The organism is Psychroflexus planctonicus, assembly GCF_014640195.1.
Taxonomy (GTDB): domain Bacteria; phylum Bacteroidota; class Bacteroidia; order Flavobacteriales; family Flavobacteriaceae; genus Psychroflexus; species Psychroflexus planctonicus.
In genome coordinates this window covers 57,672-114,317 of the sequence record NZ_BMGM01000007.1, presented here as the reverse complement: position 1 = coordinate 114,317, position 56,646 = coordinate 57,672, and the positions used below count along the sequence as shown (strand labels likewise).

General features: G+C 34.3%; 62 protein-coding genes and 1 tRNA gene (2 of these 63 running past the window's edge). 39 read left to right on the top strand and 24 right to left on the bottom strand.

Going from position 1 to position 56,646, the window contains the following annotated elements:
- Both IEV72_RS09015 and IEV72_RS09010 read left to right on the top strand, forming a co-directional pair.
- Positions 1-1,521, top strand: the 3' portion of a protein-coding gene (locus IEV72_RS09015) for a M1 family metallopeptidase (protein ID WP_188458769.1). It extends 297 nt beyond the left edge of the window; 1,521 of the gene's 1,818 nt are visible here — the last part of the coding sequence; its start codon lies beyond the left edge, outside the window; its stop codon occupies positions 1,519-1,521.
- A gap of 39 nt (positions 1,522-1,560) precedes the next feature.
- Positions 1,561-2,142 carry a DUF3332 domain-containing protein gene (locus IEV72_RS09010; protein WP_188458768.1) on the top strand — a complete coding sequence of 194 codons (582 nt, stop codon included), beginning with the start codon at positions 1,561-1,563 and terminating at the stop codon, positions 2,140-2,142.
- 48 nt (positions 2,143-2,190) lie between these two features.
- Here the strand turns inward: IEV72_RS09010 and IEV72_RS09005 are convergent, their stop codons facing one another.
- From IEV72_RS09005 to IEV72_RS08990, 4 genes are read right to left on the bottom strand one after another with little or no spacing between them, the layout of a single operon-like run.
- The gene (locus IEV72_RS09005) at positions 2,191-2,760 is read right to left on the bottom strand and encodes a 5-formyltetrahydrofolate cyclo-ligase (RefSeq protein WP_188458767.1); all 570 of its coding nucleotides are present in this window, start codon (positions 2,758-2,760) and stop codon (positions 2,191-2,193) included.
- The gene (locus IEV72_RS09000; RefSeq protein ID WP_188458766.1) at positions 2,753-3,739 is read right to left on the bottom strand and encodes a succinylglutamate desuccinylase/aspartoacylase family protein; all 987 of its coding nucleotides are present in this window, start codon (positions 3,737-3,739) and stop codon (positions 2,753-2,755) included. The genes IEV72_RS09005 and IEV72_RS09000 overlap by 8 nt, the downstream gene beginning before the upstream one ends.
- 15 nt (positions 3,740-3,754) lie before the next feature.
- A complete protein-coding gene (rimK, locus tag IEV72_RS08995; protein WP_188458765.1) occupies positions 3,755-4,627 on the bottom strand; it encodes a 30S ribosomal protein S6--L-glutamate ligase in 873 nt (290 codons plus the stop codon).
- Positions 4,617-5,045: an ATP-dependent zinc protease family protein gene (locus IEV72_RS08990; protein ID WP_188458865.1), complete on the bottom strand. Its 429-nt coding sequence runs from the start codon at positions 5,043-5,045 to the stop codon at positions 4,617-4,619. The genes rimK and IEV72_RS08990 overlap by 11 nt, the downstream gene beginning before the upstream one ends.
- A gap of 748 nt (positions 5,046-5,793) precedes the next feature.
- On the opposite strand from IEV72_RS08990, the gene IEV72_RS08985 reads away from it, so the two are divergent.
- From IEV72_RS08985 to IEV72_RS08970, 4 genes are read left to right on the top strand one after another with little or no spacing between them, the layout of a single operon-like run.
- A complete protein-coding gene (locus tag IEV72_RS08985; protein WP_188458764.1) occupies positions 5,794-6,201 on the top strand; it encodes an acyl-CoA thioesterase in 408 nt (135 codons plus the stop codon).
- On the top strand, positions 6,198-7,145 hold the full coding sequence (locus tag IEV72_RS08980; RefSeq protein ID WP_188458763.1) for a 2-hydroxyacid dehydrogenase: 948 nt from the start codon (positions 6,198-6,200) through the stop codon (positions 7,143-7,145). The genes IEV72_RS08985 and IEV72_RS08980 overlap by 4 nt, the downstream gene beginning before the upstream one ends.
- Positions 7,135-7,764: a DUF4097 family beta strand repeat-containing protein gene (locus tag IEV72_RS08975; protein WP_194428399.1), complete on the top strand. Its 630-nt coding sequence runs from the start codon at positions 7,135-7,137 to the stop codon at positions 7,762-7,764. Before IEV72_RS08980 ends, IEV72_RS08975 begins: the two co-directional genes overlap by 11 nt.
- A gap of 33 nt (positions 7,765-7,797) precedes the next feature.
- The gene (locus IEV72_RS08970; RefSeq protein ID WP_188458761.1) at positions 7,798-8,403 is read left to right on the top strand and encodes a lipoprotein signal peptidase; all 606 of its coding nucleotides are present in this window, start codon (positions 7,798-7,800) and stop codon (positions 8,401-8,403) included.
- 68 nt (positions 8,404-8,471) lie between these two features.
- Here the strand turns inward: IEV72_RS08970 and IEV72_RS08965 are convergent, their stop codons facing one another.
- A complete protein-coding gene (locus IEV72_RS08965) occupies positions 8,472-8,849 on the bottom strand; it encodes a DUF3127 domain-containing protein (protein WP_188458760.1) in 378 nt (125 codons plus the stop codon).
- 10 nt (positions 8,850-8,859) lie between these two features.
- On the bottom strand, positions 8,860-9,726 hold the full coding sequence (locus IEV72_RS08960; RefSeq protein ID WP_188458759.1) for a flavin reductase family protein: 867 nt from the start codon (positions 9,724-9,726) through the stop codon (positions 8,860-8,862).
- A gap of 114 nt (positions 9,727-9,840) precedes the next feature.
- Between IEV72_RS08960 and IEV72_RS08955 the strand changes: the two genes are divergently transcribed.
- Positions 9,841-10,998 carry a sensor histidine kinase gene (locus tag IEV72_RS08955; RefSeq protein WP_188458758.1) on the top strand — a complete coding sequence of 386 codons (1,158 nt, stop codon included), beginning with the start codon at positions 9,841-9,843 and terminating at the stop codon, positions 10,996-10,998.
- A gap of 114 nt (positions 10,999-11,112) precedes the next feature.
- Complete coding sequence (locus IEV72_RS08950; protein ID WP_229731852.1) at positions 11,113-11,721, top strand: superoxide dismutase; 609 nt, start codon at positions 11,113-11,115, stop codon at positions 11,719-11,721.
- 39 nt (positions 11,722-11,760) lie between these two features.
- Here the strand turns inward: IEV72_RS08950 and IEV72_RS08945 are convergent, their stop codons facing one another.
- Genes IEV72_RS08945 through IEV72_RS08935 form a run of 3 tightly spaced genes read right to left on the bottom strand, consistent with a single transcriptional unit; the run spans position 11,761 to position 13,008 of the window.
- Positions 11,761-11,985 (bottom strand): helix-turn-helix domain-containing protein, encoded by a 225-nt coding sequence (locus IEV72_RS08945; RefSeq protein ID WP_188458757.1) that lies wholly within the window; start codon positions 11,983-11,985, stop codon positions 11,761-11,763.
- 2 nt (positions 11,986-11,987) lie between these two features.
- Entirely contained in the window at positions 11,988-12,494 is a 507-nt protein-coding gene (locus tag IEV72_RS08940; protein WP_188458756.1) for a hypothetical protein, read from the bottom strand.
- A 16-nt stretch (positions 12,495-12,510) separates the two neighbouring features.
- Positions 12,511-13,008: a DUF2975 domain-containing protein gene (locus tag IEV72_RS08935; protein ID WP_188458755.1), complete on the bottom strand. Its 498-nt coding sequence runs from the start codon at positions 13,006-13,008 to the stop codon at positions 12,511-12,513.
- A gap of 235 nt (positions 13,009-13,243) precedes the next feature.
- Between IEV72_RS08935 and IEV72_RS08930 the strand changes: the two genes are divergently transcribed.
- From IEV72_RS08930 to IEV72_RS08920, 3 genes are read left to right on the top strand one after another with little or no spacing between them, the layout of a single operon-like run.
- On the top strand, positions 13,244-14,194 hold the full coding sequence (locus tag IEV72_RS08930) for a 3-oxoacyl-ACP synthase III family protein (protein ID WP_188458754.1): 951 nt from the start codon (positions 13,244-13,246) through the stop codon (positions 14,192-14,194).
- A 6-nt stretch (positions 14,195-14,200) separates the two neighbouring features.
- A complete protein-coding gene (locus IEV72_RS08925) occupies positions 14,201-15,025 on the top strand; it encodes an SDR family oxidoreductase (protein ID WP_188458753.1) in 825 nt (274 codons plus the stop codon).
- A gap of 60 nt (positions 15,026-15,085) precedes the next feature.
- Positions 15,086-15,331: a DUF6364 family protein gene (locus IEV72_RS08920; RefSeq protein ID WP_188458752.1), complete on the top strand. Its 246-nt coding sequence runs from the start codon at positions 15,086-15,088 to the stop codon at positions 15,329-15,331.
- An 11-nt stretch (positions 15,332-15,342) separates the two neighbouring features.
- On the opposite strand, the gene IEV72_RS08915 is transcribed toward IEV72_RS08920, so the two are convergent.
- Together IEV72_RS08915 and IEV72_RS08910 are read right to left on the bottom strand one after the other, a co-directional pair.
- Positions 15,343-17,493: a S46 family peptidase gene (locus IEV72_RS08915; RefSeq protein ID WP_188458751.1), complete on the bottom strand. Its 2,151-nt coding sequence runs from the start codon at positions 17,491-17,493 to the stop codon at positions 15,343-15,345.
- An 89-nt stretch (positions 17,494-17,582) separates the two neighbouring features.
- Positions 17,583-17,804: a hypothetical protein gene (locus IEV72_RS08910; protein WP_188458750.1), complete on the bottom strand. Its 222-nt coding sequence runs from the start codon at positions 17,802-17,804 to the stop codon at positions 17,583-17,585.
- A gap of 168 nt (positions 17,805-17,972) precedes the next feature.
- Between IEV72_RS08910 and IEV72_RS08905 the strand changes: the two genes are divergently transcribed.
- Positions 17,973-18,464, top strand: a complete 492-nt coding sequence (locus IEV72_RS08905) for a hypothetical protein (RefSeq protein ID WP_188458749.1) — start codon at positions 17,973-17,975, stop codon at positions 18,462-18,464.
- Between the two features lie 47 nt (positions 18,465-18,511).
- Here the strand turns inward: IEV72_RS08905 and IEV72_RS08900 are convergent, their stop codons facing one another.
- From IEV72_RS08900 to IEV72_RS08875, 6 genes are all read right to left on the bottom strand, one after another.
- Complete coding sequence (locus IEV72_RS08900) at positions 18,512-19,351, bottom strand: alpha/beta hydrolase family protein (protein ID WP_188458748.1); 840 nt, start codon at positions 19,349-19,351, stop codon at positions 18,512-18,514.
- 10 nt (positions 19,352-19,361) lie between these two features.
- Positions 19,362-20,114: a head GIN domain-containing protein gene (locus IEV72_RS08895; protein WP_188458747.1), complete on the bottom strand. Its 753-nt coding sequence runs from the start codon at positions 20,112-20,114 to the stop codon at positions 19,362-19,364.
- A complete protein-coding gene (locus tag IEV72_RS08890) occupies positions 20,114-21,226 on the bottom strand; it encodes an acyloxyacyl hydrolase (protein WP_188458746.1) in 1,113 nt (370 codons plus the stop codon). The genes IEV72_RS08895 and IEV72_RS08890 overlap by 1 nt, the downstream gene beginning before the upstream one ends.
- 61 nt (positions 21,227-21,287) lie before the next feature.
- A complete protein-coding gene (locus tag IEV72_RS08885) occupies positions 21,288-22,079 on the bottom strand; it encodes an alpha/beta fold hydrolase (protein WP_188458745.1) in 792 nt (263 codons plus the stop codon).
- A complete protein-coding gene (gene lipB, locus IEV72_RS08880; protein ID WP_188458744.1) occupies positions 22,072-22,773 on the bottom strand; it encodes a lipoyl(octanoyl) transferase LipB in 702 nt (233 codons plus the stop codon). The genes IEV72_RS08885 and lipB overlap by 8 nt, the downstream gene beginning before the upstream one ends.
- 347 nt (positions 22,774-23,120) lie before the next feature.
- Positions 23,121-24,263, bottom strand: coding sequence for an acyl-CoA dehydrogenase family protein (locus tag IEV72_RS08875; protein ID WP_188458743.1), 1,143 nt, complete (start codon positions 24,261-24,263; stop codon positions 23,121-23,123).
- A 114-nt stretch (positions 24,264-24,377) separates the two neighbouring features.
- On the opposite strand from IEV72_RS08875, the gene IEV72_RS08870 reads away from it, so the two are divergent.
- The 10 genes from IEV72_RS08870 (at position 24,378) to IEV72_RS08825 (ending at position 35,215) form a co-directional block, all read left to right on the top strand.
- Positions 24,378-25,442, top strand: coding sequence for an anhydro-N-acetylmuramic acid kinase (locus IEV72_RS08870; RefSeq protein ID WP_188458742.1), 1,065 nt, complete (start codon positions 24,378-24,380; stop codon positions 25,440-25,442).
- A 111-nt stretch (positions 25,443-25,553) separates the two neighbouring features.
- Positions 25,554-26,780 (top strand): Glu/Leu/Phe/Val dehydrogenase dimerization domain-containing protein, encoded by a 1,227-nt coding sequence (locus IEV72_RS08865; protein ID WP_188458741.1) that lies wholly within the window; start codon positions 25,554-25,556, stop codon positions 26,778-26,780.
- A gap of 21 nt (positions 26,781-26,801) precedes the next feature.
- The gene (gene nhaD, locus IEV72_RS08860) at positions 26,802-28,187 is read left to right on the top strand and encodes a sodium:proton antiporter NhaD (protein WP_308420171.1); all 1,386 of its coding nucleotides are present in this window, start codon (positions 26,802-26,804) and stop codon (positions 28,185-28,187) included.
- Between the two features lie 65 nt (positions 28,188-28,252).
- The gene (locus tag IEV72_RS08855) at positions 28,253-28,939 is read left to right on the top strand and encodes a MotA/TolQ/ExbB proton channel family protein (protein ID WP_188458740.1); all 687 of its coding nucleotides are present in this window, start codon (positions 28,253-28,255) and stop codon (positions 28,937-28,939) included.
- Position 28,940: 1 nt separating this feature from the next.
- Complete coding sequence (locus IEV72_RS08850) at positions 28,941-29,333, top strand: ExbD/TolR family protein (protein ID WP_188458739.1); 393 nt, start codon at positions 28,941-28,943, stop codon at positions 29,331-29,333.
- 1 nt (position 29,334) lies between these two features.
- On the top strand, positions 29,335-30,219 hold the full coding sequence (locus IEV72_RS08845; RefSeq protein WP_188458738.1) for an energy transducer TonB: 885 nt from the start codon (positions 29,335-29,337) through the stop codon (positions 30,217-30,219).
- 6 nt (positions 30,220-30,225) lie between these two features.
- Positions 30,226-31,455 (top strand): bifunctional folylpolyglutamate synthase/dihydrofolate synthase, encoded by a 1,230-nt coding sequence (locus IEV72_RS08840; protein WP_188458737.1) that lies wholly within the window; start codon positions 30,226-30,228, stop codon positions 31,453-31,455.
- Between the two features lie 75 nt (positions 31,456-31,530).
- Positions 31,531-31,605 (top strand) — tRNA-Val (locus IEV72_RS08835).
- A gap of 219 nt (positions 31,606-31,824) precedes the next feature.
- Complete coding sequence (locus tag IEV72_RS08830) at positions 31,825-33,051, top strand: hypothetical protein (protein ID WP_188458736.1); 1,227 nt, start codon at positions 31,825-31,827, stop codon at positions 33,049-33,051.
- Positions 33,052-33,355: 304 nt separating this feature from the next.
- Positions 33,356-35,215 carry a T9SS type B sorting domain-containing protein gene (locus IEV72_RS08825; RefSeq protein ID WP_188458735.1) on the top strand — a complete coding sequence of 620 codons (1,860 nt, stop codon included), beginning with the start codon at positions 33,356-33,358 and terminating at the stop codon, positions 35,213-35,215.
- Positions 35,216-35,467: 252 nt separating this feature from the next.
- On the opposite strand, the gene IEV72_RS08820 is transcribed toward IEV72_RS08825, so the two are convergent.
- On the bottom strand, positions 35,468-35,776 hold the full coding sequence (locus IEV72_RS08820; RefSeq protein WP_188458734.1) for a hypothetical protein: 309 nt from the start codon (positions 35,774-35,776) through the stop codon (positions 35,468-35,470).
- Positions 35,777-35,902: 126 nt separating this feature from the next.
- On the opposite strand from IEV72_RS08820, the gene bioA reads away from it, so the two are divergent.
- Genes bioA through IEV72_RS08805 form a run of 3 tightly spaced genes read left to right on the top strand, consistent with a single transcriptional unit; the run spans position 35,903 to position 38,014 of the window.
- Positions 35,903-37,207 carry an adenosylmethionine--8-amino-7-oxononanoate transaminase gene (gene bioA, locus IEV72_RS08815; protein WP_188458733.1) on the top strand — a complete coding sequence of 435 codons (1,305 nt, stop codon included), beginning with the start codon at positions 35,903-35,905 and terminating at the stop codon, positions 37,205-37,207.
- A gap of 35 nt (positions 37,208-37,242) precedes the next feature.
- Positions 37,243-37,740: a CIA30 family protein gene (locus IEV72_RS08810; RefSeq protein ID WP_229731851.1), complete on the top strand. Its 498-nt coding sequence runs from the start codon at positions 37,243-37,245 to the stop codon at positions 37,738-37,740.
- A 1-nt stretch (position 37,741) separates the two neighbouring features.
- Entirely contained in the window at positions 37,742-38,014 is a 273-nt protein-coding gene (locus tag IEV72_RS08805) for a hypothetical protein (RefSeq protein WP_188458731.1), read from the top strand.
- A gap of 50 nt (positions 38,015-38,064) precedes the next feature.
- Here the strand turns inward: IEV72_RS08805 and ahcY are convergent, their stop codons facing one another.
- Positions 38,065-39,381 carry an adenosylhomocysteinase gene (ahcY, locus tag IEV72_RS08800; RefSeq protein WP_188458730.1) on the bottom strand — a complete coding sequence of 439 codons (1,317 nt, stop codon included), beginning with the start codon at positions 39,379-39,381 and terminating at the stop codon, positions 38,065-38,067.
- Between the two features lie 55 nt (positions 39,382-39,436).
- Between ahcY and IEV72_RS08795 the strand changes: the two genes are divergently transcribed.
- The 6 genes from IEV72_RS08795 (at position 39,437) to IEV72_RS08770 (ending at position 44,814) form a co-directional block, all read left to right on the top strand.
- Positions 39,437-40,069 (top strand): 4'-phosphopantetheinyl transferase family protein, encoded by a 633-nt coding sequence (locus tag IEV72_RS08795; RefSeq protein WP_188458729.1) that lies wholly within the window; start codon positions 39,437-39,439, stop codon positions 40,067-40,069.
- A complete protein-coding gene (locus IEV72_RS08790; RefSeq protein ID WP_229731849.1) occupies positions 40,050-40,763 on the top strand; it encodes a phosphoglycerol geranylgeranyltransferase in 714 nt (237 codons plus the stop codon). Before IEV72_RS08795 ends, IEV72_RS08790 begins: the two co-directional genes overlap by 20 nt.
- Positions 40,764-42,020: 1,257 nt before the next feature.
- Positions 42,021-42,698, top strand: a complete 678-nt coding sequence (gene rsmI / locus IEV72_RS08785) for a 16S rRNA (cytidine(1402)-2'-O)-methyltransferase (RefSeq protein ID WP_188458728.1) — start codon at positions 42,021-42,023, stop codon at positions 42,696-42,698.
- A 168-nt stretch (positions 42,699-42,866) separates the two neighbouring features.
- Positions 42,867-43,106 carry a hypothetical protein gene (locus tag IEV72_RS08780; RefSeq protein ID WP_188458727.1) on the top strand — a complete coding sequence of 80 codons (240 nt, stop codon included), beginning with the start codon at positions 42,867-42,869 and terminating at the stop codon, positions 43,104-43,106.
- 37 nt (positions 43,107-43,143) lie between these two features.
- Positions 43,144-43,890, top strand: a complete 747-nt coding sequence (locus tag IEV72_RS08775) for a heavy-metal-associated domain-containing protein (protein ID WP_188458726.1) — start codon at positions 43,144-43,146, stop codon at positions 43,888-43,890.
- Positions 43,891-43,941: 51 nt separating this feature from the next.
- Positions 43,942-44,814, top strand: coding sequence for an aldo/keto reductase (locus IEV72_RS08770; RefSeq protein WP_188458725.1), 873 nt, complete (start codon positions 43,942-43,944; stop codon positions 44,812-44,814).
- 137 nt (positions 44,815-44,951) lie between these two features.
- On the opposite strand, the gene IEV72_RS08765 is transcribed toward IEV72_RS08770, so the two are convergent.
- Positions 44,952-46,928, bottom strand: coding sequence for an alpha-ketoacid dehydrogenase subunit alpha/beta (locus IEV72_RS08765; protein ID WP_188458724.1), 1,977 nt, complete (start codon positions 46,926-46,928; stop codon positions 44,952-44,954).
- A gap of 168 nt (positions 46,929-47,096) precedes the next feature.
- On the opposite strand from IEV72_RS08765, the gene IEV72_RS08760 reads away from it, so the two are divergent.
- Entirely contained in the window at positions 47,097-48,098 is a 1,002-nt protein-coding gene (locus IEV72_RS08760; RefSeq protein ID WP_188458723.1) for a metal-dependent hydrolase, read from the top strand.
- 1 nt (position 48,099) lies between these two features.
- Here the strand turns inward: IEV72_RS08760 and IEV72_RS08755 are convergent, their stop codons facing one another.
- Complete coding sequence (locus IEV72_RS08755; protein WP_188458722.1) at positions 48,100-48,840, bottom strand: hypothetical protein; 741 nt, start codon at positions 48,838-48,840, stop codon at positions 48,100-48,102.
- A gap of 46 nt (positions 48,841-48,886) precedes the next feature.
- Positions 48,887-49,489 (bottom strand): FMN-binding negative transcriptional regulator, encoded by a 603-nt coding sequence (locus IEV72_RS08750; protein ID WP_188458721.1) that lies wholly within the window; start codon positions 49,487-49,489, stop codon positions 48,887-48,889.
- A gap of 53 nt (positions 49,490-49,542) precedes the next feature.
- Between IEV72_RS08750 and radC the strand changes: the two genes are divergently transcribed.
- The 4 genes from radC to IEV72_RS08730 are packed head-to-tail and all read left to right on the top strand — an operon-like array spanning position 49,543 to position 53,024.
- On the top strand, positions 49,543-50,241 hold the full coding sequence (gene radC, locus IEV72_RS08745) for a RadC family protein (protein WP_188458720.1): 699 nt from the start codon (positions 49,543-49,545) through the stop codon (positions 50,239-50,241).
- Between the two features lie 53 nt (positions 50,242-50,294).
- The gene (locus IEV72_RS08740) at positions 50,295-51,584 is read left to right on the top strand and encodes a DUF7033 domain-containing protein (RefSeq protein WP_188458719.1); all 1,290 of its coding nucleotides are present in this window, start codon (positions 50,295-50,297) and stop codon (positions 51,582-51,584) included.
- The gene (locus IEV72_RS08735) at positions 51,571-52,245 is read left to right on the top strand and encodes a YjjG family noncanonical pyrimidine nucleotidase (RefSeq protein WP_188458718.1); all 675 of its coding nucleotides are present in this window, start codon (positions 51,571-51,573) and stop codon (positions 52,243-52,245) included. Before IEV72_RS08740 ends, IEV72_RS08735 begins: the two co-directional genes overlap by 14 nt.
- Entirely contained in the window at positions 52,245-53,024 is a 780-nt protein-coding gene (locus IEV72_RS08730) for a hypothetical protein (RefSeq protein WP_188458717.1), read from the top strand. Before IEV72_RS08735 ends, IEV72_RS08730 begins: the two co-directional genes overlap by 1 nt.
- Positions 53,025-53,062: 38 nt before the next feature.
- Here the strand turns inward: IEV72_RS08730 and ruvC are convergent, their stop codons facing one another.
- Positions 53,063-53,614: a crossover junction endodeoxyribonuclease RuvC gene (ruvC, locus tag IEV72_RS08725; RefSeq protein ID WP_188458716.1), complete on the bottom strand. Its 552-nt coding sequence runs from the start codon at positions 53,612-53,614 to the stop codon at positions 53,063-53,065.
- Positions 53,615-53,640: 26 nt separating this feature from the next.
- On the opposite strand from ruvC, the gene IEV72_RS08720 reads away from it, so the two are divergent.
- The 3 genes from IEV72_RS08720 (at position 53,641) to IEV72_RS08710 (ending at position 56,560) form a co-directional block, all read left to right on the top strand.
- Positions 53,641-54,609, top strand: a complete 969-nt coding sequence (locus IEV72_RS08720; protein ID WP_188458715.1) for a lysylphosphatidylglycerol synthase domain-containing protein — start codon at positions 53,641-53,643, stop codon at positions 54,607-54,609.
- A gap of 65 nt (positions 54,610-54,674) precedes the next feature.
- Complete coding sequence (locus IEV72_RS08715; protein ID WP_188458714.1) at positions 54,675-55,721, top strand: glycosyltransferase; 1,047 nt, start codon at positions 54,675-54,677, stop codon at positions 55,719-55,721.
- Positions 55,694-56,560 carry a hypothetical protein gene (locus IEV72_RS08710; RefSeq protein WP_188458713.1) on the top strand — a complete coding sequence of 289 codons (867 nt, stop codon included), beginning with the start codon at positions 55,694-55,696 and terminating at the stop codon, positions 56,558-56,560. Before IEV72_RS08715 ends, IEV72_RS08710 begins: the two co-directional genes overlap by 28 nt.
- Here the strand turns inward: IEV72_RS08710 and IEV72_RS08705 are convergent.
- Positions 56,544-56,646: the end of a hypothetical protein gene (locus tag IEV72_RS08705; protein WP_188458712.1), read on the bottom strand. Its footprint extends 365 nt past the window's final position; the window shows 103 of its 468 coding nt (coding positions 366-468); the start codon falls outside the window, past its right edge; the stop codon is at positions 56,544-56,546. The genes IEV72_RS08710 and IEV72_RS08705 overlap by 17 nt on opposite strands.

The window sequence follows — 56,646 nt, the reverse complement described above, 5'->3', positions numbered from 1 at the left end:
AACTTGAAACCTGAAGAAATAGGATATCTGAAGGTGAAGAATTTAAAACATCGAAATAAAAAGGTAGAAAGCAAAGTTGCTGGTACCGTATTAGAAATAACTTTAAATGAGCCTATTGCTCCAGGCGAAACCACAGAATTCGATTTAAAATTTGAAGGTCAAGTGCCCAATCAAATTAGAAGATCAGGAAGAAATAATGCAGAAGGTGTTGCGCTTTCTATGACGCAGTGGTATCCAAAAATGGCTGAATACGATTTTGAAGGATGGCATGCAGATCCTTACATAGGAAGGGAGTTTCAAGGAGTTTGGGGAGATTTTGATGTAAAAATTAAAATCGATAAAGATTACGTGATTGGCGGAACTGGATATCTTCAAAATCCTAACAAAATTGGTCATGGTTACCAAGATGAAGGCGTACAAGTAAAAACCAAACGCAAAAAACTAACTTGGCATTTTATTGCACCCATGGTTCACGACTTTGCTTGGGGTGCCGACCCTGACTTTATTCACGATTCCTTTACTGCAAAAGATGGAACCAAGCTTCATTTTTTCTATAAAGACAATCCAGAAATAATTGAAAACTGGAAAAATCTTCAACCTAAAACAGAAGACTTGTTGTTGTTTTTCAACAAACATATTGGCCAGTATCCCTACAAACAATATTCTGTAATTCAAGGTGGCGATGGCGGTATGGAGTATGCCATGTGTACATTAATTACTGGGGAACGTTCTTTTGGAAGTTTAGTAGGAGTTACTGCTCACGAATTAGCTCATTCTTGGTTTCAGCATGTGTTAGCAACAAACGAAGCTAAACATGAGTGGATGGACGAAGGGATGACTACTTATATTTCTTCATTAGCCATGAATGAAGTAATGAATCAAAAAAGTGAAAACCCTTTCGCTAGGAGTTATGGTAGTTATGTAGGTTTAGCCAATTCTGGATATGAACAACCGCAAACTACACATGCAGATCGATGGGAATTTAATGCGGCTTACGGTGCTTCGGCTTATTCTAAAGGAGCTGTATTTTTAGCCCAACTAGAATATCTTTTAGGAGAAGAATTGCTTCAAGAAACCCTAAAAGAATATTTTAATATGTGGAAAATGAAACATCCCACACCAAACGATTTTATTCGTGTTGCTGAAAAAGTTTCAGGTGCACAGCTCAATTGGTATTTAACCGATTGGACACAAACCACCAATACTATTGATTATGCAGTTGAAAATATTGAAGAAACCGACGAAACTACTAAAATTACATTAAAACGACTGGGTTTGATGCCCATGCCACTTGAAATTTTAGTAACTTACCAAGACGGTAGTAGTGAAGAATATTACATTCCATTACGGATGATGCGATGGATTAAGCCCAAAGCTAAAAATGTACAAGATGATTGGGCTTGGGCTTATCCTGATTATACTTTAACAATACCATCCAAAACAGGAGTTCAAAAAGTAGAAATTGATCCGTCTAATTTAATGGCAGATGTAAAAAGAGATAACAATACGAAGAAAAAGTAAGCTTACTTAAAATTAATATTAACCCTAAAATGAATACTTATGAACAAGAAATTTTTTATTTGCGGATTATTAAGCGTGACTATTTTGTCCACATCTTGTCTTGGCTCATTTAGTGCCTTTAATTCTTTACGGGATTGGAACGATGGCTTAACCAACAATAAGTTTATGGACAACTTAGTATTCTGGGCTTTAAACATTGTACCAGTGTATTCGCTTTTCTTAGCAGGAGATGTTTTTCTATTTAATCTTTTAGAATTTTGGACAGGAAGTAATCCTATAGCTATGGTTGATGGTGAATCTGAAACACAATATGCCAACATTAAAGGAACAGATGTACGTATGACAGCTTCTAAAAATAAATTTGATATTGCCATTTTAAGTGGTGAAAACGAAGGAAAAGAAGTCAATTTGCTGTTTGTACCCGAAGACAAATCTTGGAACGCAGTTGGTGAAAACGGAGAATTAACAAAATTAGCTTCTATGGAAGAAGGATTCTATTTAGTTCACACTCCAGATGGAGAAGCCATTAAAATTGATCCAAATGCTTCAGATGAAGTAAATATGGCAATTCTAGAAAATAAATTGGAACAGAGCGAATTACGTTATGCGAAAAATGAATAATTCGAAAGAATGATTATCAAAAAAAGCTGCCCGATGAGGTAGCTTTTTTTATGCTTTAAACTGAAATATTTCAGATGGAGTGACTAAATAATCTAAATTGATATCTGTGGTACTTACTTCAATTATTTCATCTACAGGCTCAAAAAATGAAAGTCCTACTTTTTGAACATCAGCTTTACATTTGCTTAAAAACCGATCATAAAATCCTTTTCCGTAACCAATGCGGTTTCCTTCTTTATCTGAAACCAATAGCGGAATAAAAACCACATCTAATTGTTGTGGCTGAATTTCAATTCCTTTCTGAGGTTCAGGTATTCCAAAAGCATTTAGCTTAATTTCTGTAGCATCAGTCAATAAAATATGTTCTAAGCTCAAATCCTTAAAGTTAGACTTAGAAATAACCACATTTTTATCTTTACCTTGAAGAATGTGCAAAAGGAATTCGGTATTCACTTCATTTTGTTTTTCAATTGGCAAAAACAAGTGATAAAACTCTTTTTCCCAAATGGGTAATTGCAAAGATTGATTGGCAATTTGTAGGCTCCACTCTTCAATTTGTTGGTTTGAAAGTTCTTTACGTTTCGCTTTATAAAAAGATCGAAGTCTAGCTTTATTCATTTTTTTCTTTAGAAATATGAAAAATAGCATCGCCTTGATAAACCGTAGGTGCTTGGTTTACATTAATTACATATCCGTTTGAAGTAGCTTTAACACGGTGCTTAAAATTACCGTATGGATCTGTAATATGTGCCAATATTTCACCTTTGTGAATTTGTTTTCCAACTGGAATTTTTAAGTGTAATAATCCACTGTATTTGGCACGCATCCAAAACGTACTTTCAATTAAAATGGTTTCAGTTTCTGATGGCAAAACAGGAATGTCAATACGCAACATTTCGTAATGACTTAAAACTCGTTTTATACCTTCCAAAGCTACTTGAGTAACTTCATTATTGCTATCTAAAGATTTACCACCTTCGTATAAAAGAATAGGAATATTCAATTGATCGCAAGTAATGCGATACGATTTTTTAATGTTGGGAGATATAACTGTAAAGGGTGCTGAGAAGATTTTAGAAAGCAAAGTATTTTTTTTGTGTCTGCGGTCTATTCTAATTTGTGGTGCATTAAACCTGCTAGCACCACCCGTATGAAAATCTAAACAAACATCGGCTATGGGTAAAATTTCTTGGGTAAAATGATATGCAAATCGGCTTGCTAAAGCGCCATGTTTTGTTCCGGGAAACACTCGATTTAAATCACGACCATCAGGAAACTCACGTGATCCGTTAATAAATCCAAAAATATTTAATACGGGAATGCAAATCACCGTTCCTTTTTCTGGTTTGTTGATGCCTTCTGCTACCACGCGTCTAACAATCTCAATACCGTTAATTTCATCTCCATGAATTCCAGCGGTAATAAGCACAACGGGTCCTTTTTTTTTAGAGCGTTCTACAATTACAGGAATTTCTACAGAAGTATGCGTATGTAATTTTGCAGTATTAAAATTAATGCGTTTGCTTTTGCCAGGCTCAACGCGTTTTCCCAATAAATGGAGCACGTTATCATCATCAATAAACGGAGGAACTTCCATATAATTTAATTTCTTCTAAACGTGTTTTTCAATAAATCGAATAATGGTTTTGGCAATGTCTTTACCGGTAGCGCGTTCAATGCCTTCCAATCCTGGAGAAGAATTTACTTCTAGAATTAACGGACCGCGAGAGCTTTGTAACATGTCTACTCCAGCAACGCCTAAACGCATTGCTTTAGCAGCTTTTACAGCAGCAATTTCTTCTTCGTCTGTAAGTTCAATTACTTCTGCGCTTCCGCCTTGGTGTAAATTAGAACGAAATTCGCCTTCTTTTCCTTGACGCTTCATTGCACCCACTACATGACCATCTACAACAAATGCACGAATATCTGCTCCTTTGGCTTCTTTGATAAATTCTTGAACAATTACTCGCGCTTTTAAACCGTTAAAAGCTTCAATAACTGATTTAGCAGCATTTTTCGTTTCGGCTAAGACTACGCCTAGACCTTGAGTTCCTTCTAGTAATTTAATAACTAAAGGAGTTCCGCCTACTTGCTGTATAACGCTTTCGGTTTCTCTAGAATAATTGGTGAAAACGGTTTTTGGCAATCCAATTTTAGCTCTAGAAAGCACTTGTAAACTTCTTAGCTTATCGCGGCTTCTAACCAAAGCTTCAGAGTCTACGGTGGTAAATGCGCCCATCATTTCAAATTGGCGAACAACCGCTGTACCGTAAAAAGTTACCGAAGCACCAATTCGCGGAATGATAGCATCCGTATCGCCAAGTAATTCTCCTTTGTAAACTATGCTTGGTTTTCGTTTTTCAATCACCAAATCGCATTTTAAGTGATCGATCACTTCTACATTATGCTTGCGTTTTTGTGCAGCTTCAACTAAGCGTTTTGTTGAATACAAATTGGGATTACGCGATAAAATTTTAATGTTCATTCTGTTGTGCTTTATAAGAAAGGTCTTCTAAATCTGTATCTACTACAAATTTTTTATTCAGAAATTTTCTGCCAATTAATACGGGATTTTTCATTTTTTTACGATCAGCCAAAGTAAGTGCAATTTTGTAAACTTTACCAAATAATTTTATGGTGGATTTTATTTCAAATCTATTCTGTACTTCGCCATTACTGCTTTTTACCTTAGTAGTGCTAAAATCAGTAAACGAAACGGTTTTGGGCTTAGATTTGGGTAAGTTTTCATCATAAAAATCGGCATACAAAACACCGCCATCTACTTTAAAATTCGTGCAGTGTATCGAAGAAGTATAGGCTCCAGTATCAATTTTTATAGGAAGATGTGTAAGTCCTAAATCTGGAAAACTAGCTCGATCTGTACGTCCAATAATTTTTTTCATTTGCCTGAATTTGTCTAATTTAAGCTGCAACAAAGCTACATAAATTATTTTCCAACGCATGATAATTTTTTAAACTGAAACTGATCTGTTTAGATGTAGAAAAAACACTCTCTGCTTGTGGTATTTCTTTTAAAGTAGAAAACACCCTTTGCCTTCGGCATTTCCCTCAAGGGAAAAATACATATCATAATGGTTTGATTGATTTTCAATTAATCTCGTGGGATGTAAAAAGTGAAACTATTGATTTTAGATTGTAGTTATGATGATTCTATATTCCTTCTTCCCTGAGAGGGAAGACTAGAGTTGGGTGTGGTTTGTTGAAGAAAAACACACCCTTTGCCTGCAGTATTTCTTTCAAAGTAGAAAACACCCTTTGCCTGCGGCATTTCCATCAAGGGAAAAAACATATGCTAATATGGTTTGGTTGATTTTCAATTAATCTCGTGGGATGTAAAAAGTGAAACTATTGATTTTAGATTGTAGTTATGATGAGTCTGTATTGCTTCTTCCCTGAGAGGGAAGACTAGAGTTGGGTGTGGTTTGTTGAAGAAATAAAACACCCTTTGCCTTCGGCATTTCCTTCAAGGGAAAAAACATCTTTGGATAGCATGATTGATTTTATAGTAAATTTGCCGGGTTTTCGAAGGTTTTTTTCAATTTTAAAGTAAGTTATTATCAATATGAGCCTATCTTCATCTTTGCATAAAATGGATAACAACAACAAAAAATGTAACTTCGCAACAAAAAAATGAAGCCCATTCCTTTTGAAATTAATAAAGAAGTAAGTAAGGCAGATTTAGACGATTTGAACCACGTAAACAACTTGCGTTATATAGATTGGGTGCTCGAAATTTCAGAATTGCATTGGAAAACCAAAACTCCAGAAAGCATTCGTAAACAATTAGGTTGGGTGGTTTTAGAACAACATATTTACTATAAACATGCAGCTAAATTAGGCGATCAATTAAAATTGAAAACTTGGATTGCATCCAGTAAAGGTGTGAAGTCTGAACGCAAAACTACCATCCGAAATGCAGAGAACAAACTTATTTTAGAAGCCACTACCTTGTGGTGCTTTATAGATTTAGAAACGCATAAACCCGCCCGAATAACAGAAGATGTTGTAGAACCTTATTTTGAAAAAGACACCAAATGAAACCAAAAATTCTTCATATAGATGCAAATCATCCTTTGTTACTTTCCAAACTTGCTCAACAAGGTTTCGAAAATGTAGAAGGCTATCAAACTCCAAAAGAAGAATTGCAAGAAAGCATTCATTTATTCGAAGGAATTGTAATTAGAAGTCGTTTTCGATTAGATGAAGCATTTTTACAGAAAGCCACAAAATTAAAGTTTATTGGAAGAGTAGGAGCAGGCTTAGAAAATATAGATGAAGCATTTGCCAAAAAGCAAAACATTCAACTTTTTAACGCGCCGGAAGGCAATCGAAATGCTGTTGGAGAACACGCGCTAGGTTTATTGCTCAGTTTATTTAATAAGTTACATGTCGCCCACCAAGAAGTCTGCAATGGTATTTGGAAACGCGAAGAAAATCGCGGATATGAAATTGATGGCAAAACCATAGGAATTATTGGTTACGGCAATATGGGAAAAGCTTTTGCTAAAAAACTTAGCGGATTTGATGCAGAAGTAATTTGCTATGACATCAAACCTGATGTTGGAGATGAAAATGCAAAACAAGTAAGTTTATCTGAGCTGCAAAAACAAGCAGATGTGTTGAGTTTACATACACCCATTACCGCTGAAACCCATCAAATAATCAATGCTACATTTATAGATGCTTTTCAAAAGCCGTTTTGGTTCATCAATACTGCGAGAGGTAATTCGGTGGTAACCGAAGATTTGGTGAAGGCCTTGCAAAACAGAAAAATTTTAGGAGCAGGACTCGATGTTTTGGAATATGAAAAATCTTCTTTCGAGCAGCTTTTTGAAGATGGAAACCTACCGCCTGCATTTGCATATTTAACAAAAGCAAAAAATGTAATTCTATCGCCACATGTTGCAGGATGGACGCAAGAAAGCAAGGTGAAATTAGCTCAAACTATTGTAGATAAAATAACCCATTTCTATGCAGTTTAGCAATTGTTTATTGGTGTGGTTTTTTCTGTTTTTTAATCTTATGAGCAATGCACAAAATGTGCAAACTCATAAAGTAGATGTTGGCAGTATCGAGCGTTTGCAGCTCAATTTAGACGAAGTGTTTGCTGTTGAGATTGTAACAGGAGATTTTTCAACTATTCGAATTATTTCTGAAGCCGAAGGCGAATATGCAAAAGAGCTTCAACTCCAAATGAAGCAAATAGACCAAACTTTATACATTAATAGTTTATTTGAAGCTATTCTGACCAGCGGGTTTGACAAGTTGAGTTCGCATAAAGTATTTGCTTTTCAAGTAAAAATTTATGTACCAGAACAATTTCAGGTTTTCATAAAATCGAATATAGCCGAGTTGGACTTAGTAGGAAAATTAGCCTATTTGCAGGCTGACTTAAAAAATGGCGATTGCAGTTTGAAAAACCACCAAGGTGATGTAAAAATTAATACGTATCGGGGAAACATAAACATCCATACTCAAGATGCAAAAGTACGAGCCGAAACACGAACGGGAAAGCTTCAATTAGAAGAAGCAAACTATAAAAAATACACACTTGAGCTAAAAAGTGTTGCTGGCCATATTCAAGTATTTCAATTGAATTAAAAAACCTATTTTTGCCACTTTAAATTTCAATTCATGAACATCAAGAAGGCTGGACTAATTATCTTCATCATTTTATTGATTGATCAAATTTCCAAAATATATATCAAAACCAATTTTCAGCTAGGTGAAGCTGTAGAAGTATTTTCATGGTTCAAGATTTTATTTATTGAAAACGAAGGTATGGCTTGGGGAGCAAAGATTCCTGGTGCCTACGGAAAAGAAATTTTAACCAGCTTTAGGTTGGTTGCCATTGTTGCCATTGCATATTGGTTAAACACAAGCATTAAAGAAAAAGCACCGCAGGTTTTAATTTGGTCTGTAACGCTTATTTTAGCTGGAGCTATCGGTAATACTATAGACTCTTTGTTTTACGGAATTATTTTTGACGATAGTCTTGGCCATGTAGCAAGCCTTTTTGCAGAAGATAACTACGGAAGTATTTTGAAAGGAAAAGTAGTAGATATGCTTTATTTTCCGTTGTATGATGGAATTTTACCAGATTGGATTCCGTTTTGGGGTGGCGATCGATTTGTATTTTTTGAACCGGTTTTCAATATTGCCGATACCGCAATTAGTGTTGGTTTTGGATTGTTAATTGTTTTCAATAAAAAAGCTTTCCCTAAAGAAGAGAAAAAATAGTAAATCATAATTCATCAAAAAAGCCTATCAAAATTTTGATAGGCTTTTTCATTGTATTTTAATGCGATTTAAAAAGGTAAATCGTCTTCATCATCTTCATTTAAGTCTGAAGCAGGCTCAAACTGGTCCATTGGTGGTGCAGGTGGAGCGCCGGCCGCTGGATTATTACTTTCTAAGTTTTCAATTCGCCATCCTTGTACAGAATTAAAATATTTGGTTTCTCCTTGGGGATTCACCCATTCTCTACCGCGCAAATTAATTCCAATTTTAACGCGTTGTCCAACTTTATACTGGTTTAAAATGTCAGTTTTATCTTGTACAAATTCAACTAAAATATGTTGTGGATATTGTTCTTCTGTGGTTACAACTACCTCACGTTTTCTAAATCCGTTGTTTCCGAATTCTTTGGTTTCTCCAATTAATTTAATTTTTCCTTCTACTTCCATGTGTCTAATTTTATGCTAATAAGGTTTTCCAGGCAGATAATATTCGCCCTTTAGTTATATATAATTTTGCTTGCTCATGTTTGGCAGCTTCACTTTGTAAATCTATTTTTTCGTACAGTTTTTCTGTTTCAATAAATTGCTTTATTTCTTCAGCAGTAGGTAATTTTTCAACATTTCCAAGTATACCTAAGTCATTTCCTGTAAGAAAGTTTGAATTTCTAATTTCGTGCGGAATTTGATCTACACCAATTCCTAATTGCGATAAAGGTTTGGGGACTTCAAACATGCCTAAGTTGGCTCTTGTATACCAGTTTCCACCCATGCGGGCTACCAAATCAATTTCATGCTGATTGATTTTTAAATCTTTGGTTAAAATTGCTTCGTTTACATGTAATTTCACTACTTCAGCGATAATTAAGTTTCCTGCTCCGCCTTCTTCACCTAAAGCAACCACTTCTTTTACTTTACATTCGTATTGTACAGGAGATTCTTTTACACGAAATGGCTTCACTATATCAGATTTCAGCATGCTTAAACCTGCTTTTTCAAATTCATTAACTCCTGCTGCATATTCGGTACTGGAAAGTGACATTTGTTGTACTATGGCATAATTTACCACATTAATAACTACTTCTTTGGTAGCTAACACATTTTCTAAAGTGTGTTTTGTAGTGTTATTGCGTACACGTCTTGCAGGAGAAAAAATCATGATCGGCGGATTGGCACTAAACACATTAAAAAAGCTATATGGCGATAAGTTTGGTTTTCCATCCGCGTCAATTGTACTGGCAAAAGCAATAGGTCTAGGTCCGATAGAACCTAACAATAAAGCATGTAATTCTGGCGTTTTTAAATCGGAAGGAAGAAAACTCTTCATAAAATTGAATTTATGCAAATGTACATATTCTACTTGCTATTCAAAAATGAATGAATAAATTCAATAGATTTGAAAACTGGTATTTATTTTTCATCTTTATCCTAATTTAGAAATATGGAGCTTTTTAAAAACAAAGCATTTGCACGATGGTTTATCATTTTATCTTCCATCACTATTGTTGGACTGATAATTTGGAATATAACTGTTTTTTACAACAGGATAAAAGATGACGAGCGTTCTAAAATGATGATTTGGACTTCTGCCATGAAATCGGTTAGTCAAGCAGATTTAGAAGGAGACGAAGTGGGTTTAGAACTAGAAATTTTACAAGCTAACGAAAGTATTCCTATTATTAGTGTTGACCAAAATGGTGATCCTGCTCTTGTAGAAAATGTTCCCAAAGATGTAGTTGATGATCCAGTTAAGTTTGATGAATTTTTAAATCGAATTAAAACAGAAAATATACCTATTGAGATAGATTTAGGCGATGGTATGAAACAGGTTTTGTATTATGGGAATTCTCAAATACTGAATAAAATAAAATATTATCCGCTTATTTTGTTTGTTATAGTTGCTTTGTTTTCTGGCTTACTTTACTTTTTTTACGTCACATCCCGCACCAGCGAACAAAATAAGTTGTGGGCAGGAATGGCTAAAGAAACCGCACACCAAATTGGCACACCGCTTTCTTCTTTATTTGGTTGGTTAGAAATTTTGAAAGCCGAAGGTGTAAACCAAGAATATATAGATGAAATTGAAAAAGACATAGACCGATTAAAAACCATCACCGAACGTTTTTCTAAAGTTGGATCTAAATTGAAGCTTGAGAAAACAGACATTACTTTAGCAGCTAAAAATTCTTTTGAATACTTGCAATCTAGAAGTTCTAAATTAATTGAATTTCAAATGGATTTACCACAAGAACCTGTTTTTGTAATGCTGAATGAACCTTTGTTTTCCTGGACCATAGAAAATTTAACCAAAAATGCTATCGATGCCATGAAAGGAAAAGGAAAACTGGAAATGGAATTAGCTAGAAGTGGAAACTGGGTTAAAATCCTAGTAAAAGACACTGGAAAAGGAATACCCTTGAAGAATTTCAATAAGGTTTTTCAGCCTGGTTTTAGTACCAAAAAACGAGGTTGGGGCCTTGGATTATCCTTAGCAAAACGAATAATTGAAGACTACCATGATGGAAAAATACGAATTATTTATAGCGAATTAGGCAAGGGTTCTACCTTTGAAATTAGATTGCGTAAAATTGAAGATTGAACTTCATGAAAAAGATTTTTATTTTAAGGATTTTATAACAGCCAAACTTTGAAATAAGCTTTTTTAATCTTTAAATTTGAATCTATAAGTTAAATCAATTAAAAACAACATATTATGGCATTTGAATTACCAAAATTAAACTACGCACACGACGCACTAGAACCACATATTGATGCAAAAACAATGGAGATTCACCATGGGAAGCACCATGCAGGATATACAAGCAAATTAAACGCTGCAATAGAAGGAACCGATTTAGAAGGGAAGTCTATTGAAGAAATTCTTCAAAATTTAGATTTATCTAATGGAGCTGTTCGAAATAATGGTGGTGGATTTTACAATCACCGATTATTTTGGGAAGTAATGAGCCCAGATGGTGGTGGAAACCCAAGTGGAGACTTAGCAAAAGCTATTGATGATGCTTTTGGGTCTTTCGATAAGTTCAAAGAAAAATTTAGTAACGCAGCAGCTACACAATTTGGTTCAGGATGGGCTTGGTTGTGTGTGCACCAAGGCGGAAGCTTAGAAGTTTGTTCTACACCAAATCAAGATAACCCAATCATGCCAAATGTAGGTTGTGCAGGAACTCCTATTTTAGGAATTGATGTTTGGGAACATGCTTACTATTTAAACTATCAAAACAAACGTCCAGATTATATTGAAGCATTTTTTAATGTAATTAACTGGGATAAAGTTTCTGAATTATATAAAGCGAATAAGTAAAACAAACTTGCTTACTATTAACTCCCGTTGAAATTGGTTTCAACGGGAGTTTTTATTTTCATTTTTTTCAAAAACCAAAATATCACCAGGTTGACATTCCAAGACTTCACAAATTTTTGCTAAGGTAGTAAGCCGGATGGCTTTTGCTTTACCTGTTTTTAAAATAGATAAATTAGCTGTGGTAATGTTGATTTTTTCTGCTAATTCGTAAGACTTCATCTCTCGTGCTTGCAAAACCTCGTTGAGGTTAATTTTAATAGACATACCTATATTGTAAATTCATTTTCTTTTTTCTCTTCTACCGTTTTCTTGAAAATTTTAGACAAACGAATCATTAAAATAGCCAACACCGCTAACAATGCACTTTTTTGGGTAGAGGTAATTCCGGCTAATTGAAATGTATCTGGATTGATATAAATTTCTAAACCACGAATAATAATTTCTAAACCTGAAAAGAAGAACAAACACCACCCCGAAATTTTTAAATAACCTAAAATTTTCAATTGGTATACACTTTTCTGGTCACGGTAAATTTTAGCAATTTTTCGTAAAAATAAAATCGAGCTAAAAAACAAAACCTGATTAAGTAGATTTAATACAACAAGACTTTTTAATTTAATGGGATTGTTCGCTAAAACTTCTTTATCGATTAAAAAATTTGGAAATCCGTCTATAAAAACACTAAAAATTTTAAAAATGGCTTCCAATAAAGTAGCTGCTGCAATAAACAGCATAATGTCTAATAAACTCTTTAATATTACTTTGGTTTTCATAATGCTGAATTGTTTTTTATATGGTTAAATCGTTTTCATTTTTATAGGCAATTCCTTCTTCAATTAATTTGGCAATCACCCAAAAGAAGCACGCTAGCATGCCAAAACTAATTACTTCTGAAAGTTGGGTAGTAGAATCATTCCACCATTCATGCCAAGCCAATTTTCCTTGTTCACTTGAGTGAATGTAAAGCATCAAGCTATATTTGCCAACAAGATAAACCGAAGTAACTCCTGCTGCTAACTTAAATGCCTTGACGTTTTTTGGGTTGAAAATATTTTTTTCTTTAAAGTTTTTAATAGCCCTGACCAATTTGTTACTGCTTAATAAAGCTAAAATACTAAAGACAAAAAGCGCAACCCATACAAGCTTTTCATCTAAAGGATAGCGTTCTGAAGCCACCCAAAACTGCTTATTGAAAATAAGTAAAAATCCCAGTACAACGATAATTACACTAAAAATCAATCGTAAAAATTGAATGGCAAACCAGGCTACAGAAAGGGCAAGTTTCATGCAAATAAATTATTGTTTTACGATAACAAAGTTAATTAAATTATTGAATAACAATAATATTTTTCCTGTACATTATTTAATATTTATTCAGCTAAGATTTAATTATGATTTTGAGAAAAATTTGATGTAAAAATTCAAAATATGCTAATTGTGCATCATTTTAACATTTTAATGAAGCCTTTTTTTGTTCAAGTAGAACATAAGCTATAAAATTGCTCACTTAAATTGTGTGTAAATGAATGCATTTATAAGCGGAACAGGAATGTATGTTCCTGAAAAAGTAATTCCCAATACTTATTTTGAAAAAGTAGGTTCCTCAGACGAGTGGATTTTCAACACTTTAGGCATCAAAGAACGAAGAGTTGTTAGAGATGAAGTGACAAGTGATTTAGCTGCAAAAGCTGGAAGAAATGCTATTGAAGATGCAGGACTTCAAGTAGAAGATATCGACTTGATTATTGTGGCAACTTCAACACCAGACAAGCAAGCGCCTTCTTCGGCTTGTTACGTGCAAGATAAACTCAAAGCTTATGGAGCAGCGGCTTTCGATTTGTCAGCGGTTTGTTCTGGAGCCATGTTTGCCGTCTCAGTGGGTTGTCAATTTGTTGAAAATGGTACCTATCAGAACGTCTTAGTCATCGGAGCAGATACCTTTTCGCAGATCATTGATTGGAGTAGAAGAGATTCAGTTTTCTTTGGCGATGGTGCCGGCGCAATGGTCATCAGTGCTACCGAAGAAGACAAAGGTTTTATCGATTTCAATTTGTTTTCAGATGGACGTGGAGCCAATCATTTTACTATTGAAAATAAAGAACCCGATAATCCCGACTCGCAATGTTATTTTTATATGGATGGAAAGGAGATTTATAACGGGGCAACAGACTTGGTTCCCAAATCAATTGAAGCTTTATTGGCAAAAAACAATTTTTCGATAGACCAAATCGATTTGATGGTTCCCCATCAACCCAGTATCGGAATTTTAAAATCCATTGCCAAACAAGTAGGCTTGCCTTTCGAAAAAGTAATGACCAATATGGATAAATACGCCAATACTTCTGGCGGAACCATTCCTATTGCTTTACATGAAGCCATTGAACAAGGAAGAATAGAAAATGCAAAATACATATTGTTTGCCGCAGTTGGAGCAGGCATGACTTGGGGAACTGCATTGTATAAAGTTAAATAAAAAATTATGCTAAAAGGAAAAACCTTTTTAATTACAGGAATTGCAGATGAACAATCTTTGGCAATGTATGTTGCTAAAGCCATTGTAGAAAATGGTGGTAAAGTAGTTTGCACAGGTTTGGGTGTGAGTAAACACCACGAAAATTTATCCGATAAAGCCAAAGGCTTTTTAAACGCTACCTATGCCGATTTTGAAGCTAGTGTAAAAAAAGAACTCGGACAAGAAACACTTACTTGTGTTTTGGATGTTACTTTGCCAGAAAGCATTCAAAGCTTGTGTGAAGAACTAAAAACAAAAAATATTCAATTAGACGGATGGTTGCATGCTATCGCTATGGATAAAACCATTCGTGGTAAAGTAGTCAAACCGCTTATGGAAGTTTCCTTGCAAGAGTTTTGTGAAACCATGGATGTTTCTGCTTTTTCCTTGATTAGAGTAACCAAAGCTTTATTCGATTTTGATTTGCTTGAACCCAAGTCTTCTATTTGTTCGATTAGCTATATTGCAGCATCTAAAGTTACTTTTCATCCGTATCGAAACATCAGTATTGCCAAAGCAGCTTTAGAACGCATCACCATTGAATTGGCAGATGAGTTGGGTAGAAAAAATGGAACCCGTGTAAATTGTGTTCGTTTTTCACCTTACATGGGAAGCAAAGCTGGAAATGCAACTTTAACCGAACAAGATGTAAATACCGCTGCTAAAATTAGTCCGCTTGGAAATGCTTCACCAGAAGATTTAGCCTACGATGTTTTAAATTTATTCAGACCCAACGGAAAAATCACCGGCGAAATTCGTCATATTGATGGTGGTTATCACATTATGGGTTGATGTGTTGAACACGTGTTGTGTTTTATTAAAAATACAGGTATATTTGATAAAAACTTGATTATGAATACCAAGTTGACACTAACTTTAGAAAAAGAAGTAATTCAAACCGCAAAGGAATATGCGAAAGAGCAAGGTATAAGCCTTTCGCAAATTGTTGAAAATTACTTTAAATTAATTACAGTAAGTAAAAGAGACAATAAACCTGAAGTTTTGCCTTCGAAAGTTCAGAAACTTAGAGGGATTATAAAAGTAGATGAAGATTTCGATTACAAGAAAACCTTAACTCAAGAGTTATCTAATATCTAATATCTCACTTCTTATCTCTTACTTCTCTTTCTTTTATTCTTCTTTTTCTGGGAATTTTTTTCTGCCTTTGGATGAACCAATTCCATTTCTTCAATTAAATGTGAAGCTTCACCATACTTATCAATTATAAATAGAATATAACGCGCATCTACCATGATGTTACGGCAAATTTCTGGATCGTAAAACAAATCACTCATGGTGCCTTCCCAAACGCGATCGAAATTTAAACCGATTAAATTTCCATGTGCATCTAAAGCTGGGCTTCCTGAATTTCCACCAGTGGTGTGATTGGTGCCAATAAATCCAACAGGCATTTTTCCGTTGGCATCGGCATAGTTTCCGTAGTCTTTGTTTTCATATAAATCGATGAGTTTTTGTGGAACATCAAATTCGTAATCACCAGGAACATATTTTTCCATTACACCTTCTAAGTAAGTTACAGGCTCGTAATACACGGCATCTCTAGGTTGGTATCCGTTTACTTTTCCGTAGGTAACACGAAGCGTTGAGTTGGCATCTGGGAAGTAGCGCTCTTCGGGTAAAACTTCCATTTGCGCTGTCATGTAATGTTTTTGAGTTTCGTCTACTTCTGCTTTTAGGTTTTGATAATTCGGATTTAAATCTTGGTAAAATTCATCGATGTACGGTTTGGCCATTTGGTAAAGCAAATCGTTTTGAATGCTTTCTACAACTACTTTTAATTCGCCATCTAAAGCGGCTAAACCACTTTCTGAGTTTACAAATAAGGAGTTGTCAAAAACTTCATCAATTTCTTTTTCAGTTACATCAGCATCATATAAAGGCAAAATTTGATGAACTACTTCGCGGTCTAGTTGTGCATTGTAATCTTTATAAATTCCTTCGAACATATTTTTTATTACGCTTTGTGCTTCCACAAATTGAGCTTCACCTTGGTTAGAAGCACCAACCAGTTGGTTTAATCGAAATGCAATTTTTAATACATCGCTATTGGTTAAAAACACTTCTAAAAAGTTAGAGCGTTTCACGGCATAAGGTTCCAGTGCTTCATATTGGGTTTCGAAAGTGGAAAGTAAATCGCCGTACTCTTCTACTTTGTTTTGGTTTTTTACAGCTTGGGTAAATCGCTTCTCCAATTCTTTTTTCTGTTGAATTGCACCACTTTTTTCAATCCCTAAATTTTCACCTTTCCATTTTTTCCAATAATTGGCAATACGCGCTTGTTTGGAAGCATATTGAATTCGGATTTCGTCATCTTTTTGCATATAGGCATCAATTACTTCTAAGGCTTTTTCTCGAATTTCGATATTCGTAGGATTCACTTTTTGCGTAATTTGCTCTACAGCTACAGCAGGTAAATATTCGTTGGTTCTTCCTGGAAAACCAAAAACCAAGGTAAAATCATCTTCTTCAACTCCATCTAAAGAAATGGGTAAAAAGTGCTTGGGTTGGTAGGGTACGTTGTCTTCGCTATATTTTGCTGGACGGTTATTTTTATCAGCATAAATCCTAAACATTGAAAAATCGCCTGTATGTCTAGGCCAAACCCAATTATCCGTGTCGCTACCAAATTTACCTATGCTAGAAGGTGGCGCGCCTACTAAACGTACATCTTCGTATTTTTCGGTTACAAATAAGAAAAACTGGTTGCCACCATAAAAGGACTTGATCCGTAAATCTTGCCATTCTTCTTTTTTGAAATTCTTTTCAATTTCTGCTCGTTTTTTGTCTAAGGCAGACTGCTTCTCTTTAGTAGACATTTCTTCATTGATGGCGGAAAGCACTTCGGCTGAAACATCTTCAATTTTAATGATGAATTCGGCATATAAATTTTTGTTAGGAAGTTCTTCATCTAAAGACATGGCCCAAAAACCATCTTTTAAGTAATCATTTTCTAAACTAGAATGAAACTGAATTTGACCAAACCCACAATGATGGTTGGTTAACAAAAGACCTTGATTAGAAATGACTTCGGCTGTACAACCACCGTTAAAATGTACAATGGCATCTTTTAAACTAGAATTGTTTACATCGTAAATGTCTTGTGCTGTAATTTTTGCACCAAGGCTTGTCATTTCTTCTTCGTTCATTCCTTCCAATAAAGAAGGAATCCACATGCCACCTTGTTGAGCAAAACTTGGAAATACAATAAAGCAAATAATGAGGCGAAAGATAAATTTCATACGTAAATAGATTTAATTTAAAATGTAGGTTTTTGAAAAATTCTTTCCAAAAATAGGATATTTTAAGTTTATTCTCAAAAAAGTATATTTTAGCCTTTCAGTTTTTTATTAATGCTAATAATTTGACTTAGCGGAATTACACTTGCTGAAACTAAAATCACTGGAAAAATAATGTAGGCAACTTCAAATTCAAGTTGATTATTGATGAATTGGTAAGCCAAATAAAAAAGGAAAATGATGAATATAGCATATAAAGTAAACAAGATGCTTAAATGCGTTTTCTTCTGTTTTTTTAGTTTCTTGGCATTCATATGAAAAGGAAATATGTCAAATTTAATATTTTATTTAATTATTCTATAATTTTTTCAACTCCTACTTTATTAATGCAAGTTATACAGTAAAGTAATTCGCTTATAAAATAATGCTCATCAAGTACTTCTTTTAATTATACATTTGTTTAAACAATAAAACATTCCAAAATGAAAAAGTTTATTAATCTGAGTATTTTATTTGTATTAGCCTTATTTTTAAATGCTTGTAGCAGCGATGATGATGGAGGAAGCGCTTCGCCTGACACTGTTGAAGGAAGTTGGGAAATTTACGAAGTGAATTACAATGGAACTTTTCAATTCGGTGAATTTGAAGAAACCATTAATGAAACCTACTCTACCGACATTTGTGATCCTACACCAGTTGCTTCATTTTCTGCTGATGGCTCTTTAACATTAACAGACTTTGAAGTAGAACAAGACTTTTTTAACGAAGACGAAACAGTTTGTTATGTAGATGGAGAATTAACTGGTACTTGGGAACACGTTTCTGGAAATACTTTTATTTTGGATATGGATGATGATGAAGCTATGGAAGTTGAAATTACCATGTCTAATGGAAACAATCGCATCAATGTTAAAATTGATGAATCTGAAGAAGAAGGAGACTTTGAAGTTACTTTTAAAGGAAATCGAATGTAGTATTTCATTGTACAGTTTTAATAAATCCTGCAATTTTATTGTGGGGTTTATTTTTTTAGAAAGGTGATGCTTTCTTTTACTAGAACTTTAGCTTCCAGCGGCAAACTACTTTTTTCCCACGGATGTTTCATAGCAAAAACATGATTAGCATTAGCAATCCATTTAATTTTTGAAGTAGTTGAATGGTCGAATAAAATTTCTGCTTCTTCAACATTTACGGTTTCATCATGTGTGCCGTGCATGACTAAATAAGGAATTTGCAATTGCTCTACAGCAGTTTTAATGTGAAAGCGTTTTTGGTTGTCTAGAAAATCTTCGTAAAACTGAATATAATGTGGCATTTTTTGTTTGGTTCTGCCATTCACGATATGATAAACCCCATCTTTTTTCCATTGTTCTAGCTTTTTTCCTTTGGGAAACCGATTACCAAAATCGGAAACTCCAGCCCAAGTTATCAACTTTTTAACTCGTGCATCTTCATTGGCATTTATCACTGCAATTCCGCCACCACGGCTATGACCAATTAAAGATAATTTTGAAAAATCAATTTCTGAAGAGAATTCATTTTCACCTTCAAAAAATTGGATTACCGAATTTAAATCGTCCAGTTGTTTGCTGAAGTTATCCATTCCAAAAGCTTCTAAATCTGAAAATTCCGTTGAATTTTCTGAGCCTATACCATTATGTGAAAAATTAAATTTCACAAAGAAAAATCCTGCTTCTGCAAAAGCATTTGCTATTAAATGCCAAGCGCCCCAATCTTTAAAACCTTTGTAACCATGGCAAAATATAACCAAGGCTTTGGGTTGTGAGTTTTCTTGAAAAGTAACATCTCCAACTATGTTTTTTTGGTGTTTTCCTGATAGGGTAAATTCTTTGTTTTGCATAATGTTATTATTATTCAGTATTAAAAAGTATTTCGCCTGTAAAAAAGGTTTCCAGGTTTTGAATAGGAGGTTGATTGTATAAAATAAGATTTCCTGTAGAACGTAATTCTCCTGAAATTTTTTCAACAGGATACACGTGAACATCTGCGAAACCACGATGATAAATACTTATTTCTTCAGCAGCTAGGTTTTCTGCAAAAATCCTACCTGAACCGCTGTAAAAACCAATATTCATTCTAGTAGTATTTCCTTTGAGTTGAAAATCTGAAATTCCAGCATGAATAATGTGTAATTGATTTAGGTTTAAATCCAACTCAAAATCGCCAACAGTCAGTGCAGAACTATCGTTGTAATTTTCTGAGATTAGTCTTAGTGTATCAAAATTCAACTGATTCGTGCTGATTACTTTGTATTGTGAAGCATTTCTAATTTCTGTTAGGTTGGGCGTTTCTAAATGAACAATATATGGCGGGTTTTTGCTTCCCGATGGGCATAAATCTTGAGCTTCTACATCAAGAATTCCATCAACAAGCTTCAAATCTATGCCGTTTAAAATGTTTTCATCAGCTTCAATAGCCACTTTTTGTGTTTCGGCATGGGTAATGTGCAAGGCTATATTTCTTCGAATACTAATTTTTTCAAAGGTATCTACATCAAAGAATTGAATTTCCTTTTCACCTTTGTCTGTAAAGCAATCGCCTATTGCTTCTGGACTACAAGCCCAAAACAACACTGCTAATAAAAGGTATATTCCGTTCTTCATCATAAACGTATTCCAATTCCGTATTCCATTGCTTCAGCTTTTGCTAAGTGTGTTTTTAGCATAATTGAAACAAATATTTTATCCGTTAAATAGCGTTTTAAACCCACACGTGTATAGTACTGTTTATTGTATTTTACAGGATAGTAAATGTAATATCCTACTTGGGTAATCAAGCTTAATTTTCCAATAAATAATTCGTGTCCAGCAAATAAACCTACGCGTTTCCAGTCTTCATCTCCGGTAATTCCACCTTCGTTTGCATAGGCAATCGACCTGTAGTTAATGTATTGCTTTAATGAATGCGATAAAAATAATTCGGTTCCTAAATGAAAACTGCTTTTTCGGTTCAAACGCTTGCCTGCGTAGGCTGTAAAAACATAAAAAGGATTATTGTCTAAGCCAATTACCCCAAAATCATTCATCCCTGAACTGAACATGAAATTAAATTTGATATTTTCCGCTTTAAAATCAGCAAGCTGTTCTGTTTTAAATTCTGGAAATTCTTCTTCTAATTGGTAATTAATGCCAAATTGAATTCCATAATTATTGGTGCTGGTGTTTGGCGATTTGGTTTTTCCGTTGGAATAATGCATCAAAAAAGCACCCACTTGTACACCCAACGGAGTATTAAAAATTTGATCTTTCCGGTAATGCAAACCTGCGTAAAAACTTCCTGTAATGGTACTTCCATAAGCGTAATTTTTAGGATTATCTTCGGGATGAAACGGGTTTTCTACATATGCTAAACCTGTTCCAACTTGCAAACTTACTTGGCGTTTTAAAAAGAAAAATCGGTAATCTGCATGAATGCTGTATACACTTCCCAATTCTGGCGAACCCATGTCTTGCGCAATAAATGAAGCGCCAAAACTCGGATAATTATAGGCTCTTTCCCATTCGTTTTTTCCATAGGTCTGGCGTTCCCAAGAAGCCATGAAACCTTGAGTTGGTCCTTGGATTAGCTGTATAATATTTGGACTATGATCTAAAATATAACCCGAAAGCGAATTGATTTGAAATGCATCGGTATGGTTTTTTTCAACTTGAGAAAAGCCAGTTTGAATAACTGCTAAGAACAAAATTAAAAAAATCCACAGATGAAGTTTAGACATGTTTAAAATCAGCTTAACAGGCATTAAAATCAGCGAAATATACGTTTATTTTGAAACAATCTTAAAATTTTAGAAAATTAGATAGCGCTACATTTAATTCGTTTGGAAACTCTAGATGGCTCATGTGTCCACCATTGAAGCTCAATAGTTTTGCTTTACTGCCTTTTATACTTTCTTTTAGCTTTTTAAAAGGAACAACTTGATCTTGTTTTCCTGCAATAACCAATTTATTTGATTTTGCATCTAAAAAAGTTTCCTGATGATTTACACGAGCTTTTAATCCTTTTAGCGTTGCAATAACACCTTGTTTACTACATTTTTTAGCTTCCATTATGGCTTGATTAATTTCCTTTTGTAAACGAAGTTGGTCTGCCGGTAAAAATAAATTCTTTACTGCCATTTGCACAAAAGCTTCAGGAAATTTTTGAATCGCTCGAATAGCTCGCTCACGATCTTTTTTACGTTCTTCAGAATCGGGTAGTGGAGTAGAATTTAGCAAAACCAAATCGCTTATTTTTTCGGGTTGAAGCTGTTGCAATTCCATTGCTACGTATCCGCCCATGGAGTGTCCAACTACGGCATATTTTTCAATTTGTAAATGATTGGTGAGTTTAGCCATAGCTTGTGCGTAGGTTTTCATTTCATGCACATAACCTAATGCTGGTGAATTTCCATGCCCAAATAAATCGGGCGCAATACAACGGCAATTTGGAGCAAAATTTTCAATAGTATTTTTCCACATGCTGTGGTTTTCTAAAAAACCGTGAATAAAAAGCACTACTTTGCCTTTACCAACATCTTGGTAATACAAAGGCGTCTGCTTAAATTGAAAAGATGATAATGGATTATTCAACTAATTCGGCTTCAAATAAATGGAAGAAATGTTTTTTAAGCTTGGCTTTCACTTCAGTTACATCAACTTCGGTTTGTCCTAATTCTACATTTAGAGAAGTCACTGCTTTGTCCTGAATTCCGCAGGGTACAATGTTATCGAAATAACCTAAATCTACATTTACATTTAAAGCAAAACCATGCATGGTAACCCAACGCGAAGCGCGAACGCCCATGGCGCAAATTTTACGAGCAAATGGAGTTCCGACATCTAACCAAACTCCGGTTTCTCCTTTGCTTCTTTCAGCTTTTAAGCCGTATTCGGCTAAAGTGAGGATAATCATTTCTTCTAAAAGCCGTAAATATTTATGAATATCGGTGAAAAAGTTTTCCAAATCTAAAATAGGATAACCTACAATTTGTCCAGGTCCGTGATAGGTAATATCGCCACCGCGGTTAATTTTATAAAACCTAGCTTTTTTTTCAACTAGTTGTTTTTCGTTGAGCAGTAAATTAGAAGAATCACCACTTTTACCCAAAGTATATACATGCGGATGTTCTACAAGTAATAGATGATTAGGAGTAAGTAATTGAGTGTTTTCTCTTCGGTTTTGTATTTTTTTGTTCACGATTTCCTGGAACAATTCTTCTTGAAAATCCCAAGTTTCCTTGTAGTCTTTTTGTCCTAATTCCAGTACTTGTATTTGCTTATTCATGTGTACAAAGGTATGAAATTTAGGAATGAAGTTTATGGTTTTAGACTATTTTGAATTGCAAACAATGTTTATGAAGAAGTAAAATTAACTAATATATTTAGATGAAGTTAGTTCAATATTTAATTAGCACTTAGCCCCGATAGAAGTGAAAAGCACGCAAAGACTGAGCTTAGTAAAAAAATAAGCGGTAAAGCGACCGATAGGAAGCTCTTGCAGCGCAATAATTTTTACTTAGTGAAGGCTGCGGACTTGTAACGTATAGCGGGATTAGCTGCAAAAAAGAAAATTTGAAAGCAAAAAAAATCCCATCTAAAAAGACGGGATTTTGATATGGTAATCTATGAAATTTAATCTTGTAAAATGGTCCTAGAAATAACTATTTTTTGGATTTCTGAAGTTCCTTCGTAAATCTGAGTAATTTTTGCATCGCGCATTAAGCGTTCTACATGGTATTCTTTTACATAACCATTTCCGCCGTGTACTTGTACTGCTTCTGTAGTTACATCCATTGCTACTTGAGATGCATATAATTTAGCCATGGCGCCAGATAAATCGTAGTTATCGCCATTGTCTTTATCTACTGCGGCTTTCATAACCAAGAGCCTTGCTGCTTCAATTTGCGTGTGCATATCTGCTAATTTAAAAGCGATGGCTTGGTGGTTTTTAATTTCTGTACCAAAAGCTTTTCTAGTTTTGGAGTATTCCAGTGCCAATTCGTAAGCACCTGCTGCAATTCCTAGGGCTTGAGCTGCAATACCAATACGTCCACCCGATAAGGTTTTCATCGCGAATTTAAATCCGAAACCATCTTCACCAATTCGGTTTTCTTTTGGCACTTTTACATCGTTAAAAATTAAGGAATGTGTGTCGCTTCCACGGATTCCCATTTTGTCTTCTTTGGGACCAATTTCAAAACCTTCCCAACCTTTTTCTACAATAAATGCATTAATTCCACGGTGTTTCTTTTCGCGGTCGGTTTGTGCAATTACCAAGTGATAGTCGGCAGAATTGCCATTGGTAATCCAGTTTTTAGTTCCGTTTAAAATATAATGGTCGCCATGGTCTATAGCTGTAGTTTTTTGGGAAGTAGCATCGCTTCCTGCTTCAGGTTCGCTTAAACAAAAAGCGCCAATTGCTTCGCCAGAAGTAAGTTTAGTTAAGTATTTTTCTTTTTGCTCATGGTTTCCGTAGGTATCTAAACCCCAGCAAACCAAAGAGTTGTTTACCGAAACTACAACCGAAGCAGAAGCATCTATTTTAGAAAGTTCTTCCATGGCCAACACATACGAAACAGTGTCCATTCCGCCGCCGCCGTATTCGGGATTGGCCATCATTCCCATGAATCCAAGCTCACCTAGTTTTTTAATTTGTTCCGTTGGAAACTCTTGCTTATTATCGCGTTCTACAACTCCAGGGAGCAATTCGTTTTTGGCAAAATCTTTCGCAGCCTGACGAATCATTTCGTGTTCTTCAGTCAATTTAAAATCCATATCTTGTTCCTTAATTTTACGAGCGCAAATATACTTTAAACTGCTTAATTTTCAGTAGTTTTTAGCTATTTTTACGAATTATTCAATCGATGTAGTTAATTAGCTGGTTTTACTATGAATTCCGAAAAAATATATCACGCCATTGGTGTCATGTCTGGAACTTCTCTAGACGGAATAGATTTTTGTTATGTTGGATTTTCCAAAAATACTATTTGGAAATTTAAAATTATTCAAGCTGAAACCATTTCGTATTCAGTGAATTGGAAACAAAAATTGCAAAATGCTCACCTTTTAGGTGCAGAAGAATTAGCAAACTTAAATGAAGCTTACACCTTTTTTTTAAGTGAAGCCATTTCAAGTTTTATCTCGAGAAAATCTATTACAAATTTAGATTTTGTGGCTTCTCATGGTCATACGGTTTTGCATCAACCTGAAAACGGAATCACGCTTCAAATAGGAAATTTAGCTAAGATTACAAGTAAATTAAAGGTTCCAGTAGTTTGCGATTTTAGAATACAAGATGTGCAATTGGGCGGTCAAGGCGCGCCTTTGGTTCCTATTGGCGATGAACTGCTTTTTAATGAATTTGATATGTGTTTAAATTTAGGAGGATTCGCTAATATTTCGCTTCAACAAGACCAAAAACGCATTGCTTATGATGTTTGCCCAGTAAATATTGTATTGAATTATTTCACAGAAAAATTGGGTTTAGCTTTTGATGAAAATGGAGCGATAGCTAAAGCAAATCAGCCTGACGAAGCGCTCTTACAAGAGTTGAATAAATTGGAGTTTTATCAAAAATCAAGTCCTAAGTCTTTGGGTAAAGAATGGATTGAAGCAGTTTTTTTACCTGTGGTTGAAAAGCATCGATTATCAACCGAAGTCATTATTTCTACATTAACACATCATGCCGCATTTCAAATTGCAAAAATTCTTCAAAAGGATAAAAAGGTTTTAATTACAGGTGGAGGAGCCTTCAATTTGTATTTAATAGGTTTAATTAAAGAAAAGTCTGAAGCCGAAATTGTTTTGCCCCACAACAAAATCATCAATTACAAAGAAGCACTTATTTTTGCCTTCTTAGGCGTTTTGCGTATGCGGAATGAAACCAATGTATTGGCGAGTGTTACAGGAGCTTCAAAAAACCATTCGTCTGGAAAAATCTTCCCCGCTTCTTAAATAAGAATAAATAATTTGTGTTTTAAGAAAACCTTATATTCTTTTTAAACAAAACCCATTTTAACTTACTTCATTACTTATATTTGTTGCCATATTTCAGAAAAAGTTTACATGAAGGAATTACTCAACAAATACGAAAATAAAACACCAGAAATAGTTTTTAATTGGAATGATAGCGAAACCGAGGCAGAAGGTTGGGTGGTTATCAATTCGTTAAGAGGTGGTGCAGCTGGCGGTGGAACTCGAATGCGAAAAGGTTTAGACATGAATGAAGTACTTTCTTTGGCCAAAACCATGGAAGTAAAATTCACCGTTTCTGGTCCAGCCATTGGCGGAGCTAAATCAGGCATCAATTTTGATCCTAACGATCCCAGAAAAAAAGGTGTTTTAGAACGTTGGTACAAAGCAGTTTCCCCGTTGTTGAAGAGTTACTACGGAACAGGTGGAGACTTGAATGTAGATGAAATTCATGAAGTAATCCCAATAACTGAAGAATGTGGTGTTTGGCATCCACAAGAAGGTGTTTTTAGTGGTCATTTTCAGCCAACCGAAGCCGATAAAATCAATCGGATTGGTCAGTTGCGAAATGGTGTAATTAAGGTTTTAGAAAATACCGATTATTCGCCTGATGTGTATCGAAAATATACGGTAGCCGATATGATTACTGGTTTTGGAGTAGCTGAATCAATCAAACATTACTATTCTATTTATGGCGGAAACATTTCAGAAAAAAGAGCCATTGTTCAAGGTTTTGGAAATGTAGGCTCAGCAGCAGCTTTCTATCTAGCGAAAATGGGAGTGAAAATTGTTGGTATTATTGATAGTGTTGGCGGGTTAATTAACCAAAATGGTTTTAGTTTTGAAGAAATTAAAGAACTTTACCTCCATAAAAATGGTAATAAATTAGAAGCAGAAAACATGCTTTCTTTTGAAGAAGTAAATGAACAAATTTGGAAATTAGAAGCCGAAATATTTGCTCCTTGCGCTGCTTCACGATTAATTACCAAAGCACAAGTAGACCAAATGTTAGAAAGTAGTTTGGAGGTAATTTCTTCTGGTGCCAATGTGCCTTTTGCTGATAAAGAAATATTTTTTGGTCCAATAATGGAGTATACAGATGAACGTGTGAGCTTAATTCCTGACTTTATCGGCAATTGCGGTATGGCTCGTGTTTTTGCTTATTTTATGGAACGCAAAGTCCAAATGACAGACGAAGCCATCTTTAATGACACTTCCATTACCATTAAAAATGCCCTGCAAAACGTTTTTGACCATAGTAGTGAAAGTAAAAATATAAGTGCAACCGCTTTTGAAATTTCACTGAAACAACTTCTGTAATATGAAAAACAACTTTATAGCATGAGTATAGCAACGCTTCTGATCGTAATTTTTGTAGTAGGTTATTTGTCTATTACTTTAGAACACAACTTAAAATTAGATAAAGCAGTTCCTGCTTTGCTAATGGGAACTTTAATGTGGGCTGTTCTAGCTTTTGGTTTTAATGAAGGATGGTTATCTATTGTTGACCATTATGGAGATGTGTATAATTTAACTTCTGGTGAAGAAGAAGAGCAACTATACGGGTTTAAGCGTAATTTAATTTATCATTTTAGTGCTGCCGCAGAAATTCTTTTCTTTTTAATCGGCGCGATGACCATTGTAGAAATTATTGATTTACACCGTGGTTTTGCCATTATCAAAAACATGATTACGCATAAAAATAAGCGTAGATTATTATGGGCAATGGGGATTTTGGCCTTTGTTCTTTCAGCTATTATAGACAACCTTACCGCTACCATTATTTTAGTAACCTTACTAAGAAAAATCCTTGTAAAACGAAGTTACAGGATTTGGTTTGCTGGAATGATAATTATTGCAGCCAATGCAGGTGGTGCATGGTCACCAATAGGAGATGTAACCACAACCATGTTATGGATTGGCGGAAAGGTTACTGCTGTAGGATTGTCTGAATACTTGATTTTACCATCCTTGGTTTGTTTTGTGGTTCCTTTTTTTATCGCAGGATATTTGAAACCTTTTCGGGGGAAAGCTATACGAAAGGAACTAATTGCCGATGTAGAAGCGCATCGTTTACTAAGCAGTAAGAAAATGCTATGGACTGGATTAGCAGCTATTGCCTTTGTTCCTATTTTTAAAGGGATTACAGGATTGCCACCCTATTTAGGAATGATGTTTAGTTTAGGCGTAGTATGGATGGTTTCAGAATATGTAAAACCAGAGAAAAATTTACCTAGAAATCAGAAGCATGTGTATTCTACACACAAAGCACTTTCTAAAATTGAATTTTCAAGTATTTTATTTTTCTTAGGAATTTTATTAGCTGTTGGTGTTTTAGAAAGTGTAGTTTGGGGAAGCATTAATGGAGAAGAAGTAGGTGCATTGCGTTATGCAGCAGAATCTATTTCGGTTGCTATTCCAAATATGGATGTAGTGGTTTTGTTATTAGGTGCTTTGTCAGCTTTAATTGATAATGTACCCATGGTTGCAGCCACCATGGGAATGTATACCTATGAAATTGATCATCCTATTTGGCATTTTATTGCTTATTCAGCTGGAACTGGAGGTAGTTTATTGGTCATCGGATCTGCTGCTGGTGTGGCTGCCATGGGTATGGAAAAAATAGACTTTATTTGGTATTTAAAGAAAATTGCTTGGTTAGCTTTGGTCGGCTTCTTGGCTGGCGCAGGCGTGTTTATCATTATCGAAAAGTTTTTCTATGCTTAATTTGAAGTCTCGCAAAATTTATTAATTACTTTAGCGTTTTAATTACACAATAACTCAATTTAACTATGCTTACATATCTCATTCAAGATGTTGCAGAAGTAGCAGACGAAACCACTGAAGAAAAACTGGTTTTATTCGATTTACTTTTTAGAAGTGGCACAGGAGGTGCAATTATTATTAGCATTTTATGCGTGTTGCTTTTTGCAGCCATTTACATTTATTTTGAACGTCTTTTTGCTGTTCGAGCAGCTTCAAAAACAGATAAAAATTTTATGGCGCAAATTCGAGATGCCGTAACTACCGGAAATATAGAATCTGCTAAAGTACGCTGTGCTCAGGAAAATTCTCCTGTTGCAAGATTAACCGCTAAAGGAATTTCCAGAATTGGAAGCCCATTAGAAGATATTAATACCGCTATTGAAAACGCTGGTCGATTAGAAGTGTATAAACTTGAAAAAAATGTAGCCATATTAGCTACCATTGCAGGAGCTGCACCTATGATTGGGTTTTTAGGAACAGTAATTGGTATGGTTTTAGCTTTTCATGAATTAGCAACAAGCAGCGGTCAAGCCGAAATGGGTTTATTAGCAGAAGGCATTTACACCGCTATGACAACTACTGTTTGTGGTTTAGTAGTTGGAATTATTGCTTATATGGGATATAATCACTTGGTGGTAAAAACCGATAAAGTAGTTCATCAAATGGAAACTACAGCGGTGGATTTCTTAGATTTATTAAACGAACCTACTTAAGATGAATTTACGCGGAAGAAATAAAGTAAGTCCAGAGTTTAGCATGTCTTCTATGACGGACATTGTTTTTCTTTTGCTGGTTTTTTTCATGCTTACTTCGCCAGTTATAACACCAGAAGCCTTAGACTTAATTTTGCCCAAGGCAAAAGGAAAATCCACCAACCAACAAAATCTTTCAGTGAGCATAACCGAATCTTTAGATTTTTATGTGAACGAAGAAAAAGTGAATAAAAGTCAATTAGAATCAGTATTAAAAGCAAGATTAAAAGGAATTGAAGAACCAACCATTATTTTGCGAGCAGCCGAAGGTGTTCCAATTGAAAATGCTGTAAGTGTAATGGATATTGCTAACAAAAATCGTTTTAAAATTATTTTAGCGGTAAAGCCGAATTAAAATGGCCTTTTTAGAAACAAAACATCAGAAAAAATCCTTTATAATAACCAGCATCTTGTATGTGCTGCTTATCATTTTCTTGTTTTTAGCTGGCTTGAAATATTTAGATCCACCACCAGAAAGCGGTATCGCAATTAACTTCGGGACTACAGATTATGGAGCAGGAGATGAGCAGCCTACTGAACCTGTAAAAACATCACCACAGCAAAACACACCTGAGCCCACTCCGCAAGAAACGAGTTCTACTACAGATGAAGTAGTTGAAGATGTAGCTACTCAAAATGAAGAAGATGCCCCAGTGATTGAAGAAAAAGAAGATCCTAAAGAAGAAACGGAAGAACCCGTTGAAGAGAAACAAGAAGAAGAACAAAAAGAAGAAGTAGAAGAAATTCCTGAAGAAGAACCAGTAGAGGAAGTTCCTGAAAAAGAACCAGACCCACAACCTAATAAAGATGTTACCGATGCAATGGAAAGCATGCTGTCAGGAGATGAGCAAGATGGTGCCGATGCAGAAGGTGAAGGAGATGATGATAAAGCTGGAGACAAAGGCGATCCTGATGGCAATCCTGATGCAAAATCCTATTACGGAACTGGAACAGGAATAGACGGCGATGGAAACTACCGTTTAGGAGGAAGAAAAGCACTTGCTAAAACAAAATATGTACAAGAATGTAATGAAACTGGTGAAGTTGTGGTAGAAATTGAAGTAAACCAAAACGGCGAAGTTGTTCGAGCAAAAGCAGGAGTTAAAGGAACAACCAATACCAGCAGTTGTTTGCTAGAGCCAGCTGAACGAGCTGCAAGGAATACAAAATTCAATAAGGATTTGAATGCTCCAACTAGACAAATAGGCTATATCACATACGTATTTAGACTTTCTGAATAATTTTAGATGAATTATCAAGAGTGCATCAATTGGTTATTTAGCCAACTACCCATGTATCAGCGCCAAGGAAAAGCAGCTTACAAAGCCAATTTAGATAATAGCATTGCTTTTTCAGATTACTTACAGAAGCCTGAAAACAAATTCAAATCTATTCATGTTGGAGGAACTAACGGAAAAGGTTCGGTTAGCCATTTATTGGCTTCTGTTTTTCAAGAAGCCGGCTATAAAGTTGGTTTGTACACATCACCTCATTTAATAGACTTTCGGGAACGCATCAAAATTAATGGTGAATTAATTACTGAACAAAATGTGATTGACTTTGTTGTGAAGCATCAAGATTTCATGAAAAAACAGCAACTTTCCTTCTTTGAAATGACTGTAGGTATGGCATTTTCGCACTTTGCAGAAAATAAAGTAGACATTGCCATTATTGAAGTAGGTCTTGGTGGAAGATTAGATTCTACCAATATTATAGAACCCGAATTATCTGTAATTACCAATATTTCATTAGATCATACTGCTTTATTAGGAAACACGTTAACCAAAATTGCAGGAGAAAAAGCAGGAATTATTAAACCCAATACTCCAGTTGTAATTGGTGAATTTCACCCTGAAACTTTTCCTGTTTTTGAAGAAAAAGCAAGTAGTGTTGATGCGTCACTTTTTCTAACCAATCAAGCTTCATCAAAAATTAGATACACTAGTCAGGTAAAGTATCAGCAAAAAAATTTAAACACTTTAGCTGAGTGTTTATTAGTTCTAGAGAAGCAATTCAACTTAAGCGAAGAAGCAATTCAGAAAGGCATAGAAAAAGTCAAAGAAAACACCGGTTTGCTAGGTCGTTGGCAAATTTTGCAAGAACAACCTAAAGTAATTTGCGACACAGGACATAATGTGGCAGGTATAAAATTAATTGCAGAAGAATTGGCTAAAGAATCCTTTAAGCAGCTGCACATCGTTTTTGGGATGGTAAACGATAAAGATGTAGCTTCCATTTTAGCTTTATTGCCTAAGTCAGCGAAGTATTATTTTTGTCAGCCTGAAATTCCACGTGCACTTTCTAGCGAAATCCTATTTAGTGAAGCGCAAAAAATTGGTTTTCAGGGATTTTGTTACGCTTCAGTAAAAGAAGCTTATCAAGCAGCATTATTGGCTTCAACTAAAGATGACTTGGTTTTTGTAGGTGGCAGCACCTTTATAGTTGCAGACTTGCTAACGTATATTAAAGAAGCCTAAAATATTTTCAAAAAAATCAAAATAAAAATTTTGCAATCTTGAAATTTGAATTATATTTGCACTCGCAATTGAGAAGGGCGCATAGCTCAGTTGGTTTAGAGCGTCTGGTTTACACCCAGAAGGTCGGGGGTTCGACTCCCTCTGCGCCCACAAAGCTTCAACTTAAAAAGTTGGAGCTTTTTTTATGTGTAATTCTCAAATTGAAACTTCATCTGGGATTCAACTTTGTATGCTTACATATTTGAGAATAAACAAATAAACACTTATTCAACTATCGTTAAATAAACAACTTTAAATAAAACTTAAAGACATTATTTTGATTTTCATAAAAAATGATAAGTTTGTTGTGAAATTTAATTCTAACTTATTTTGAAAAACAAACTCATCTACTTAGGCATTACCTTACTAACTTCTGTCAATATCTATGCACAAGTTTATTTAAAAGAAGGCTATTTTATAGATAATAAAGGAGAAAAGACAGAAGGATTAATTAGGTATAAACCTTGGGTAAAAACCCCTGTAAGTTTCGAATTTAAGGATAATAGTGATGCAAAATTTACAACTAAAGGGATTGAAGATGTCACTGAATTTAAACTTTACGAAACAGATCATTACTACAAACGCTTTACTTTGAATGTTAATGTGTTTGACGATCAACTTAATTTAATTAGAAAAGAAGGAGAACAACTATTTTTAAAAGTATTGTTAGAATCTGATAAAACATTATATGTTCTTGAAGATAAACAAGACATTTTTTTCTTCAGCAGTGAGAACCAACTTCATTTATTAAAGTTTGCAGAAGAAAAATCAAAATTTGCCAAGAATAGAGAATTTCAAAAACAACTATATGAACATTTATTCTGCGAAGGTTTTAACGTTAGTAAATACGCCGAAATAAAATACAATGCAGAGAGTTTAGTTGGATTTTTCAAAGATTATTTTGAATGTAAAAATTTTGTGTATGCTAACTTTTTTAAGGATAGAAGAAAAGTGGAAGTTGATTTAAAAGCTATTATTGGTGGATTTTACACACCAAAAATCACTTCAAGTGTTGGTTATATTTATGCTGGAGAAGAACTGTATAGAAGAGAAGATCCTTTTAGTAGCCAATTTTCTTATGCATTAGGCTTTGATGCCGAGTTCACATACACAAATGATGTAGATAAGTGGCGTTTGTTTGTGCAACCTAATTTTCAGTACACTCAGGCAGGTAGTTCATCTTACGATGGTGGATTATACCAAGACTTATTAAATCCATCAAACTATGAACCAGGTCTAGAACTAATGATTTTAGAAATGCCTATTGGTATAAGAAGGTATCTTGAAATTAATGATAAGACTGAATTATTTCTAAGTGCAGCTTATGCATATAATGTCTTTTTAGGAGGAGAAGCATCTTTAAAAGTACCACAGAACAATGAAGGTAAACAAAAATATAAGAAAAGTAGTTTTATAATTGGTTTAGGAGCAACTTTTAATAAAAAATATTTATTTTCATTAAATTATTATATTTCTAAGCAATCTGCTCTTGATAATTTAGTGTCGGTTGATGCTGATGGAAGTATAGGTTTTGTTTTTGGGTATCAACTTTTTTAAGGGATTGTTCAGACATAAAATACCCTTTTAAATCTACAGGTACAGTTTTAATTTGGTCCTTGGTAGTTATTTTTAATGATTTATATACTTTAGTATTTTCAGGTGATGCAGTATTAATCCACTTACAATAATTATACTTAGTTTGTATATATTGAAAGAAAAACCATAATTGATTTAAAAGTAAAAAACATTTAATTTAGCAGATAATCCTAGTAAATGATTAGATATTCGTCAATGAACAAGGGACACCTATTATTCATTTCATAGCAAATAATCAATTAATTTCACTAAACCGATTAATAATATGACTGTTCAATCAATCCGCTTTTTAAAAATATTTACCTTAATTTTTTTCAACTTTAACACCCTCTTTGCGCAAAATTTTGAAATTAACATTTGTAACGAATCAGGCTCTATAACATTAGGAATTGATGAAATTGAAAAATATGTACTTCAAAATATAGGAGAAACAGAAGATTATTACAAAGAACAAATTTTAATATCAACTTCGGATGGAAATATTATAGAAATCGATTCTCCATCAACAAACCCAAACATTAGTATTTTGTGCGCTTTAGGTTATCCTTTAACCGATATTGCAGTTGATTTAGATAAAGAAATTTTCCTTTGTTTTGGTAATATTTTAAGATCAGAAGAAAATTGCGAATATTTTCCCATGTACATAAATTATTTCTTTCAAATTAATTCATTGTCTTTTGATGATTTAGGTTACCTGTATTATGGATATGGTAATTCATCAAATGTTTACCGGACAGAATTAAATTTTGATGATGATACTATAGATAGCGAAGTTTGGCATAACTTTGAATTTGGTACCTCTGGAGGCGATTTTGTTTTGTTGAACGATAAAATGTATATCGCTTGGAAATTATCAAATTATAGACTTTATGAAGTAACCTTAGACGATAATAACAATTATGTTTCTCATATAGACTTAGGTCAGATTCCAGATAAAACCTACGGCTTGGCTTCAGAATTAGGCAAACTATATGGTGTTACAAATGAAAAATTATACGAAATTGACGTTGAAACTTTTACATTTACAGATGTTGTAATAAACGAAAACCCTGAAGACGAATGGTATGGAGCTGCTGGCTTACATGAAGCGGTACAATTTAATACATCAACTCACCTTAGCATGAATAATGCTCAAAATAATATAGACCCAATTGATGGAGATTGGACATTTAATGAAGGATACAACCAAATTTTTTATGTAAGAATAGAAGATGCTTTAACTGGTTTTTTTGATGTTTTCCCCGTTCAAATTAATATAACTGCATATCCAAATATCAATGAGCCAGAAGATTTAAAACTTTGTTTAAACAGTACTTACAATATTTTCGATTTCAATCAAGTTTCTAATCAAATGCAAGTTAATAGCAATGATAATTTATCCTTTAACTATTACAATATAGATCCTGAAATAAACCCTGAAGCTGTACCGATAGACATACAATACCAAAGTATCGCAAATATCGAAAATATTTTTGTTAGGGTAGAAAAGAATGATAGTGGCTGCTATGTTTATGAAAAATTTCAGATTTTTAATGAAGCAGCTCCAGAAGTACTTCCCATGTCTACAATAGATTCTCCCACAATTTTGGATGTTTGCTATTTTGATGGAAACATTGGCTATTTCGATTTAAATGATATAGAAGACCATATTACGCTAGGCGATACTAATTTATCTGTATCTTATTTTTTGTCTTATGACGATGCTAATTTAGGCAACAATGAAATTTCTAACCTATACTACTTAGAAGATTTTATTAAAGAAATTTTTGTCAAGGTTATAGATGCAAAAGGATGTTTTTCTATTTCAAATTTTTATATAAAAACTGACTGTTTTAGGAATAATGAATCTTTAGCAAGCATATCTTTTCCAAATTTTTTTACACCAAATAACGATGGATACAACGATTATTGGAATATAAGTGGAATTTCTGAAAAGGTGAAGAAAGAATCGAACATAAAAATATTCGATAGATTCGGAAAACTACTTTTCGATTTTAACCCTTACTACGATCCTGGCTGGAATGGAATGTATAAGGGGAAAATGCTTCCTACAAATGATTATTGGTTTTTGTTTACCAGTAAGTATGGAGAGAAAAAAACCGGTAACATTACTTTAAAAAGATAAAATTAGAATCTTAGTTTACTTCTTAGTTTTGAGCCTTTTTGCTGAAATTTCTATAAGCCAAATAATGTAATACTTAGTTATAAAACAGCAAATGTATAGCTAATACAAGATTACAAAATCATTTTCCACATCTTCATAAAGCAAATCTAGATGGACAGTTAGCCATCGTTGGAAATTTGTTTTATCAACTCTTAATCCATCCTTACCAAAATAGTATTTTTACCTTGTACCTATAATACAGGAGATCTAATATTATGTTTGATTATTAGCTAAATCAATTTCATTTTTCACATACAGAAAGCGTGCCGAATCTAGATAAGGTATTTTCAAATAAAGATGCAAAGCTGTCCATACATCAGAAATACTGGTTGATTTCGAATGAAATACAATGCTTATTTGGCAAGTAGAAGATTCAATTTTTAAGTTTGTTAAGTCTCTGAATTCATTTTTTAAAAATTGGCATAACTTCAATACATCTTCTGCATTTAGTATGTATTGCTTAAATAATCGATGTGGATACCTAGTACTCAGGATTTGAATATGTTTACAACTTGCCTCCATCAATTTACTTTATTAAACTACGTAAAAAATGCTTGAGATTTTTAGATTCAATATTAATTCTTATTAATTTGTGAACAGGAATTAGATAGCCCAATTAGGCTTTATTAAATTTGTATTTTTATAAATATGAAATTTCTAGGCAAAAATATTCGCTTTGGTAAAAGTCTTTCTGAAAGAGATCAGGAAGTAATTTGGCATCCACTAACCCAACATAAAACGGCCGCTTCATTAAAAGCTATTAAAAAAGCAAAAGGCGTTTGGTTAGAAGATGAAGATGGGAACCGTTATATAGACGGAATTGCATCTTGGTACACCAGCATGTACGGTCACTGTAACCCTAAAATAAGGAAAGCAGTAAGCAAACAAATGGAAAAACTAGATCAGATTGTATTTAGTGGTTTTACGCATGAACCTGCTGTTGAGTTAGCTGAAAAATTATTAGAAATCTTACCACACAATCAAGCCAAATTGTTCTTTAACGACAATGGTTCAACAGCTACCGAAGTGGGAATGAAAATGGCTTTGCAATACCATCACAATAAAGGAAATAAACGCAACGTCATGATGGCTTTGGAAGAAGGTTTTCATGGCGATACTTTTGGCGCCATGTCTGTTTCTGGACTTTCGGTGTACAATGGCGCTTTTGAAGAACATTTTATTGAAGTCATTCGCTTACCCAAACCGGTTGGCTACAATAATGAAGAAGTACTGAAGTTGCTAAAAGCTTGGATTGAAGAATATGATATTGCAGGCTTTATTTACGAACCTTTGGTGCAAGGAGCAGCTGCAATGAAAACCTACTCTAAAGCAGGTTTAGAAGACATTTTGAAGCTTTGTAAACTCAATGATATTATTTGTATTGCCGATGAAGTGATGACGGGTTTTGGTAAAACAGGAAAGAATTTTGCTTCACAGTATTTACAAGTTTCACCCGATGTACTTTGCCTAAGTAAGGCACTTTCAGCAGGAATGGTCCCGATGGGAATTACCAGTTGTACGCAAAAAATCTACGATGCATTTTACGACGATGATGTTTCCAAAGGTTTGTTCCACGGTCATACCTATACCGGAAATCCCTTGGCTTGTGCAGCCGCATTAGCTTCCATTAAGTTGTTGCAGTCAGACGAAATTCAGCAGCAAATTAAAGACATTATTTCTTGGCATCAGTCTTTTGCTACGCAATTAAAACAGCATCCAAAGGTTGCAGAAGTTCGTCAAATAGGAGTGATTTTAGCAGTAGACTTAGCCGTAAAAATGGAGCGCTATGGCAATTTAAGAAATGAATTGTATCAATTTTTTATGGATCGCGGCGTGTTTTTAAGGCCTTTGGGAAATACTATTTATATCTTAGCTCCTTATGTTATTCAGAAAGAAGAAATGCAGCAAATTTATGATGCTATTTTAGCATGCTTAGAAGAAGTAATTCACTAATTATGAAATTATATACACTATTAATATGTTTATCAATGAGTATACAATCTACAAGTTTATTCCATTTTACTGCTGACACCAATCCATCTTCATGGCAAATCGTAAACGATGGTGTTATGGGCGGAAAATCTACAAGTGATTTAGGGATTTCAGAAAATGGACACGGTGTTTTTAAAGGCCATGTTTCCTTAGCCAATAACGGAGGTTTTGCTTCGGTAAGACATAACAATCAATTTGAAAATGTGCGTAATTTTACCCATGTAGTTTTAAAATTAAAAGGCGATGGAAAAAATTACCAATTCAGACTAAAAGCCAATCAAAAGCAATCACAATCTTATGTGCAGGAATTTAAAACCAATGGCGAATGGCAAGAAATTAAACTGGAACTAAGTGATTTTTACCCACAATTTCGCGGTAGAAAACTCGATATACCTAATTTTGACTTTACTACTATTTATGAAATAGCATTTTTAATAGGCAATAAAAAAGAAGAAGATTTTAAACTCATTATAGACCACATTTCAATTCAGTAAGATGAAAAAAAGTGATGAAAAATTTATGAAAAACTGGAAAAAAACCAAAGAATCTGGTTTCAAGAAATACGCATTAACCCATGGTTTGGGTTTTGGAATTATCATGACCGTGTTCAATTTAATTTGGCTTAATTATAATCAAGAACAATCTATTGAAATAGACCAATTCATAATTACTGGCATAGTGATGATTTTTGTGGGTGGGTTTACCTATGCTGGAATTACTTGGCTAATGAATGAATACATTTATAAGAAGAAAGTAGAAAAAAAGTAAAAATCCCCACCAAAAGGCGAGGATTTTTACAATCAAATAGTATGAATTAATTAATATCGATAATATTCTGGCTTAAACGGTCCTTCTACTTCCACACCGATGTATTCGGCTTGGTCTTGTTTTAGTTTGGTGAGTTCTGCGCCAACACGGCTTAAGTGTAATTCAGCTACTTTTTCATCCAAATGCTTTGGAAGCATATACACTTTGTTTTCGTATTGGTCCTTGTTGTTCCACAACTCCATTTGTGCTAAAGTTTGGTTGGTAAAGGAGTTACTCATTACAAAACTCGGGTGGCCAGTGGCGCAACCCAAGTTTACTAATCTACCTTGTGCTAGTAAAATTACATCTTTACCATCAATAGTATATTTATCTACTTGTGGTTTGATTTCCACGTGCGTATTGCCATAGTTTTGTTTTAACCAAGCCACATCAATTTCGTTATCAAAATGCCCGATGTTACATACAATCACTTTGTCGCGCATGGCTTTAAAGTGTTCTCCACGAACAATATCGCGGTTTCCTGTGGTGGTGATTACAATGTCTGCATTGGCTACTACGGTTTCTAAACGTTTTACTTCAAAACCATCCATAGCAGCTTGTAAAGCACAAATCGGATCGATTTCAGTTACGGTAACAATCGAACCTGCTCCGCGGAAAGATGCGGCTGTACCTTTACCTACATCACCATAACCACAAACTACCACGCGTTTTCCAGCCAACATGGTATCGGTGGCACGTCTAATGGCATCTACTGCGCTTTCTCTACAACCGTATTTATTATCGAATTTAGATTTGGTAACCGAATCGTTTACATTGATAGCCGGCATGACCAAAGTTCCTTTTTTCATGCGTTCGTACAAACGGTGAACGCCTGTGGTGGTTTCTTCTGAAAGTCCACGAATGCCTTCTGCTAATTCGGGATATTCATCAAAAACCATATTGGTTAAATCGCCACCATCATCTAAAATCATGTTGAGTGGCTTTCGGTCTTCACCAAAAAATAAAGTTTGTTCAATACACCAATTGAATTCTTCTTCCGTCATTCCTTTCCATGCATACACAGGAACTCCAGCAGCAGCAATAGCAGCCGCAGCCTGATCTTGGGTAGAATAGATATTACATGAACTCCAAGTTACATCAGCACCTAATTCTACTAAAGTTTCAATTAAAACCGCAGTTTGAATAGTCATGTGCAAGCAGCCGGCAATTCGAGCTCCTTTTAGTGGTTTTTCTTTTCCATATTGTTCGCGAAGCGCCATTAATCCTGGCATTTCTGCTTCAGCTAATTCAATTTCTTTTCTTCCCCAATCGGCTAAAGAAATATCTTTTACTTTGTAAGGCACATAAGGTACGGTATCTTTACTCATAGTCTGTATTTTTGTCTAAATTTGCTGCAAAACTAAGCATAAACCTACTATTTTAATGCCTGTTTATAAAACAATAACAGTTAATGAACATACCAAAGTCTTGATTTGGAAGGTAGAAGAATCTTTTGATGAATTGGCTAAAGGAATACGCTTGTCGGCCAATTCGCAAAACCGAATCAATAATATGAAATCAGACCTTCACCGGCGTGGTTTTATGAGTATTCGTCATTTGTTGAAGGCTTTTGGTTACCAAGATGAAGATGTGTTGTACGATGCAAATGGAAAACCCCATTTAAAGGATGGTAAGCACATTTCTATTTCGCATTCTTTTCAATTTACGACTGTAATTGTTAGTAATGTTGTTGTGGGTATTGATGTGGAAAAACAACGGGATAAAATTAAAAAAATAGCACCTAAATTTACGCCTATTGAAGAATATACTGCTTTGGGACATGGCGAAGATTTAATAAGAAAACTCACCATAGTTTGGGGCGCAAAAGAATCGCTTTACAAATTATATGGCAAGCAAGGATTGTTGTTTTTGCATGATATTTTTGTGAAAGACTTTAATTTTGAAGCTTGTGAAACCACTGCTGAAGTAACCTACAATAGGATTAAAAAAGAATATGTACTTCATTTTCTAGAATTTGAAGGATTTACCTTAGTTTATGCCTTTAAAGATGCTTGAAAATAGTTTAACTACATCTATAAGTTTGTTGAAACATATTCAACAACATAAAAATCAGTTGGCGGTATTAATCGACCCCGAAGATTTCACTGAAAAGCCAGCTGATTTTTTAAAGAAAATACCACAAAACACTTCTTATTTATTGGTCGGTGGAAGCCAAGTAGGAGCCGGAAAAACACAAAAAGTAGTGGCTAACTTAAAGGCGTTTACAAACTTGCCTATTGTATTGTTTCCGGGTGATTATTCGCAATTGACCAACGAAGCAGATGCCGTTTTGTTTTTGAGTTTACTTTCGGGTAGAAATCCAGAATATTTGATTGAGCAACAAATAAAAGCAGTCGATTTCCTGGAAAAATCCAATTTAGAAATTATTCCTACTGCCTATATTTTGGTAGATGGTGGTTGCGAAACAGCCGTTGTCAATGTCAGTAAAACCCAGCCTATCCCACCCACCGAAGTTAGACAAATTGTAAAAACCGCCTTGGCAGGACAATTTATGGGAAAACAACTCATTTACTTAGAAGCCGGAAGCGGAGCAAAACAGCCTGTACCACTGGAAGTGATTGCTGCTGTAAAAAAAGCAATACATATTCCGTTAATCGTAGGTGGTGGAATCAAAACGTTAGCACAACGTGAAGCAGCATATCAATCCGGCGCCGATATAGTGGTGATGGGAACAGCTTTTGAAGAGTGAAAAAGAATATGTAAAAACATACTTTGCCTTTTCGGTATTTCCTTCAAGGGAAATTTTTTAATTTTAGTTAGAATTTAAGCTTCTTCCCGTGCCTGTGCTGAGTGTAGTCGAAGTAAGGGAAGACGGGAGATGGGTGTACATTAAAATAACACCAATTTAAGCTTCTTGCCTAGTTTATGCTGAGCTAAATTGAAGTAAAGGAAGAGTGTAAACAAATTCACAAAAACACCCATTGCCTTTCGGCATTTCCCTCAAGGGAAATTTTTAAATCAAAAGCATTCACTAAAAGTAAAACCCGAAAATCCTAAATGAAGTTTTAGGAAACACAAATTACATAAAATTATAGTTAGTAGCATTTGGAAGATTAAATTTCACTTAATGAGAGTGACAAATCTCCTTTTGTTTAAGGTTCGAGCGAAATCGAGAACAATACATCTTGACTTTGCTCGATGCTCAAAAAATAAACAGATTTTCAATATTTTATAAGAGCGTCATTAGCGGTTTTTGGAAATTATAAAAATTTCATTTCATGTAAAATCAACTTTCCAATTTAATTATAATTCTCCCTTCTTCCCAAACTTGTGCTGAACTTAAGCCGAAGTAAATGAAGATGGAGTCAGGTGTATACCAACACACAAAAACACCCATTGCCTTTCGGCATTTCCCTCAATGGAAAGTAAAAATAATAATTCTAACAAGTTCCCTTCCCTTAGAGTGAAGGGCTAGGGATGGGTGTTCATTTTTAACTGGAAATAAGGGAGAAGGGTGTACATTAAAATAGCACCAATTCAAGCTTCTTCCTGTTCCTGTACTGAGCGTAGTCGAAGTAAGGGAAGATGGAGATGGGTGTAAACTAAAACATAAAAACACCCATTGCCTTTCGGCATTTCCATCAAGGGAAAGTAAAAATAATAATTCTAACAAGTTCCCTTCCCTTGGATGGAAGGGTTAGGGATGGGTGTACATTTCTAACTGTAAATACGGGAGAAGGGTGTTAATAAAACTAATTACAACTCAGCGTTCTCTGCGAAAAACTTTGCAAACTTTGCGTGAAAAAAACTTTGCGCCTTAGCGACCCTGCCTTTGCCGGCTTTTAGATTAGTAAAGTGATGAAAATAGAAATTTCAAAAATTATTCTAATGAAAAAATCTATCTTTTTTTTGCCTTAGGCAGGTTTGCGAGAGGCTTTATATCGAGAATTATTAAGAACTAAAAAAGGATCAATTACATTGCGTACCTTTGCATAAAACCTAACACATGGCTCAACTTTTTGTAGTTCCTACGCCCATTGGTAATTTAGGCGATATCACGTTTCGAGCGGTAGATGTCTTAAAGTCAGTCGATTTAATTTTAGCTGAAGACACCCGAACTAGTGGTAAACTCTTAAAACATTATGCAATTGAAACGCCGTTGAAAAGTCACCACATGCACAACGAACACAAGCTAGTGGAAAGATTGGCAGCAGAAATGAAAGCAGGCAAAACAATGGCATTGATTACCGATGCAGGAACACCAGCCATTTCTGATCCCGGTTTTTTATTGGTTAGAGCTTGCATAGAAATCGATGTTACAATAAGCTGCTTGCCAGGCGCAACAGCATTTGTCCCGGCTTTGGTAAATAGCGGATTACCTAACGATAAATTTGTATTTGAAGGTTTTCTTCCTCCCAAAAAAGGAAGACAAAAACGTTTGGATTTGTTAGCGGAAGAAGAGCGAACTATGGTTTTATACGAATCGCCTTACAAACTGACGAAAACCTTGAAGCATTTAGCTGAAAAATTAGGTGAAGACCGAAAAATATCAGTAGCTCGAGAACTAACAAAGTTGTATGAAGAAAATGTACGCGGAACTTTGGCTGAGGTAATCACTCATTTTGAAGCACATCCACCCAAAGGCGAATTGGTGTTGGTAGTAGAAGGAAAACCGAAATCTTGATTTTCTTTAAAAAAAACTAAATGTAATTTTTCCTTTATTTTAAACAGTATTGGATTAGAAAAGACAAAAGACCGCTAAGCTGTTAGAAATGAGAAATAAGACTTTTTTAAAACTATTTGATTAACATACTGCCTTAAAATTTAATTTTATCCAAGAATCAAAAAAATCATGCAAGAAAAAATAAAACTCATTTGGGATTTTAGAGGTCCTGCAGCCGAAAAGACCGCTGAGCATCATGAAATTCATTTGAAGGATTTTCTACAAATGAAAGACATGGAGTTACGCATCACAGGATGCGAAAAAGTCAGCGATTTTCATTATATTGCTTTTATGGTGGTTGAAAAACCACAACTCATTTCCGTTCGGGATGCCTTAAAACCACACCGCGGACAAGTGTATAAAGACTGATAAGTTCAGTTAATTACAAAAACTTAAAAACAAAACCATGCAAAAAGAATATAGCGTAAAAGGAATGACTTGCCAAGGTTGTAAAGCTCACGTAGAAGAAGCTTTGCAAAAATTGGTAACCGTAGATGAAGCTAATGTAAGCTTAGAAAAAGAACAAGCTGAAATTAGATTTCACCAAGAAGTTAGTTTGGAAACTTTACAAGAAGCCATTGGAGATAAATACAGCATTTCTCCAAAAAATGTTTCAGATGAAAAACACACTACAAAAAAAGAATCATCTCCAGTTGAAGCAGAACCAATACCAGAAGAACAATCTAAACTAAAACAATTGCAGCCTTTGTTTTTGATTTTCTTTTACATCACAGCAGCATCGATACTTATAAACTGGGCAGACTTCAATATATCCGATTGGATGTTCGACTTTATGGGCCTGTTTTTCATCGTTTTCAGTTTTTTCAAATTTTTAGATTATAAAGGATTTCCGAGTTCTTTCAAAATGTACGACCCCTTGGCCAAAATACTTCCTGCCTACGCTTGGATTTATCCTTTTTTAGAAACCGCTTTGGGTCTGTTTTTCCTATTCCGGTTTCAAACAGACATCGCTTTAATCGCCACCTTAATTATCTTAGGAATTACAACAGTTGGCGTAAGTCAATCCTTATTCTCCAAACGAAAAATAAAATGCGCGTGTTTAGGAACAGCACTAAATTTACCCATGACCGAAGCAACGTTTACTGAAAATACTATCATGATTGTAATGTCGGTTATAATGTTGATTATGTAAATCGTTTACAACATACAAATGAACATATAAGGTAATTTTAATCGACATTAAATGAAACAAAACAACAAACAATTAAAACTCTCTACACCCATTCAAGGTTGCATGACTTGGGGAAAGTGGGGCGCTAACTTTTCTAAACAAGCTTACCAACAACAGATAGAATCTTGTATGGCTTCTGGCATCACTACTTTTGATCATGCCGATATTTATGGTGGCTACACCACAGAAGCTGAATTTGGAAACGCCTTGGCTGAAATGAAACTAAAACGCGATTCGTTTCAGCTCATTTCCAAATGTGGTATCCAAATGGATAGCTTCAGAACCAATAAAGTGAAGCATTATCAATACGATGCTGCTTACCTTATTCGGTCTGTCGAGCAATCGCTTCAGCATTTACAAACCGATTACTTAGACGTGTTTTTATTACACCGACCAAGTCCGTTATTAGATGTAGAAGAAGTACAATCTGCTGTTCAGCAATTGCTTCAAGAAGGGAAAATAAAAAGTTTTGGCGTTTCCAATTTCAATATGCAACAACTGGCTTTGCTTCAACAAGCTTTACAAATTGAATACAATCAAATTCAAATTTCCATAACGCATTCTGAAAGCTTGACCAACGGATTGTTAGATTACATGCAATTGCACCAAATTCAACCTATGGCTTGGAACCCTTTGGGAAATTTCTTTAAGGAAGCTTCAGCTGAATTGAAAAATACCGTTCAAAAAATGGCAGCTAAATATGAAGCTACTGAAGATCAAATTTTGCTAGCGTGGTTGCGGAAACATCCCAGTAAAATTATTCCTGTAGTAGGAACAACTAACCCTAAAAGAATGCAAGCCGCCAAGCAAACAAACGAAATCAAAATAGACGTACAAGATTGGTTTGCATTGTTGGAAGCAGCCCGTGGAAAACAAGTGGATTAGTTTATTGGAAAATATTTACTTTTTATTTCTTTTCACCGCAAACTTTTCTGCCGAGAGACAGGTTCGCTAAGACGCAAAGCCTTTTGAATTCATAAAATCTGAAATCTAAAATCGAATATGCTAAAATCAAAATTTATTTAGTACGCCATCAAATTCATAATTGCTTTTTCCAATTGATTTTTCGCTAAAAATTGTTTTTCTAAAGCAGCTGCAAAAGGAACTGGTGTGGGTAGACTTCCTACACGTTTAATGGGTGCATCTAAATGTTCAAAGCAGTTTTCGCAAATCAATGCCGAAATATCAGACATGATGCCACCAAATAGCGTGTCTTCTTGAAGCAATACAACTTTTCCAGTTTTGCGTACACTTTCAAAAATGGCTTCTTCATCTAGTGGACATAAACTGCGTAAATCCAACACATCGGCAGAAATTTCTGGATGTTGCTCTGCAAACTCCAAAGCCCAATGCACGCCAGCTCCGTAAGTAATAATGCTAATTTGTGTACCGCTTTTTAGCAATTTAGCTTTTCCGATAGGTAAGGTGTAATAATCGGTAGGCACTTCTTCTCGGATGCTTCGGTACAATGCTTTGTGCTCAAAAAACAAAACCGGGTTTGGGTCGTTGATAGCACTGGCGAGTAATCCTTTGGCATCGCTTGGAAATGCAGGATAAACCACTTTTAAACCGGGTGTTTTGGTAAACCAAGCTTCGTTGGTTTGCGAGTGAAATGGTCCCGCACCTACACCAGCGCCGCAAGGCATACGTAAAACTACGTCTGCATTTTGGTTCCAACGGTAATGTACTTTGGCTAAATAATTTACAATAGGATTAAAACCAGAAGTCACAAAATCGCCAAATTGCAATTCTACTACAGACTTGGTTTGGTTAATAGAAAGTCCCATTGCCGCTGAAATAACAGCCGATTCGCAAATGGGTGTATTTCTTAATCGTTCTTTTCCAAATTCTTCTACAAAACCTTCTGTTATTTTAAAAACGCCACCATACTCAGCAACATCTTGACCCATGATGACCAAATTATTATGTTTTTGCATAGATTGGCGCAAGCCTTCCGAAATAGCATCTACAAAGCGCAATTCTTTGGTTTCAGAATTGGGCTGGACTACTTCTTCATCAAAAACTTGGTATACGTCTTTTAGTTCCCTATCCAATTGGGCTTCAATTGGAGCTTCATCAAAAGCCAATTGTAGATTTTCTTTTATTTCTTCGATTATATTTTTTGAAAACTTGGCTTTTTCTTTAGGACTTAAGATTTGTTTTTCTTCTAAAAAAGCTTCAAAATTGGTAACAGGGTCTTTTTCTTTCCAATATTGCATTAAATCTTCTGGTACGTATTTTGTTCCGCTGGCTTCTTCATGACCACGACGTCTAAAGGTTTTAAATTCCAATAAAATAGGTCTTGGGTTTTTTCGAACATCTTCAGCTAGAGCGCTTACTTTTTCAAATACTTCTACAATATTATTTCCATCGATGATGTGTGCTTCCATTCCGTAACCTATTCCTTTATCGGCAATATGTTCGCAATTAAATTGCTCGCTCACAGGTGTGGAAAGTCCGTAGCCATTGTTTTCTACACAAAACAAAACGGGAAGTTGCCAAACAGAAGCAATGTTTAAAGCTTCGTGAAAATCGCCTTCGCTAGTTCCGCCTTCACCAGTAAAAACCGCGGTGACTTTATTTTCTTTACGCAATTTATGTGCTAAAGCAATTCCGTCTGCAACACCTAGTTGAGGTCCTAAATGCGAGATCATCCCAACGATTTTAAATTCTTGTGTGCCAAAATGGAAACTACGGTCGCGGCCTTTTGTAAATCCGTTGGCTTTGCCTTGCCATTGGGAAAACAAACGATACAAGGGAATTTCGCGAGTAGTAAAAACACCCAAATTGCGATGCATAGGCAAGATGTATTCATCGTTTTGCAAAGCTTTGGTTACGCCAACGGCAATGGCTTCTTGGCCAATTCCAGAAAACCATTTGGATATTTTTCCTTGGCGTAGCAAAACCAACATCTTGTTTTCAATCAGTCGGGGTTTAAGAATGGCTTGGTATAAATCGAGGTAATTTTCTTTGGTAAGTTGTGTTGATTCAAAATTCATATAGGTAGTTTACAATAACTCAAAAATACATTAATTCTTGTAAATTTGAGTTGTAAAGCTTGCAAACTACAAGCTTTTAGTTAGGAATTTAATACCTGTAAATGGGCACAAGTCAAACTCCTGTTAATATGTAATCTACAAATCTAATAAGGCTATATTTTTGCCGTCATGGATTCATTAACACAAATAGTTTTAGGCGCTGCTGTTGGCGAAGCCGTTCTAGGTAAAAAAGTGGGAAATAAAGCTGTTTTATATGGCGCTATTGCTGGAACTATTCCTGATTTAGATGTTTTGGCTGGCTATTTTGTAGACGAAATTACGGCTGTAGAATGGCATCGTGGGTTTTCGCATTCTATTTTATTCAGTCTTTTGGCTTCTCCGTTATTAGGAAAATTGGTAGCTACATTTGAGCAGAAAGTCAATTGGAAAGACTGGACAAAACTCTTTTTTTGGGGTTTAGTAACTCACCCAATTTTAGATGCTTTTACCACTTGGGGCACCCAACTTTTTTGGCCCTTTAAAATTAATTTAGCTTTTAAAAGTATTTTTGTAATCGACCCTTTATATACATTGCCATTTCTTGTGTTTTTATTGCTAGCCATGCGTTTGCCAAGAACAAGTACAAAAAGAAGAAAGTGGAATAAAATGGGTTTGATAATTAGCTCTAGCTACTTGCTTATTAGCGTTTTATTGAAAGGTGTTGCTTATCATCAATTTACATCTGCTTTGCAAAAACAAGGCATTTCCTATCAAGAAATTCAAACACGACCAGGTGCTTTCAATACTATTTTATGGAATGCGAATGTGAAGTTAGAAGATGAGTTTTTACTTGCAGATTATTCTTTTTTTGATTCAAAACCAATTCACTTTAGAAGCTTTCCTAGAAATGAAGTGATTTTAGGAGAATTTATAGATCATCCTGAAATTGAACGCTTGAAAAAAATTGCGAAAGATTGGTATACCATTTCTTTAGATGAAAATAATTACGTTGTGTTAAACGATTTGCGTTTTGGTTTATTAAGTCCAGCAGCAGACGAAACAAATTTTGTGTTTGCTTACAGACTCTTTAAGCAAGATGAAACTAATCTGAAAATTACAGAAAAGCCAAAAACACCTGGTGATGCCAAAAAGTTATTAGCCGATTTGTGGAAACGAATATTAGGTAATTAGCTTACTTGGTAAACAAATAAACTTCGTAAAAAGGCTCTTCGTTTACTAAATAACGCAAGATGTAATAGCCTTTAAAGCTATCTGTATTTTTTGCTCTTAAAATTCCTTTTTCTATTTGTGCTTTGTTGATATACACTTCGTATGCATCATCAAAACGCCATCTTTCTAAGTCTTGAATTGAAATGTCTTCCTTTACATTGGGTTCTTTTACAAAATACAAATATCCTGGGAGCTTTTTTGCATTAATTTGTTGTTGGAAAGTCATACGTTGATGTATGTTTTCTACGTAATTTAATTCTATTTTTCGGTAGTAACGTTCTTCTTCTTCCAGTTGGTTCCAGCCTTCAATTAAAATATTGTATTGTTCAATCATTTCGTCCGTTACAGGACCAGATTCACTAAAATTAGCAACAATACTTCGCTGTACATTGGTAAATTGAATAGGGGTTTTTTGAACTTCTTTTTTAATAGCTTCAATAAATTGCTCTGTTGTATTGCTACTTACAACAATGTCTGCAGTTTGTAGTGCTAAATCTTCTTTTTGGTAATTTTTTAATTTCGAATTGATTTTTGAAGCTAAACTGTCCATTTCAACTTTGCTTCCGTCTAGTTTAATTTCACTTTCTGTATTTACGCTTATTTCTGTTAAATTTTCATTTGCATCGTTTGGCTGTGCGAAGCTGATGTGTATGCAGAATATAAAAAATAAGTAAAGCCAATTTTGATTCAGTAAAATTTTCATAAGCTGTTTAGTTAAAGCAACAAAGTTAACAAATTATTCCGCTATTTTATTGAATCTGTTTTTTGTAGACATCTAAAAAAACTTCCGTATGGTGTTTATCAATTTCACACATTAAATTTACAGCCTTTTTTTGGTGAAGTTTACTTTTGTCTTGGCTCATTTTAAACCTTCCTTGAAGCTGCTCAATTTCAATTTTAAAACCGTAGATGTAATTGATTAAGCTATGTAAACGTTTTTCATTTTCCGTAAGTTGGTAAGCTGCTTGTTTGCCTTCTAAATGAGAAGTAAGCTTGATGATGGCTTGTTTTAAATCTTCATCAGCAATAGGTCTAATTATTCCGTTTATTTCAACTTTGCAATAATTATAAGTTGGTAACTCATTAGTAATAAAGTGAGCTGGCGAAATATAAGCTTCGGGTCCGTTAAAAATCAAGCTAACTTTTTTCCCATCTTTTAACAATGCCACTTGTGGATTATTTGCATCCAAATGGCCAATTAAAAATCCGTTTGCATCCCAAATAAACGGTAGGTAAGAAGTGTGTATTTGGTCTTGATAAGTGCTGATTAAAGTTGCCAAAGGAAATGCTTCAATTAACCCTTTTAAAGCTTCTTTGTTTTTTTCAATAAAATGATTGGCAGGATACTTCAAATTCAAATTTTGCTACAAAAGTACATTTTTTTATATTTAACAAAACTTAATCAATGTCAGCTTCATCTGAATATTTTTCGATAAAAAACTGGTCTGAAAGCGACCGTCCTAGAGAAAAACTTTTACTAAAAGGGAAAGAAAATTTAAGCGATGCCGAATTGCTTGCCATTTTAATTGGTTCTGGAAGTAGGAATGAAAGTGCAGTGAGTTTATGTAAACGCATTTTAAAAGACAACGAACACAAGATTAATCAATTAGCAAAGTTAGATGTAAAGCAATTAATGCAATATAAAGGAATTGGCGAAGCTAAAGCCATTAGTATAGTTGCTGCTTTAGAGTTAGGAAGAAGAAGACGTGGCGAAGAAGCGCTGCAACGTCCTAAAATAAAGTCTAGTGCCACTGTTTTTGAAGTTATGCAGCCTTTAATTGGAGATTTGCCACACGAAGAATTTTGGGTATTGCTGCTCAATAATTCCAATAAAATAATACATAAATTTGCCTTAAGCAAAGGCGGTATTACCGGCACTTTAGTAGACTTGCGTTTGTTGTTTAAAAACGCTTTGGCTTTTGGTTGTGTGAGTTTAATTTTAGCTCATAACCATCCATCAGGAAATTTAAATCCGAGTGCATCTGATATTAAATTAACAAAACAAATAAAAGAAGGATCGCTTACTTTAGACCTAAAATTATTAGATCATTTAATAATTACTGAAAAGAGTTATTATAGTTTTGCAGACGAAGCTATTTTATAGTGTATTTCTTCTAACCGAAATGCTTACTTTAGCTCGAAATTCTATATATCTTAATGGAAATCTTAGTTTTTACAAACCAACTTAGCGCAAGAAAACAATTTTGTTTTAAACAAATTTGTAACCGTATTTTAGGTTTACAAGTTGGGTTTACCACTAAAATTGAAGAATTTATAGCTTACCAAGGCATTAAATTTTCTTATGCAAAAAAACCATTAGGACAAGAATTATTTGTTGAAGCTTATGGTTTGCTTGATGAAGAAGGCTTTGGCGATTTTGATATTAAAGTAGACAATTGGGATGAAACACCTTGTTTTTTTAGAGTTTCCAAAGAAAGCAGTATTCCATTTGATATTTTTTCTGCTTCTTTTTATTTATTAACTCGCTATGAAGAATACTTGCCTTTTGTAAAAGATCAAGCGGGTGGTTTTCCAGTTGAAGAAAGCACTGCTTTTGAAGAAAATTTTTTAAATAGACCCGTTGTAGATTTATGGGCATTTCAATTTTTAGAAGTTTTAAAAGAAAAGTATGATACGGTTCGATTTCCAAAACGAAAATACAATTTAGGAATTTTTATAGCGGTACACGAAGCTTTTGCATTTAGGTACAAAGGTTTGTTGAGGCAAATTATCGGTTTTCTCAATCAACTTATTTTAGGAGATTTTCATAAAGCTTGGCTCAGGATTAAAACACAACTTCGGTTAATTAAAGACCCATTCAATGTGTATGACAATTTAGTTGAATTTGCTAAACAGGAAAACATAAAGATGAAAATGTTTTTTCAGTTAAGTGATTTCTCTAAAGTAAATCGAAATATTAATCATCATAAATCTCATTATCAACGCCTAATAAAATCTATGGGAGATTATTTTGTAACTGGATTACTTCCAGGAGAGCAAGCCATTAAAGAAACTAATACATTTAAAAAAGAGAAAAACCGGTGGAAAGAAATAGCAAAACAGGATTTAACATCGGTATTGGTTAAAAAGTTTCCTTTGTCTTTTCCAGAATCCTATATTAATTTTGAAAAAGCGTTTATTAAAGAAGATTTCTCAATGGGTTACGCGCAAAAACTGGGCTTTAGAGCAGGAACTTGTACGCCTTTTCTATTTTATAACTTAAATACAGAAGAAACCACACCTTTGCGAATTACACCTTATGTGCTAAATAGTGAAATTTTTAGCACAACTTCTGAAAATGAAATTGCAACGCAACTTCAACAGATTAAAAAAGATGTTTCTAGTGTAAACGGAAGTTTAAATCTTATTTTTGAAAATACAGATTTTGTTGAAAACCGAGCTGAAAAAATATACAAACTTATAACTCAAATTAATGCAAAAGATTAAACATGTTTTTTTCGATTTAGACCACACTTTATGGGATTTTGAAAAGAATTCTGCACTCAGTTTCCAGTCTATTTTTCAAAAACATAAACTGCCTTTTTCTGTAGATGAATTTTTAGAAAAATACGTTCCTATAAATTTGAAATATTGGAAAATGTATAGGTTAGACAAAATTACTAAAGAAGAGCTCCGTTATCAACGCTTAAAAGAAGCTTTTAACAGTGTAAAATTTGCAGCAGCAGATGAGTTAATAAACGAAATTGCAGATTTATATATCTTAAAACTTGGCGAACAAAAACATCTTTTTGAAGGAAGCTTAGACCTATTAAATTACTTAAAGCCAAAATATAAATTACACATTATAACAAATGGTTTTCAAGAAGTGCAATCTAAAAAGATGTATAATTCCGGTATTTCCAATTATTTTTTAACTACAACTACTTCTGAAGATGTGATGCTTAAAAAACCACATCCTAAAGTTTTTTTACACGCTTTACAGAAAGCAGAAGCAACAGCTGAAGAAAGCGTAATGATTGGCGATAATCTAGAAGCCGATATTTACGGAGCATTAGATGTTGGAATGGATGCTATTTATTTCGGAAACAACACTACATTTACAGGCAAAAGAGTTGAACAACTTTTAGAACTAAAAAATTACTTATAATGTTTAAAAAACGCTTGGCCATAGCATTACTTCTTTTTTTTGGTTTGAATGTAAACGCTCAAAACACAGTTTTTGAAGCTTATAACCACATTATAATTCCTTTGCAATTTGATTTTCAAGAAAACGAAAATGAAGACCAATTAAATTCATTATTAAGGCATTTGTTCCGAGAAGATGGATTTAATGCTTTTATGGATAAAGAGCTATTGCCATTTGAATTTCAAGATCAGCCTTGTAAAGGATTACGAGTTAATCTAGAACATAGCCTTGGAAAAATTGAAACCACCGTAACCATAAACATTTACGATTGTAAAAATAAAATAGTATTTTCTTGTGATGGTACTTCTTACGATAAGGATTTTAAAGACGCTCATCAAGCTGCTATTAGAGATGCATTTAGAAAGATAGAAAGTGCAAATTATAGCTTAAAACCAAATCTTGGAGAGACCATGGCAACAGAAAAAAAGTCCTTAACCAAAGAAGAGCGCAAAGAATTGCGTAAACAAGAAGTGAGAGAACAAAGCGATTTATACCTGGTTAATGGAGAAAAACAGTATTTTTTTCCAGTAGGAGACAAACTGCATGTTTATCATTTTAATGCTTACGATATTTTAGCAAAACTAACCCCAATTACCAATGATTCTTACATCTATAATTCAGATGAAATTGATGGTGTTATAACTATAAAAGAAAACGGAGATATGGAATTGGAATATAGAGAAATTACATCTAAAACCACCCAAAAGATGCAGTTTGAACGGATTAAAAAAGCTGAATAAACTTCAATTTACTCAAGTTGGATTTTTAAGAGAATTAATTATTTAACACGTTTTTCGTTTTGCTTTACAAAAGCATCCCATCCAGTATAATTTTTTTCTGCACTAGGTTTTCCAGCATTATAAAAATGACAAACCGCAGCAGCAAGACCATCGGTAGAATCTAAGTTTTTGGGCAATTCCTTTAAACCCAACATCTGTTGTAACATTTTAGCTACTTGTTCTTTGCTAGCATTACCATTTCCAGTAATGGCCATTTTTATTTTTTTGGGTAAGTATTCTGTAATAGGAACTTGCCGCGAAAGTCCTGCCGCCATAGCCACGCCTTGAGCACGACCAAGTTTAAGCATAGATTGCACATTTTTACCAAAAAAAGGAGCTTCAATTGCAATTTCATCCGGATGATGCACATCGATTAACTCAATGGTGCGTTCAAAAATTAATTTTAATTTAGTGTAAGGATCCTTGTATTTTTTAAGCATCAATTCATTCAATTGTACAAACTCCATTTTTTTGTTTACTATTCTTATAATACCAAACCCCATAATGGTAGTTCCTGGATCAATTCCTAAAATAATTTTTTCTACACCCAACTGATTAAATATTTGTTTATTTGTATATGTTTAAAACTAAAAACAAAACTAAGCAAAACTTCATACTACTGATAAAAATTTTATTAGCAGTATGGAGTTGTGGGTATATTTTTAGTAAAATAAAAGAAGAGCAAGCTAACTTTATTACCGCTTTCGAAAGTACATCAAATTTTTCATTGTGGTTGATTTTTGGGATGGTTTTCATCTTGCTTTTTTTAAGCCTACTCAATTGGTTTTTCGAAATTTTAAAATGGAAAATCTTAGTTTCTGAAGTCTGCCCAATTTCACTGAAAACGGCATCTATTCAAAGTTTAATTGCTCATGCTGTAGCTGTTTTTACACCGAATAGAATTGGAGATTTTGGTGCAAAAATCCTTTTCTTTACATCTGAAAAGCACCAACGAATTTTAGGCCTAAATTTTTTAAATAATATGGCGCAGATGGCTGTTACTGTACTCTTTGGAATAATGGGCTTTTTGTTGCTTAATGAAATATTTTTCGACTTTTTGCAAAAACTCCAATTTCATTTGGTTTTTTGGGTTATATTCAGCTTGGTTTTGATGTACTTTCTATTGAAGTATTTTTTTAAAAAAACCTTTACAGCCATTCAAACCAATTTGAAACTAACAACCAAGAAAAAAGGACAAGTTTTTGCATTTTCGTTGCTGCGTTATCTGCTCTTTAGTCATCAATACTTTATTATAGGTTGGGCTTTAGGTTGGAATATTGATTATGCTCAAGCCATGCCTTTTATTTTTGTCTTGTACTTAGTTGCTTCAATTTTACCTAGTATTTTTATTTTAGATACGGCACTAAAAGCTGGAATTGGTATTTATTTGTTTAACATGCTTGATGTTTCAAGCTATATAATTGTAGTGATCTCTTCCATTATGTGGTTGGTTAATTTTGCATTTCCAGCCATTGTTGGTAATGTTTTATTGCTTCAATTAAAAATGATACAGCCTTCTACTCAGCAGCAAATTCGCATTAGCTAATGTGGTTTATAGGTTTCATATTCTTAATTTACTTGTTAACGCTTTCCGTTCTGCTTTTCAGCTTAATGAGTATTAAAAGTGAAGAAACATCATCTACACATTCAGCTATAAACTTTAGTATCATTGTTGCTTTTAGAAATGAAGAAAACAACTTGTCTAACTTTGTACAGAGTTTAAAATCAATTCAATATCCAACAAGTCAATTTGAAATTATTTTAATTAACGATCATTCTACCGATGCTTCAGTAGAAAGGATACAGGCATTTGTAGATGCAAATGCGCATGTTCAATTACTTTATTTAAACCAAAAACAAACCGGTAAAAAAGCTGCTTTACAAGTAGGAATTGATGCTGCTCAGTTCAATTACATTATTACAACCGATGCAGATTGTTTTGTGCCTGAAAATTGGTTGTACACCTATAGTAAAAAAATACAGCAAACCAATGCAGCTGCAATTATTGGGAGTGTTGGAGTTACGCACACCAAAACTTTTTTAACTCGATTTCAATATTACGATTTAATGGCCTTGCAGGCAGTTGGCTTTGCATTCGCCAACTTAAACAAGCCAATTTTATGTAATGGTGCCAATTTTTGTTATCAGAAAGCTGCTTTTTTAAAAGTGAATGGCTTTCAAGGAAATGAAAAACAGCCTAGTGGAGATGATGTTTTGTTGCTTCAAAAGTTTGTTGCTGCCCATTTGAAAATAGATTTCTTAATTCACCAAGATAATTTGGTTTTAACAAAAGCCATTTCAGAATTAACACCTTTTGTACAGCAAAGAAAACGGTGGTTTTATAAAACAAGACATACTTCTTCTATCTTGCAAAAAGCCATGGGATTATTACTTTTAACAACTAATTTTTCACTTTTAGGACTACTTATCTGGTCTATTTTTGATATTTCTCATATCATTAATTTAATAGTATTGCTGATTGTAAAACTTACGATTGATTTTTTTCTTACTTTTGAATTAGCTAAAAAAGCAAAACTTCCTTTTTGTTTTACAGATTTTATGATAGCAAATCTGTTTTATCCTTTTGGAATTGCAATGTTTTTTAGCTACTTAACAAATTCAAGAATCAAATGGAAGCAAAGAGAATATCAATCATGAAAAATGCGGCTTTCTTCATTCTGTTTTTACTGTTTAGCTTATCTAGTTTTGCACAAGAACAGTATACCGTAAATGGAGAAGAGCTCATGCTTTATGTAGAAGAAGAAGGAAAATTGACCTTGCTTACTGAACGTTCTACAAGGGATTATCGATTTTTCTTGAAAAAAGAAGATCAAGTGGTTGAGTTAACTCCCGAAAATTACAAACAGAAAATAGACGAATTTACATCGGATGTTGATTTAAACACTCGCAAATTAGGCTTTAATAGAAGAGAACTATCTCGCGTTATCTTAAAGTACAATTACGGAGGCGAAGACGAGATGGGAAGCCAGTCTGATGTTAGTATTAGACTAGGTGTTTGGGGTGGCCAAAGTAACTTTATTAGTTATGAAAATGACCAAGATGAATTAATTCCTTTTGCAGGAATTGAATTGGAAGTGTATAGTGAAACAGATTTTAAGCGTAATTCTATTTTAGCTCAAGTTAGAAAAAGTTTTCCAAGTGAAGAGTTTGAACTTGACTTGACAGAGCTAATGATCGGTTATCGATTTAAAGTTATAGATAGTAAATATTTTCACTTTTATCTAGAAGCAGAATTAATAACCTTTGGCAGATATGACGAGACTTTTCTTGAAGAACAAACTAGTGGTGGACCTACACCAGTAAATCAAACAGGAACATCTTTAAATACGCCAGTAGGACTTGGTGCGGGAATGGCACTAAGAATTTTTAAAGGCAGTTACTTAACTCTTGGGTATTCTAACTTGGTGAAGTTAGGAGAATCTACTAGAAGCGACTTTCCGATAGATGTTCGAGCTGGCTTTAAATTTCGTTTGTAAAAACAACTGGCAAAGTAAAGTTGCATTTTACGGGTATACCTTGCTTTTGAGCCGGATAAACTCGGGGCAATTTTGTTTCTAAATAC

Bases quoted from the DNA above. Each gene is read 5' to 3' on its own strand.
- IEV72_RS09005 (WP_188458767.1), bottom strand. From the start codon at position 2,760: ATGAATAAAGCTAGACTTCGATCTTTTTATAAAGCGAAACGTAAAGAA.
- IEV72_RS08890 (WP_188458746.1), bottom strand. From the start codon at position 21,226: ATGTCTAAACTTCATCTGTGGATTTTTTTAATTTTGTTCTTAGCAGTT.
- IEV72_RS08790 (WP_229731849.1), top strand. From the start codon at position 40,050: ATGCCTTTAAAGATGCTTGAAAATAGTTTAACTACATCTATAAGTTTG.
- IEV72_RS08735 (WP_188458718.1), top strand. From the start codon at position 51,571: ATGCAAAAGATTAAACATGTTTTTTTCGATTTAGACCACACTTTATGG.
- IEV72_RS08780 (WP_188458727.1), top strand. From the start codon at position 42,867: ATGCAAGAAAAAATAAAACTCATTTGGGATTTTAGAGGTCCTGCAGCC.
- IEV72_RS08935 (WP_188458755.1), bottom strand. From the start codon at position 13,008: ATGAAACTTGCCCTTTCTGTAGCCTGGTTTGCCATTCAATTTTTACGA.
- IEV72_RS08865 (WP_188458741.1), top strand. From the start codon at position 25,554: ATGAAGGAATTACTCAACAAATACGAAAATAAAACACCAGAAATAGTT.
- IEV72_RS08875 (WP_188458743.1), bottom strand. From the start codon at position 24,263: ATGGATTTTAAATTGACTGAAGAACACGAAATGATTCGTCAGGCTGCG.
- IEV72_RS08920 (WP_188458752.1), top strand. From the start codon at position 15,086: ATGAATACCAAGTTGACACTAACTTTAGAAAAAGAAGTAATTCAAACC.
- IEV72_RS08985 (WP_188458764.1), top strand. From the start codon at position 5,794: ATGAAGCCCATTCCTTTTGAAATTAATAAAGAAGTAAGTAAGGCAGAT.
- IEV72_RS08840 (WP_188458737.1), top strand. From the start codon at position 30,226: ATGAATTATCAAGAGTGCATCAATTGGTTATTTAGCCAACTACCCATG.
- IEV72_RS08965 (WP_188458760.1), bottom strand. From the start codon at position 8,849: ATGGAAGTAGAAGGAAAAATTAAATTAATTGGAGAAACCAAAGAATTC.
- IEV72_RS08975 (WP_194428399.1), top strand. From the start codon at position 7,135: ATGCAGTTTAGCAATTGTTTATTGGTGTGGTTTTTTCTGTTTTTTAAT.
- IEV72_RS08950 (WP_229731852.1), top strand. From the start codon at position 11,113: ATGGCATTTGAATTACCAAAATTAAACTACGCACACGACGCACTAGAA.
- IEV72_RS08870 (WP_188458742.1), top strand. From the start codon at position 24,378: ATGAATTCCGAAAAAATATATCACGCCATTGGTGTCATGTCTGGAACT.
- IEV72_RS09000 (WP_188458766.1), bottom strand. From the start codon at position 3,739: ATGGAAGTTCCTCCGTTTATTGATGATGATAACGTGCTCCATTTATTG.
- IEV72_RS08915 (WP_188458751.1), bottom strand. From the start codon at position 17,493: ATGAAATTTATCTTTCGCCTCATTATTTGCTTTATTGTATTTCCAAGT.
- IEV72_RS08845 (WP_188458738.1), top strand. From the start codon at position 29,335: ATGGCCTTTTTAGAAACAAAACATCAGAAAAAATCCTTTATAATAACC.
- IEV72_RS08940 (WP_188458756.1), bottom strand. From the start codon at position 12,494: ATGAAAACCAAAGTAATATTAAAGAGTTTATTAGACATTATGCTGTTT.
- IEV72_RS08945 (WP_188458757.1), bottom strand. From the start codon at position 11,985: ATGTCTATTAAAATTAACCTCAACGAGGTTTTGCAAGCACGAGAGATG.
- IEV72_RS08850 (WP_188458739.1), top strand. From the start codon at position 28,941: ATGAATTTACGCGGAAGAAATAAAGTAAGTCCAGAGTTTAGCATGTCT.
- nhaD (WP_308420171.1), top strand. From the start codon at position 26,802: ATGAGTATAGCAACGCTTCTGATCGTAATTTTTGTAGTAGGTTATTTG.
- IEV72_RS08905 (WP_188458749.1), top strand. From the start codon at position 17,973: ATGAAAAAGTTTATTAATCTGAGTATTTTATTTGTATTAGCCTTATTT.
- IEV72_RS09010 (WP_188458768.1), top strand. From the start codon at position 1,561: ATGAACAAGAAATTTTTTATTTGCGGATTATTAAGCGTGACTATTTTG.
- IEV72_RS08710 (WP_188458713.1), top strand. From the start codon at position 55,694: ATGGAAGCAAAGAGAATATCAATCATGAAAAATGCGGCTTTCTTCATT.
- IEV72_RS08970 (WP_188458761.1), top strand. From the start codon at position 7,798: ATGAACATCAAGAAGGCTGGACTAATTATCTTCATCATTTTATTGATT.
- IEV72_RS08925 (WP_188458753.1), top strand. From the start codon at position 14,201: ATGCTAAAAGGAAAAACCTTTTTAATTACAGGAATTGCAGATGAACAA.
- IEV72_RS08810 (WP_229731851.1), top strand. From the start codon at position 37,243: ATGAGTATACAATCTACAAGTTTATTCCATTTTACTGCTGACACCAAT.
- rsmI (WP_188458728.1), top strand. From the start codon at position 42,021: ATGGCTCAACTTTTTGTAGTTCCTACGCCCATTGGTAATTTAGGCGAT.
- bioA (WP_188458733.1), top strand. From the start codon at position 35,903: ATGAAATTTCTAGGCAAAAATATTCGCTTTGGTAAAAGTCTTTCTGAA.
- IEV72_RS08770 (WP_188458725.1), top strand. From the start codon at position 43,942: ATGAAACAAAACAACAAACAATTAAAACTCTCTACACCCATTCAAGGT.
- IEV72_RS08820 (WP_188458734.1), bottom strand. From the start codon at position 35,776: ATGGAGGCAAGTTGTAAACATATTCAAATCCTGAGTACTAGGTATCCA.
- IEV72_RS08990 (WP_188458865.1), bottom strand. From the start codon at position 5,045: ATGAAAAAAATTATTGGACGTACAGATCGAGCTAGTTTTCCAGATTTA.
- IEV72_RS08900 (WP_188458748.1), bottom strand. From the start codon at position 19,351: ATGCAAAACAAAGAATTTACCCTATCAGGAAAACACCAAAAAAACATA.
- radC (WP_188458720.1), top strand. From the start codon at position 49,543: ATGTCAGCTTCATCTGAATATTTTTCGATAAAAAACTGGTCTGAAAGC.
- IEV72_RS08955 (WP_188458758.1), top strand. From the start codon at position 9,841: ATGGAGCTTTTTAAAAACAAAGCATTTGCACGATGGTTTATCATTTTA.
- rimK (WP_188458765.1), bottom strand. From the start codon at position 4,627: ATGAACATTAAAATTTTATCGCGTAATCCCAATTTGTATTCAACAAAA.
- IEV72_RS08825 (WP_188458735.1), top strand. From the start codon at position 33,356: ATGACTGTTCAATCAATCCGCTTTTTAAAAATATTTACCTTAATTTTT.
- IEV72_RS08760 (WP_188458723.1), top strand. From the start codon at position 47,097: ATGGATTCATTAACACAAATAGTTTTAGGCGCTGCTGTTGGCGAAGCC.
- IEV72_RS08765 (WP_188458724.1), bottom strand. From the start codon at position 46,928: ATGAATTTTGAATCAACACAACTTACCAAAGAAAATTACCTCGATTTA.
- IEV72_RS08855 (WP_188458740.1), top strand. From the start codon at position 28,253: ATGCTTACATATCTCATTCAAGATGTTGCAGAAGTAGCAGACGAAACC.
- lipB (WP_188458744.1), bottom strand. From the start codon at position 22,773: ATGAATAAGCAAATACAAGTACTGGAATTAGGACAAAAAGACTACAAG.
- ahcY (WP_188458730.1), bottom strand. From the start codon at position 39,381: ATGAGTAAAGATACCGTACCTTATGTGCCTTACAAAGTAAAAGATATT.
- IEV72_RS08775 (WP_188458726.1), top strand. From the start codon at position 43,144: ATGCAAAAAGAATATAGCGTAAAAGGAATGACTTGCCAAGGTTGTAAA.
- IEV72_RS08960 (WP_188458759.1), bottom strand. From the start codon at position 9,726: ATGAAGAGTTTTCTTCCTTCCGATTTAAAAACGCCAGAATTACATGCT.
- IEV72_RS08730 (WP_188458717.1), top strand. From the start codon at position 52,245: ATGTTTAAAAAACGCTTGGCCATAGCATTACTTCTTTTTTTTGGTTTG.
- IEV72_RS08755 (WP_188458722.1), bottom strand. From the start codon at position 48,840: ATGAAAATTTTACTGAATCAAAATTGGCTTTACTTATTTTTTATATTC.
- IEV72_RS08740 (WP_188458719.1), top strand. From the start codon at position 50,295: ATGGAAATCTTAGTTTTTACAAACCAACTTAGCGCAAGAAAACAATTT.
- IEV72_RS08980 (WP_188458763.1), top strand. From the start codon at position 6,198: ATGAAACCAAAAATTCTTCATATAGATGCAAATCATCCTTTGTTACTT.
- IEV72_RS08720 (WP_188458715.1), top strand. From the start codon at position 53,641: ATGTTTAAAACTAAAAACAAAACTAAGCAAAACTTCATACTACTGATA.
- IEV72_RS08895 (WP_188458747.1), bottom strand. From the start codon at position 20,114: ATGAAGAACGGAATATACCTTTTATTAGCAGTGTTGTTTTGGGCTTGT.
- IEV72_RS08910 (WP_188458750.1), bottom strand. From the start codon at position 17,804: ATGAATGCCAAGAAACTAAAAAAACAGAAGAAAACGCATTTAAGCATC.
- IEV72_RS08715 (WP_188458714.1), top strand. From the start codon at position 54,675: ATGAGTATTAAAAGTGAAGAAACATCATCTACACATTCAGCTATAAAC.
- IEV72_RS08795 (WP_188458729.1), top strand. From the start codon at position 39,437: ATGCCTGTTTATAAAACAATAACAGTTAATGAACATACCAAAGTCTTG.
- IEV72_RS08805 (WP_188458731.1), top strand. From the start codon at position 37,742: ATGAAAAAAAGTGATGAAAAATTTATGAAAAACTGGAAAAAAACCAAA.
- IEV72_RS08930 (WP_188458754.1), top strand. From the start codon at position 13,244: ATGAATGCATTTATAAGCGGAACAGGAATGTATGTTCCTGAAAAAGTA.